The organism is Rhodococcus sp. NPDC003382, assembly GCF_053589135.1.
The window spans coordinates 1-52,249 of sequence record NZ_JBSFRH010000045.1; the positions used below are offsets into that span (position 1 = coordinate 1).

General features: G+C 64.6%; 46 protein-coding genes and 3 pseudogenes. 19 read left to right on the forward strand and 30 right to left on the reverse strand.

Annotated features, from left to right (window positions below):
• Window positions 1-195: 195 nt before the first annotated feature.
• From ACWDUD_RS24355 to ACWDUD_RS24430, 16 genes and pseudogenes are all read right to left on the reverse strand, one after another.
• Window positions 196-987, reverse strand: coding sequence for a type 1 glutamine amidotransferase domain-containing protein (locus tag ACWDUD_RS24355; protein ID WP_450110943.1), 792 nt, complete (start codon window positions 985-987; stop codon window positions 196-198).
• A gap of 24 nt (window positions 988-1,011) precedes the next feature.
• The gene (locus ACWDUD_RS24360) at window positions 1,012-1,986 is read right to left on the reverse strand and encodes an alpha/beta fold hydrolase (RefSeq protein ID WP_450110944.1); all 975 of its coding nucleotides are present in this window, start codon (window positions 1,984-1,986) and stop codon (window positions 1,012-1,014) included.
• A gap of 170 nt (window positions 1,987-2,156) precedes the next feature.
• Window positions 2,157-2,750, reverse strand: a complete 594-nt coding sequence (locus ACWDUD_RS24365; RefSeq protein ID WP_450110945.1) for a hypothetical protein — start codon at window positions 2,748-2,750, stop codon at window positions 2,157-2,159.
• Window positions 2,751-2,791: 41 nt separating this feature from the next.
• The gene (locus ACWDUD_RS24370) at window positions 2,792-3,751 is read right to left on the reverse strand and encodes an MlaD family protein (protein WP_450110946.1); all 960 of its coding nucleotides are present in this window, start codon (window positions 3,749-3,751) and stop codon (window positions 2,792-2,794) included.
• Window positions 3,748-4,302, reverse strand: coding sequence for a hypothetical protein (locus tag ACWDUD_RS24375; RefSeq protein ID WP_450110984.1), 555 nt, complete (start codon window positions 4,300-4,302; stop codon window positions 3,748-3,750). The genes ACWDUD_RS24370 and ACWDUD_RS24375 overlap by 4 nt, the downstream gene beginning before the upstream one ends.
• A 108-nt stretch (window positions 4,303-4,410) precedes the next feature.
• Window positions 4,411-4,731 (reverse strand): annotated as a pseudogene (locus ACWDUD_RS24380) (MlaD family protein); the annotation flags it as partial.
• Window positions 4,728-5,759 carry an MlaD family protein gene (locus ACWDUD_RS24385; protein WP_450110947.1) on the reverse strand — a complete coding sequence of 344 codons (1,032 nt, stop codon included), beginning with the start codon at window positions 5,757-5,759 and terminating at the stop codon, window positions 4,728-4,730. The pseudogene ACWDUD_RS24380 and the gene ACWDUD_RS24385, both read right to left, overlap by 4 nt.
• Window positions 5,760-5,886: 127 nt before the next feature.
• Complete coding sequence (locus tag ACWDUD_RS24390; protein WP_450110948.1) at window positions 5,887-6,891, reverse strand: MlaD family protein; 1,005 nt, start codon at window positions 6,889-6,891, stop codon at window positions 5,887-5,889.
• Complete coding sequence (locus ACWDUD_RS24395; RefSeq protein WP_450110949.1) at window positions 6,891-7,826, reverse strand: MlaD family protein; 936 nt, start codon at window positions 7,824-7,826, stop codon at window positions 6,891-6,893. Before ACWDUD_RS24395 ends, ACWDUD_RS24390 begins: the two co-directional genes overlap by 1 nt.
• Window positions 7,827-7,888: 62 nt before the next feature.
• The gene (locus tag ACWDUD_RS24400; protein WP_450110950.1) at window positions 7,889-8,971 is read right to left on the reverse strand and encodes an Mce family protein; all 1,083 of its coding nucleotides are present in this window, start codon (window positions 8,969-8,971) and stop codon (window positions 7,889-7,891) included.
• A 10-nt stretch (window positions 8,972-8,981) separates the two neighbouring features.
• Window positions 8,982-9,857 carry an MlaE family ABC transporter permease gene (locus ACWDUD_RS24405; RefSeq protein WP_450110951.1) on the reverse strand — a complete coding sequence of 292 codons (876 nt, stop codon included), beginning with the start codon at window positions 9,855-9,857 and terminating at the stop codon, window positions 8,982-8,984.
• Window positions 9,857-10,723, reverse strand: a complete 867-nt coding sequence (locus ACWDUD_RS24410) for an MlaE family ABC transporter permease (RefSeq protein WP_450110952.1) — start codon at window positions 10,721-10,723, stop codon at window positions 9,857-9,859. The genes ACWDUD_RS24405 and ACWDUD_RS24410 overlap by 1 nt, the downstream gene beginning before the upstream one ends.
• 132 nt (window positions 10,724-10,855) lie before the next feature.
• Window positions 10,856-11,908, reverse strand: a complete 1,053-nt coding sequence (locus ACWDUD_RS24415; protein WP_450110953.1) for an ABC transporter ATP-binding protein — start codon at window positions 11,906-11,908, stop codon at window positions 10,856-10,858.
• 266 nt (window positions 11,909-12,174) lie between these two features.
• Window positions 12,175-12,744 carry a DUF4334 domain-containing protein gene (locus tag ACWDUD_RS24420; RefSeq protein ID WP_450110954.1) on the reverse strand — a complete coding sequence of 190 codons (570 nt, stop codon included), beginning with the start codon at window positions 12,742-12,744 and terminating at the stop codon, window positions 12,175-12,177.
• 995 nt (window positions 12,745-13,739) lie between these two features.
• A complete protein-coding gene (locus tag ACWDUD_RS24425) occupies window positions 13,740-14,837 on the reverse strand; it encodes an NAD(P)-dependent alcohol dehydrogenase (protein ID WP_450110955.1) in 1,098 nt (365 codons plus the stop codon).
• The gene (locus ACWDUD_RS24430; protein ID WP_450110956.1) at window positions 14,834-16,327 is read right to left on the reverse strand and encodes an aldehyde dehydrogenase family protein; all 1,494 of its coding nucleotides are present in this window, start codon (window positions 16,325-16,327) and stop codon (window positions 14,834-14,836) included. Before ACWDUD_RS24430 ends, ACWDUD_RS24425 begins: the two co-directional genes overlap by 4 nt.
• Window positions 16,328-16,587: 260 nt before the next feature.
• On the opposite strand from ACWDUD_RS24430, the gene ACWDUD_RS24435 reads away from it, so the two are divergent.
• From ACWDUD_RS24435 to ACWDUD_RS24480, 10 genes are all read left to right on the forward strand, one after another.
• Complete coding sequence (locus tag ACWDUD_RS24435) at window positions 16,588-17,190, forward strand: TetR/AcrR family transcriptional regulator (RefSeq protein ID WP_450110957.1); 603 nt, start codon at window positions 16,588-16,590, stop codon at window positions 17,188-17,190.
• Between the two features lie 123 nt (window positions 17,191-17,313).
• A complete protein-coding gene (locus tag ACWDUD_RS24440; RefSeq protein ID WP_450110982.1) occupies window positions 17,314-18,858 on the forward strand; it encodes an acyl-CoA synthetase in 1,545 nt (514 codons plus the stop codon).
• 31 nt (window positions 18,859-18,889) lie between these two features.
• A complete protein-coding gene (locus ACWDUD_RS24445) occupies window positions 18,890-20,158 on the forward strand; it encodes a cytochrome P450 (protein ID WP_450110958.1) in 1,269 nt (422 codons plus the stop codon).
• A gap of 30 nt (window positions 20,159-20,188) precedes the next feature.
• On the forward strand, window positions 20,189-20,383 hold the full coding sequence (locus tag ACWDUD_RS24450; RefSeq protein WP_450110959.1) for a ferredoxin: 195 nt from the start codon (window positions 20,189-20,191) through the stop codon (window positions 20,381-20,383).
• Between the two features lie 142 nt (window positions 20,384-20,525).
• The gene (locus tag ACWDUD_RS24455; RefSeq protein ID WP_450110960.1) at window positions 20,526-20,921 is read left to right on the forward strand and encodes a Zn-ribbon domain-containing OB-fold protein; all 396 of its coding nucleotides are present in this window, start codon (window positions 20,526-20,528) and stop codon (window positions 20,919-20,921) included.
• Window positions 20,918-22,132 (forward strand): thiolase family protein, encoded by a 1,215-nt coding sequence (locus tag ACWDUD_RS24460; protein WP_450110983.1) that lies wholly within the window; start codon window positions 20,918-20,920, stop codon window positions 22,130-22,132. Before ACWDUD_RS24455 ends, ACWDUD_RS24460 begins: the two co-directional genes overlap by 4 nt.
• A complete protein-coding gene (locus ACWDUD_RS24465) occupies window positions 22,099-23,769 on the forward strand; it encodes an AMP-binding protein (protein ID WP_450110961.1) in 1,671 nt (556 codons plus the stop codon). Before ACWDUD_RS24460 ends, ACWDUD_RS24465 begins: the two co-directional genes overlap by 34 nt.
• Window positions 23,744-24,640 carry a MaoC/PaaZ C-terminal domain-containing protein gene (locus tag ACWDUD_RS24470; protein ID WP_450110962.1) on the forward strand — a complete coding sequence of 299 codons (897 nt, stop codon included), beginning with the start codon at window positions 23,744-23,746 and terminating at the stop codon, window positions 24,638-24,640. Before ACWDUD_RS24465 ends, ACWDUD_RS24470 begins: the two co-directional genes overlap by 26 nt.
• A 2-nt stretch (window positions 24,641-24,642) precedes the next feature.
• Window positions 24,643-25,812, forward strand: a complete 1,170-nt coding sequence (locus tag ACWDUD_RS24475; protein WP_450110963.1) for an FAS1-like dehydratase domain-containing protein — start codon at window positions 24,643-24,645, stop codon at window positions 25,810-25,812.
• A gap of 31 nt (window positions 25,813-25,843) precedes the next feature.
• Window positions 25,844-26,743 carry an SDR family NAD(P)-dependent oxidoreductase gene (locus ACWDUD_RS24480; RefSeq protein ID WP_450110964.1) on the forward strand — a complete coding sequence of 300 codons (900 nt, stop codon included), beginning with the start codon at window positions 25,844-25,846 and terminating at the stop codon, window positions 26,741-26,743.
• On the opposite strand, the gene ACWDUD_RS24485 is transcribed toward ACWDUD_RS24480, so the two are convergent.
• Window positions 26,736-27,167, reverse strand: coding sequence for a hypothetical protein (locus ACWDUD_RS24485; RefSeq protein WP_450110965.1), 432 nt, complete (start codon window positions 27,165-27,167; stop codon window positions 26,736-26,738). The genes ACWDUD_RS24480 and ACWDUD_RS24485 overlap by 8 nt on opposite strands.
• A gap of 408 nt (window positions 27,168-27,575) precedes the next feature.
• On the opposite strand from ACWDUD_RS24485, the gene ACWDUD_RS24490 reads away from it, so the two are divergent.
• Both ACWDUD_RS24490 and ACWDUD_RS24495 read left to right on the forward strand, forming a co-directional pair.
• Window positions 27,576-29,255 (forward strand): 4Fe-4S binding protein, encoded by a 1,680-nt coding sequence (locus tag ACWDUD_RS24490; protein WP_450110966.1) that lies wholly within the window; start codon window positions 27,576-27,578, stop codon window positions 29,253-29,255.
• Window positions 29,256-30,069: 814 nt separating this feature from the next.
• Window positions 30,070-31,959: a sensor histidine kinase gene (locus ACWDUD_RS24495; protein ID WP_450110967.1), complete on the forward strand. Its 1,890-nt coding sequence runs from the start codon at window positions 30,070-30,072 to the stop codon at window positions 31,957-31,959.
• 107 nt (window positions 31,960-32,066) lie between these two features.
• On the opposite strand, the pseudogene ACWDUD_RS24500 reads toward ACWDUD_RS24495, so the two are convergent.
• Window positions 32,067-32,237: pseudogene (locus ACWDUD_RS24500) on the reverse strand (IS3-like element ISRhosp1 family transposase); the annotation flags it as partial.
• Between the two features lie 1,023 nt (window positions 32,238-33,260).
• Here ACWDUD_RS24500 and ACWDUD_RS24505 point away from each other — a divergent pair.
• Window positions 33,261-35,246: a cutinase family protein gene (locus ACWDUD_RS24505; RefSeq protein WP_450110968.1), complete on the forward strand. Its 1,986-nt coding sequence runs from the start codon at window positions 33,261-33,263 to the stop codon at window positions 35,244-35,246.
• Between the two features lie 587 nt (window positions 35,247-35,833).
• Here the strand turns inward: ACWDUD_RS24505 and ACWDUD_RS24510 are convergent.
• Complete coding sequence (locus tag ACWDUD_RS24510; protein WP_197251194.1) at window positions 35,834-36,733, reverse strand: alpha/beta fold hydrolase; 900 nt, start codon at window positions 36,731-36,733, stop codon at window positions 35,834-35,836.
• Between the two features lie 903 nt (window positions 36,734-37,636).
• Here ACWDUD_RS24510 and ACWDUD_RS24515 point away from each other — a divergent pair.
• The 3 genes and pseudogenes from ACWDUD_RS24515 to ACWDUD_RS24525 all read left to right on the forward strand — a co-directional run.
• Window positions 37,637-38,110 carry a helix-turn-helix domain-containing protein gene (locus ACWDUD_RS24515; RefSeq protein ID WP_450110969.1) on the forward strand — a complete coding sequence of 158 codons (474 nt, stop codon included), beginning with the start codon at window positions 37,637-37,639 and terminating at the stop codon, window positions 38,108-38,110.
• Window positions 38,107-38,952 carry a zeta toxin family protein gene (locus ACWDUD_RS24520; protein ID WP_450110970.1) on the forward strand — a complete coding sequence of 282 codons (846 nt, stop codon included), beginning with the start codon at window positions 38,107-38,109 and terminating at the stop codon, window positions 38,950-38,952. Before ACWDUD_RS24515 ends, ACWDUD_RS24520 begins: the two co-directional genes overlap by 4 nt.
• A gap of 228 nt (window positions 38,953-39,180) precedes the next feature.
• Window positions 39,181-39,327: pseudogene (locus tag ACWDUD_RS24525) on the forward strand (hypothetical protein); the annotation flags it as partial.
• A 250-nt stretch (window positions 39,328-39,577) separates the two neighbouring features.
• Here ACWDUD_RS24525 and ACWDUD_RS24530 read toward each other — a convergent pair.
• The 7 genes from ACWDUD_RS24530 to ACWDUD_RS24560 form a co-directional block, all read right to left on the reverse strand.
• Window positions 39,578-40,738 (reverse strand): PhzF family phenazine biosynthesis isomerase, encoded by a 1,161-nt coding sequence (locus tag ACWDUD_RS24530; protein ID WP_197250227.1) that lies wholly within the window; start codon window positions 40,736-40,738, stop codon window positions 39,578-39,580.
• 40 nt (window positions 40,739-40,778) lie between these two features.
• Entirely contained in the window at window positions 40,779-41,414 is a 636-nt protein-coding gene (locus tag ACWDUD_RS24535; RefSeq protein WP_450110971.1) for a LysE family translocator, read from the reverse strand.
• A gap of 31 nt (window positions 41,415-41,445) precedes the next feature.
• Window positions 41,446-42,093, reverse strand: coding sequence for an SDR family oxidoreductase (locus ACWDUD_RS24540; protein WP_248676394.1), 648 nt, complete (start codon window positions 42,091-42,093; stop codon window positions 41,446-41,448).
• A gap of 93 nt (window positions 42,094-42,186) precedes the next feature.
• Window positions 42,187-42,846 (reverse strand): maleylpyruvate isomerase family mycothiol-dependent enzyme, encoded by a 660-nt coding sequence (locus tag ACWDUD_RS24545; RefSeq protein WP_450110972.1) that lies wholly within the window; start codon window positions 42,844-42,846, stop codon window positions 42,187-42,189.
• 745 nt (window positions 42,847-43,591) lie between these two features.
• On the reverse strand, window positions 43,592-44,410 hold the full coding sequence (locus ACWDUD_RS24550; protein WP_450110973.1) for an enoyl-CoA hydratase-related protein: 819 nt from the start codon (window positions 44,408-44,410) through the stop codon (window positions 43,592-43,594).
• Window positions 44,407-45,078 (reverse strand): enoyl-CoA hydratase/isomerase family protein, encoded by a 672-nt coding sequence (locus ACWDUD_RS24555; protein WP_450110974.1) that lies wholly within the window; start codon window positions 45,076-45,078, stop codon window positions 44,407-44,409. Before ACWDUD_RS24555 ends, ACWDUD_RS24550 begins: the two co-directional genes overlap by 4 nt.
• 17 nt (window positions 45,079-45,095) lie before the next feature.
• Window positions 45,096-45,959, reverse strand: coding sequence for an SCO6745 family protein (locus ACWDUD_RS24560; RefSeq protein ID WP_450110975.1), 864 nt, complete (start codon window positions 45,957-45,959; stop codon window positions 45,096-45,098).
• 79 nt (window positions 45,960-46,038) lie between these two features.
• On the opposite strand from ACWDUD_RS24560, the gene ACWDUD_RS24565 reads away from it, so the two are divergent.
• The 3 genes from ACWDUD_RS24565 (at window position 46,039) to ACWDUD_RS24575 (ending at window position 48,772) form a co-directional block, all read left to right on the forward strand.
• Window positions 46,039-47,439 (forward strand): aminotransferase-like domain-containing protein, encoded by a 1,401-nt coding sequence (locus tag ACWDUD_RS24565; RefSeq protein WP_197250221.1) that lies wholly within the window; start codon window positions 46,039-46,041, stop codon window positions 47,437-47,439.
• Window positions 47,440-47,633: 194 nt separating this feature from the next.
• A complete protein-coding gene (locus ACWDUD_RS24570; protein WP_450110976.1) occupies window positions 47,634-48,158 on the forward strand; it encodes a hypothetical protein in 525 nt (174 codons plus the stop codon).
• Window positions 48,155-48,772, forward strand: a complete 618-nt coding sequence (locus ACWDUD_RS24575) for an RES family NAD+ phosphorylase (protein WP_450110977.1) — start codon at window positions 48,155-48,157, stop codon at window positions 48,770-48,772. The genes ACWDUD_RS24570 and ACWDUD_RS24575 overlap by 4 nt, the downstream gene beginning before the upstream one ends.
• A gap of 401 nt (window positions 48,773-49,173) precedes the next feature.
• Here ACWDUD_RS24575 and ACWDUD_RS24580 read toward each other — a convergent pair whose 3' ends face one another.
• The 4 genes from ACWDUD_RS24580 to ACWDUD_RS24595 form a co-directional block, all read right to left on the reverse strand.
• Window positions 49,174-49,488, reverse strand: coding sequence for a hypothetical protein (locus tag ACWDUD_RS24580; protein WP_450110978.1), 315 nt, complete (start codon window positions 49,486-49,488; stop codon window positions 49,174-49,176).
• Window positions 49,489-49,704: 216 nt separating this feature from the next.
• Window positions 49,705-50,574: a zeta toxin family protein gene (locus tag ACWDUD_RS24585; protein WP_450110979.1), complete on the reverse strand. Its 870-nt coding sequence runs from the start codon at window positions 50,572-50,574 to the stop codon at window positions 49,705-49,707.
• A complete protein-coding gene (locus ACWDUD_RS24590) occupies window positions 50,574-51,026 on the reverse strand; it encodes a hypothetical protein (RefSeq protein WP_450110980.1) in 453 nt (150 codons plus the stop codon). The genes ACWDUD_RS24585 and ACWDUD_RS24590 overlap by 1 nt, the downstream gene beginning before the upstream one ends.
• Before the next feature lie 495 nt (window positions 51,027-51,521).
• Window positions 51,522-51,842, reverse strand: a complete 321-nt coding sequence (locus tag ACWDUD_RS24595; RefSeq protein ID WP_450110981.1) for a hypothetical protein — start codon at window positions 51,840-51,842, stop codon at window positions 51,522-51,524.
• Window positions 51,843-52,249 lie beyond the last annotated feature (407 nt).

Genomic DNA, 52,249 nt, shown 5'->3' on the forward strand with positions numbered 1-52,249 from the left:
TTCGTCGCTACATCATCTGGCGGAACAAGCACGCAGTCGACGAGAAACTACGCGAGATCGTCGACAGGGCAAACGTTGCGTGATGCGGCACTAGGAGCACTCCGGCGCACCGCCACAGGCCGCTGAACTCGACACTTGCTCGGCGGTCATTGATCCGCTCCAGTCAGCTTCCGGAGCGGATCAATGCAGTCGGAATCAAGATGAGAGCCCAGGCCTCAGGGCCAGATCTCCTCGCTGTTCCAGTGTCTCGAGAACCAACTGGGCAGTGATGGCGGTGCTGTACTGCTGCTGCCCGGTGATGAGATGCCCGTCACGAACAGCGAATGCCTCATCGGGTGCTCCGCAGATGAAGTGGGTGCCGGGAATCTTGGCGGCTTCACCCTCAATGGTGTAGTCGCTCAGGATCATCCCAACCGCCTTGTTCGCAGCTTCCTCTTCGGCGGCGCTGAACCCGGTCCACCGCTTGCCTTCGGAAACGAGGTGGCCATCGGACATCCTTGCCCACAACAACAATGACGAGCCGTGACAGATTAGGGAAGTCACCTTGCCGGATTCGTAAAAGCTGGCGACAAGTGACTGCAGTGGGGCGTCGTCCTTGAAGGTAATCAGCGGTGCGCCACCACCGGCTACCCAGACCGCGTCATAGTCGGCGACCGAGACGTCCTTGATCGGCTGGGTGTTGGCAATCGCAGCTGAGAACTGGGGATGGTTGATGAAGCCGAGGCTGATGAGGTCGTCGGCGTACGGTGTTCCCGGGGTCCGGGGGTCGCTGTGCGCATCAAACTGGGTGTTCCCGCCCAGCGGTGAAGCGATGTCTACCGAATGCCCCGCTTCGATGAACAGAAGGTAGGCGCGCGTGAGTTCCTCGGCGAAGAACCCGACCGGGAACCCCTTTAGCTCTGCCGGATTGGAGACGATCATCAAGATTCTGCGTGGTTGGTAGTGCGGCGCGGTATAGGTCTGAAAAGTGAGCTGATCGTTGGTCATAGGTTCTCCTAATCAGGCCGGTCTTTAGGTGGTCGGCGGGTTCAGTTGATGGAGGCGCTGTGGGATCTCGCAGACCGAACGCGACGTCTCGACCCCAGCGATATGGCCTTCGTATGTGCACCGGGGACCGCAGCGAGCATTGCGCTTCCTGTCCGTCTCGTCGAGAAACTCCATGACCGATGCGGCAAAGACAGCATTGTCGTCACCGGCGATCATGTGCCCTGCGCCGGTGACAACCACCTCTCTCGCTCCGGGGACCATCTCGAGGAGTTCCGCGGTACCCGCTGCGGTGACGACGTCCGAATTGCCGCCTCGGACCACGAGGGTGGGGACGTCGATGTTGTGGGCCGCCGCGATCAGCCGCTGCTCACGTTCCGATCTGGTCGGCTCGTCAGCGGGAACGAGAAACGCAGGATCCCAATGCCAGTGCCACCGACCGTCCTCGCCGCGACGGACGTTCTTGCGGACTCCGTCGACGCTCGAGGGCCGAGGGCGATGCGGATTGTAGGCGGCGATCGCGTCGACGACCTCTTCGAGCGAGGCGAACCCGTCTTGCCGCGCGGTCATGAAATCGCGAATCCGGTTCACACCCGACGGTTCGACTCGAGGAGCGACGTCGACGAGGACCAGTCCGCGCGCACGCACTGCACCTTCGCCGATGGCGACGAGGCTGGTGATTCCACCCATCGATGCCCCGATAAGGACGGGCTCGGTATCGAGTTCGTCGACGACGCAGGAAAGGTCGTCGACGAACCGATCCAGGGTGTAGTCCCCGTCCGGCGCCCATCCACTGTCCCCATGTCCGCGAGCATCGAGCGCTAGGGCAGTCCACCCTTGGCGCTGCAATGTTGTTGCCGTGCGCGACCAGGAGTGGCGAGTTTGCCCGCCCCCGTGGAGGAGGATCGCCACGCCATACTCGTCCGGGGCGATCCTCAGATCGCCGGCCAGCGTCAGTCCAGGTGCCTGCACGGTAAGGGGCTTGGTGGTGAAGGTGGTCATGTCGACTCTCCTGTCGTGGTACCGACCATGGGGTGGTGTCGTGGTGACGGTTCGGTGCGGCGCGCCGTCACCACGACGGGTGATGCGTCACTGCGAGGGGGTGCGGGCGGCGATGTCGCGGCGCCAGCATGCGTGCGATCAGGCGAACTATCGCACGGAATAATCCGTGTCTACCGCGACCCGTCCGGCAAAGTGTCCGCCCCGATACCGCTGATCTCGGTGATCGTCCAACCGTCACGGTTGTCCATACCGAGCCGGTACGTCGCGGTCGAGACGATACCTTCGGGGACCTGCGCGTTCGTGGTGCGAACACTTACGAAGCAGTCCACCGTGAACGTCCCATCGGGCCCTGTCACGGCCTTGGCGGTGATGGGCAGGGCCGTCGATGTCCACTGCAGAGGAACAATGATCTGTTCCATGGATGTGGCGGCTTTGACCAGACGATCGGTCAATTCCGGGGTGGTGCCCGATGTCAATCGCGACCGCCACGAACCGAGGTCTCGAAAGTCCATCTCTGCGGCACCGCGTGCGTAGCCGAGGGCGACCTCTTCGGCCTCCGCCCGCGCTGCCGCGTCCGACAGGAGGGCGTCCCGTTCGTTCCGTGCATCGTTCCACTGCCATCCGACGACTGCCAGCACCGAGATCAGCAGTACACCGCCGACGACGGCGATCCCCTGCATCGGCAGACGTCGGCGGGTCGCATCCTGCACCGTGTCGTGCTCGTGGTCGTGCGTGTCGGTGATGTCCTCGGGTGTCGACTTCATCGTCCTCCTCCGGTCGTGTGCTGGTAGCGGATGGGTGCGTGTCAGGGGCCGGGTATTTCGACGTTCAGGGTGAGAGCGTCGCCGGATTCGGTGGAGGCGAGCACGTTGTTTATCAACGTGCCGATGTCCATGGCCCTAATACTGTTCGCCGCTTCCGAGACGGCAGGCAGCAGATTCACACCGATCACTTCGAGATCGGCCGCGGTCGCGTCGAGGAACTTCTGCAGTTCGCCGATGAACGGGCTGGCACCGTACTCGATGCCGTCGTTCAACATCCCCTGATCCTGCACGTCGCGAACAGCATCAGCCAGGTCGGTCAAACCGCTGAGAAGCCCCACCAACCAGGGTGCGGATGCGTGCATGCCGGTCGAAACGGTGACGCTGTCCATCAAGAGAGGTTGGATGGTTCGCAGGATCGTGGTGAAGGTGTCGGCATTCCGGGTGAGCGTCGCCGCCATGAGTTCACCAGAGCGCGAGAGGTTCCCGTGCACCCGGGGGTCGTCGGGCAGGGCCACGTCGAGGGTCCGGAAGATGTCGCGGACCCCTTCGGGTTCGACCTGCGTGAGCAGGTTCGTCAGCTTCTCGGACAGCTCCTCGAAGGTCGTCGGGACGTAGACCTGATCGTCGTCGATCACCGCACCGTCCTCGAGATACTGCGCGGCGGTCGACTGCGGCCACACCGCGAGGAAGGGCTCGCCCAGGGCGGAGAGGTTGTCGAGACGGATGGTGCTGTCGGCGGGGATCGGCGAGTTGCGGTCGTACTTCCAGGCCACGTGGACGGCGTCGGCCGAGGCGGTGATGTCGGCGACCTCTCCGATCTCGATGCCTCGCATGAGCACTCGGGATCCGACGACCAAGCCGTTGGTGTCGGGCACCTCGACCTCGGCAGTGTACGCGTCCTCGCCGAGTCCGGTCTGCAGTCCGGCCTGACCCATGTAGACGAAGGACAGTGCCGCGATGAGCACCATCCCCGTGACGGACAGTACAGTTCGTCGGTTCACTGCACAGCTCCCAACATGCGAAGGATGTTCTCGGCGTCGGACACGAGCTGATCGCCGTCGGCCGACTCGACCGACACGATGTCGACGGACGGGTTCTGCGCGAATGGGATCAGCGTCGTGCGCAGGAAGTGCGAGAGTTCCACCGTTGCCGACGGGCCTCCACGAGAAATCTCGGTGGTGTCGGCCAACGACTCGAACATCGGAACCAACCAGTAGCCACCGACGTACAGGGTGCCGACGGAAGCCAGAATGTGCCCGACATGGGAGACCACGCCGGCGAGCATTCTGTCCCAATAGTGGTTCGACGACTCGTCGAAAAGCGTTCGGAGAGAGTCTGCATTGTTGTTCAACGCTGTCGCAGAGGAATTCACGCCGTCGAGCATCCGGTCGATCTCGATGGTTTGTTGTGCCAGGTCCTCGAGGTCGACAGCAACGGTCCCGGCGAGCCGTTCGATCTCGGCGATGTCGGGCATGACAGCGTTGACCCGTGCCATTACCTGTTCGATCCTGCGGATGCTGCCTCCGTTGACGAAGGTCGCGAGCATCGCCATGGTGTCCTCGAGCTGCGGCGGTGAGGTCGTACGCTCGACCGGTACCGTTGCTCCGTCCCCCAGGTACTCGCCGGCCCTGCCGCCGGGGCTCCGCAACAGTGCCACGTAGGTGTCACCGAGCAGAGTGTTCTGCCGCACGATGGCACGGACGTCCGCTGGAACCTTGGTGTCGGAACGTATTCCGATACACACAGCGACGCTGTCGTCCTGTACTTCGAGGTTGCGCACCTCACCGACGCGCATGCCGTCCATGATGACGTCCGCTCCGGACGGCAGGTTCATGACAGACGCGAACTCGACCGAGATCTCATAGCCCTCCCCGATACCACCACGCACGGACGGAAGGTCTTCCGGCCGCAGCGAGCACGACGGGACGACGAGGAGCATGGACAGTGCGGCGACTGCACGTGTGAAGCGGCGGGAAATCATCGCGCCGTTCCGATCGGGTTCAGCAGGTTCATCAGACCCTCGGGTGTGACGCGCGCACCTGCGCCGGCACCCTTGCAGCTGCCCGGGCTCACGCTCTCCAGCACCTCGCACAGCCGGGCGGCCTCATCGTCGCTCAATGTGATCTGTGGGGGCATGTACTCGACCGAGAGTGCACCGGCGGCGCGTGTCTGCGAGGAGACCGCATTCGACATCGACGGGATCGTGGACACTAGATCACCTATCGAACCAGATTGCTGCGCAGCACGTTTGATGGCTTCGACGGCTCTCCCGTGCACGAACGGCCAGATCTCCTCACCGTAGGTGGTTTGGATGTCATAGAGCAATGCGACTACCGATGCCAATCCCACGCACACGTCCACGGCGCCAGGCCACAACCCCAGACTTCCTTCTGCGACTCTCGGAAGCGTGTCGAAAAGTCCTTTGAGGTTTGGCCAATGGACGAGTGCGTCTTCGGTGAGCGGTGCCATGTTCGAGATCGACGATCCGATGTCAGCGAGGAATCCGTCGGGGTTCTCCATCGCGTTCGCGGCGTGAATCATCATCTGCCGGGTGTTCTCGCCCTGGCCGCGCAGCGCTTCGTTCAGTCCTGAGATCGCCGCCTCGATGGTCTCGTCGCCGGCCTCGGGCGCGAGTGCCTCGATGAAGTCGGCTGCGGATCCGACGACTTCGGAGATCGTCTTCGGGGTGTAGCCGTTGTCGCGGTCGATGCACGTCTCCGGGGCGAGTTGCGGGCCGGATTCGTAGTTGCCCACCAGTTCGAGGCTGCGGTCGGCGAGGATCGACTTGGACCGTGTCACCGCCTTCACGTCCGCGGGAAAAACACGGCCGTTGTCGACGGTGAAGCGCACCTCGACGTGGGTGGCCCTCTGTTCGACGGAGTCGACCTTGCCGATCGGAAAGCCCATCTGGGTCACCGGGTTCCCCGGGTACAGGCCGACGGCGTCGGGCATCTCCGCGCAGTAGGTTGCGGTGTCGGCGGCTCGCCTCAGGGGCTGTGCGGACGTCACTCCCGCACCACATACGCCCACGAGGACGGTGGTGGTCACGGCGACGGTCGCCAGCCTCTTCGCCCTCTTCACACTCGGCCCTGCCAGTCTTGTCAGCATCGCAGTTCTCGATTCGCCAATCATGGGGTCAGCACTGCCGTCCGGGTACCGGGATGCAGATGTCGGAGGCCATGAGGGTGCCCCCGCCGACAGCGATGATCCCCTCCGGTGTCAGCCATCGGGCGAGTTGGTCGCGGGTGGCGGACAGCGCTTCGATCGACGGTCCGACGGTCGCGTTGAGCTCCTCGATCATCGAGCGGACCTGCGTGATCCCGTTCTCCAGCGCATCCCGATGATCGAGGTAGTAGTCGGCGAACGGGGCTACTGTCACCAGGATATGTCCCAGAAGTCGGTAGGCCTCGTTGAATCCGGCCTGAGTGATGTCGTAGGTCTGGAAGACGATTTCGATCTCGCGGATGACGTCGAACACCATCTCCCGGCTGCCGTTGAAGGTCGTCAGGTATTCCGACGCGAGAGTCGCGACGGTGTGGACCTGCCGGCGCTGATCGTCCATGACCCGAGCGACGGCGGACATGCCGGAGATGATCGACTCGATCGATCCAGGGTTTTTCTGCAAGGCATCTGCGACCTGTATCAGGTTCGCGTCGATGCCCGTGCCATCAACGTTGTCGGTGACGTTTGGTGCGGCTTGGAGCACGTCGCCGATCGAGTACGGCACCGAAACCTGGTTGGCGGGAATGACCGCATTACCTAATGGGGTCCGGCCGAGGGGGAACAGAGTCACGGCGTAGCCACCGACCGGCGTCAGCATCCTGACCTCGACTCGTGACTCGGTTCCAACCATCAGATCGTCCTCGATCTCCATGTACACCTTCACGGTGTCGTCGCCGAGTTCCATCTTCAATACCTTGCCCACCGACACACCCGCGACACGCACGTCCTGGCCGGTGGAGACCGCCGAGACGTCGATGGTCTCGAACGCCACGGTCGTGCGTCCCGGAGGACGCATGTACAGAACCGCGGTGGCAAGGAGCGCGAGTACGACGACGATCGCGACGAAGGTGCCGATGCGAATGTCGTTGTCGAAGAAGGACAGAACCTTGTTGAGCCGGCGACGGCGAGGCGTGTTCACTACGGATTGCATACGACGACCTCGCTTCCATCCAGGAGTACCTGCACATCGGTTGGCAGCTGCGCGATGCCGTTGGAGCATCCACCCGCCGGTGCACTCATCGGCACCTGTAAACCCGCCACTGCCGGCGGCAGGAGACGAACCGCCTCGGCTGCTTCTTCGAGGGAGGCGAACGCCGATGCCACCATCGCGTCGACGTCCGCGCCCGGCGCCAGACCGTAGGCGTCTAACAGGCGCTTGATGGGAGTGAGGAACTCCGGCCCGTAAGTCGCCGTGCTGTGGAACTGATCGAGGACATTCAGTGCATTTGAGATGGGCTGACGCACAGCTGTGATGAAGTCGGTGACATTGCCCGAGCGGCCGCCCATGCTGTCGGAGATACGGGCCAGGTTGTCGACGAGAGTCGCGATGACCTGCTCGCGGTCCGACGCGAGGTCCGCCAGGTGCTGCGCGTCGTCCAGCATCGGCTTCAGTCCTCCACCATCACCCTGCAGCAGGGCAATGGCGTTCTCGGTGAACCGGTTGATTTCCTCGGTGCTCATCGTCGCCAGCACCGGCTGCAAGCCGTTGAACAGCGAGGTGATGTCGAACGACGACTTGGTGCTCTCGAGCGGCAGACGGTCGACGGGAGTACCGGACCCGTCCCTGAAGTCCACATCGATATACCGCACACCGGTGAGGTTCTGGTACTTCACCGCCAGCGTCGTGGTATCGGTCAACTCGTAGGGTTCCTCCATTGTGAACTCGACCTCCGCGATGGTCTTGCCGTCGCGTTCGATCAGTTCGATGGAGCCGACCTTTCCGATGCGAACACCGCGGGTGCGGATGTCCCCGTTGACGCCCAGGCCCGATACGTCAGAGAACTCGGCGGTGAAGCTGTGGGTCGGCCCGTTGACCGGGCTGCGCATGGCACTGATGACCAGCCCGAACAGCACCGCGGAGATCAGGGCGGCGACGACGAGCGTGACGATCGGCGCGATGTAACTGGCACGTGTGGTCACCGGCCGCCTCCTTCGGTCGTGGCGGCCGGGATTGCACCGAGGCCGAGCGGAACCGTGAACGCCGGCAGCACGTCGACGAGCACCCTCAGACGCAGGCGCTTGCCGTCAGGGGTGTCGACGAAGGCGTTGTCGAGTCGGCGCACCACGTCCTGTGCCGCGGCGGGCGTCAGACCGCCGCTGTTCAGATGCGGGAGAACGTCGGAGGCCACGACGACGGTCTGGATGAGCGGGGTCAGTTCCTCACCGTGCGAGGCGAGCAATACACCTGCCTGGCCGAACAACTGGTTGGATACGAGTGTCAGACCGGCGTCAGCTCTATCGATCACTTCGTCGTCGACCCCGACAGAACCGTCCGGAAGTATGTGATACCGACTGAAGAAGAGGCTCATGAGCGATTCGATCGCCTGATCGCCGAAGTCGGGAAAGGCCTCGAGGATGTCATTGAAGCGGGCAAGCAGGGTGCTCGGCATCTCCTGTTGGGTCTCGGCGACGCGATCGGCGAGAAACACGCCGGTGTCAATCCAGGGGGTGAAACCGTCGAGGTAGTGGACGGTCTTGTCGAGCGAGGAGATCATGTCGTCGGTGAGGGTGCCGTCGATCGTGAGCGATCCCTGCTCGATCATCGTCGACATCGTGTAGTCACCTTCGGGTGTCTTTTCCAGCTGCGCGCCCGATTCGAGCGGCGCGCCACCGGATTGCGCGAGGATGTTCACCGCTGAGGTACCGAAGTAGTTCTCGGGACGGTAGTCGAGCTCGAAAGAATCGGTCAGTCCGTCGATCTGGGACTTGTCGAGCACCAGCTTCATCTGGACCGACTCGGACGGGGTACGTGCGAGGCCGGTCACCTTCCCGATGGTCTGTCCGTGCAGCACTACCTTGGTGCCCTCGGCGACACCCGGACCGAGATAGGGGATGTTGACTGTGAGTTCGACTCCGTTCGGAGCGGTGATCTTCGGGTACACCGTGGCCGCGGCGAGGCCTGCCGCCCCGACACACAGGATCGCTGCAGCACCGGCGGCGACCAGTCGGCGGGACTGTTCTGCAGCCGTGCCGCGGAGAAAGTCCTGACTTCTCGACATGGTGAGTTCCTCATCCCTTGAAGACGAGTTCCGGGCTCAGGCCCCAGATGATGACGGTCATGACGAAGTTGAGTACGACGATCGCGACAAGGCTGGCACGGATCGCTCGTCCGGAAGCAGCGCCGACACCGGCCGGTCCGCCGGACGCGAAATATCCATAGTAGCAATGGATCATCGTGACCACCACACAGAAGATCAGTGTCTTCACCACCGACGCCGCGAGATCCGGGACGGACAGGAACTGGGTGAAGTAGTGATCGTAGGTGCCGCTGGGCTGGCCATGGAAGGTCTTCACGACGATCCCACCAGTGACAAAGGCGACGACGAGAGCCATGAGATAACCCGGCAACACCACGAGCATGCTGCCGATCAGACGGGGGCCCACGACGAACGGGATCGCCTGCAGCCCGATCGATTCCGTTGCGTCGATCTCCTCGGAGATGCGCATGGCGCCGATCTCGGCAGTCATGCGGCAGCCGGCCTGGGCCGCGAAACCGACGCCCGTGATGATCGGGGCGATGACACGCACGTTGCCGAAGGAGCCGATGATACCGGTCAGAGCACCGAAGCCGAGCAGGTCGAAGGCCATGAACGCCTGGGTGGCGACCACGGCACCGACGGCGATGCCGAGGAAGAACATCAGGCTGATCACGCCGCCGTCGACGACGAGCGAACCGTTGCCCCAGGCCATATTGTTCATGGTCGACAGGGTCTGCTTGCGGTAGTGCTTGACCGTCTTGGGCAACAGGTAGACTGTTCGGGCGGTGAACAGGACAACCTGTCCGACCTCCTCGACTCCCGACCGGATTCGCTTCACGAATCTCGTGCCGATACGGGACAGTGCCGACCCGGTGTTCCCGCGATGCGTGGGTGTTCCCGTCGTCATCACGCCAGCCGAACCGGGAAGAACATCAACTGCAGCTGGCTTACCACGAGGTTCACGATGAAGATGCAGAAGACGCTGAGGACGACGGAGGCGTTGACCGCATTCGCGACACCGGTCGGACCGCCCTTGGCCTCGAGTCCTCGCAGACCGGCGATCAACACGACTATGGCCGCGAAGATGACGGACTTGAAGACGGAGAAGGCCAGGTCGGTGGGGGTGGCGAAGGCGCCGAACGACTGCCAGAAGCCTCCCGGCACGACGTCATTGACGTTCGCCGAGATCGTCAGACCCGCAGTGACACCCGCAGCGATGATGATGATGCACAACATCGGAGCGATGGCGAACATGGCCAGGAACCGCGGCATCACCAGGCGCTGGACCGGGTCGATACCCATCACACGGATCGCCTCGATCTCCTCGCGGATCGATCGTGCACCGAGGTCGGAAGCAATAGCTGAGGCGGCGGCCCCACTCATCAATAGTCCTGCCGCCATCGGTGCCCCCTGCCCCACGACACCGAGACCGCTGGCCGCACCGGCGAGCGAGTTGGCACCGACCTGATTCATGATGCCGCCCACCTGCACCGAGACCTCGGCACCGATCGGTACAGCCATGAGCAGAGCAGGAAGCGCGGTAACCTTGAGCAGCACCCACATCTGCTCGACCACCTCGCGCACCGGCAGTCGCCACGCGATGGTGTCTGTGACGGCATAGCGGATAACATTGCCTCCGAGTCGCGCCGAGCGTCCGATGGCGGCCAGTGAGGCCAAAGGCCTCGCGACCAGGTATCGCCGGAGTCCCGCCGGCACCACGAGTTCACGACGGGAATCCGCCGCCGGAGAGGCGGGCACTGCGTCGGCGGTCATCGCGCGATCACCTCAGGATGCCGAGGCGCGAGCCTGCAACTTCGAGTTCCCACTCGTCTGCACCTTTCTGATCGTCCGTGACCGGCGGATGCTCGTCCACGAGTCCGTTACCGGCGACGTGCGGTAGGAGAACTATTGCGAGACCACCGGAACGACTTCGATGGGCGCTTCGGAATCCGCGACTGCGTGGCAGGCGGACGGAACCGGTACGCGCTCAAGGTCTTCGAGGATGGCGCTCTGGGCGGCCGGGGGCAGAGTGTGCAGGATCGACCGCACCCGCTCCTGCCGACGCGCCACCGCCTGTCGCTCCGGCATCCCCGGAGTCGCCTGCATCTGCGGCACGATCCCCTCGATATCGTCCACACCACCGGCATGATGACCGGCCTCGACGAGCGCCTGCTCGTGCGCCATCGTCGCCTCGTCCTTCTCCTCCGACATGCCGATCGGGCCGATCATCGTCCCGTTGAGGAACTGCTTGACCACCGGCTCATCCGAGGTCAGCAGCACTTCGCGAGGACCGAACATTACCAACTGCCGACGGAACAACATCCCGATGTTGTCCGGCACCGTGCGCGCCAGATTGATGTTGTGCGAGACGATCAGGATCGTCGCATCGATCTCCGCGTTGATATCGATCAACGTCTGCGAAATGTAGGTCGTGCGCACCGGATCGAGACCCGAGTCCGGCTCGTCCACCAGAATGATCTCCGGGTCGAGCACCAACGCCCGCGCCAGACCGGCGCGCTTGCGCATACCACCGGAGATCTCCCCCGGAAGCTTGTCCTCGGCGCCGAGCAGACCGACGAGCTCGAGCTTGCTTATCACGATCTGCCGGATCTCGGACTCGGACTTCTTGGTGTGCTCACGCAACGGGAAGGCCACATTGTCGTAGAGGTTCATCGACCCGAACAACGCACCGTCCTGGAACAGCACCCCGAACAACTTGCGGATCTCGTAGAGTTCCTTGCTCGAGCACTGCAGGATGTCGGCGCCGTCGATGACGATCGAGCCCTCCTCGGGGCGCAGCAGACCGATCAGCGACTTGAGGAACACCGACTTACCGGTACCCGACGGACCGAGCAGCGCAGACACCTCACCGGCCGGCAGCGTCAACGTCACGTCCTGCCAGATACGTTGCGAGCCGAAGGACTTGGTCAGCCCCTCGACGGAAACTTCGACACCCATCAGTTCCTCTCGGTGCTTGCGATGGCGGTGGTAGGCATTCAGAGAACGTGGATGCTGACGAGCACCTATAACGTCTGCACGCTCTTACCAACGTAAGAGCTTCGTACTCAACGATATACAGCAAGTCCCGGACGTCTGCAGCCCTCACGAGCGCCGCTTCGCCGACAAGAACCACAACCAGCCTCGCGAAACAAGTTCGAACCCGGAACCCGTCGATCACACAGGTCGTGACGAGCGCAGCTTGAACGCCGAAGGAGCAAACCGGTTCAACGAGCGACCGCTTCGCGATGCAGAATGAACATGAACGGAGCGTCCATACCGCGCAGATCCATCGCGCCGAGCAGCGTGTTCTTGTCAATCAGCCGGAAATGGTCGTTAACCGGTAGGGCATCGTATGACATCGTCGCAGTCACGACACCTCGGTACTCAACCATCCGCAGCCGCGCTGCCGGCTTCGTTGTACGCAGCAGCGGCAAGAATCTCCGCACGATGCGCTGCACAACGGATACCCGCAGAAGCGTGTGCCACTTTATTGCCGCGCCCAGCGGAGCGAAGCGGGGATTCACGCAGAACTGGTCACCCTTGCCTTCCATCACAAGAGGATCAACGTCATCCGGACTACGAAACCGCTTGCCGTGCCAGCTCATAGCTTCAAGCAGGCCGTCCAACGGGTTTCCGGTTTCCAAACCCGAGCCGTGCCAGTCGCCGAGCACTTGATCCACCGTTGCGGGGGGCAGAGAGTCGAAGAATTCCAGAGCCTCTTCCAGGCTTGCGGTCCACCGAAGTCTTTCGAGGGTGTCAACGGCCGCTTGGGTCGATCCCGACTCGGTCGTCATCGCGTACTCCTAGCTATCGAATGATGTCGTATCAATTGTATTGTATTGCAAGGTAATTGCCTTGCACAGTCAGAGATTGTCTTCCCGGAAAACTCTGCTGCCGGACGCCACCCGAGACCCTTGGCACCCCGTACGTTACGGGAAGGTTCGATGGTCTATACCCACTCGCATCGCCGTAAACGGTCGCGGAAGATCGTCGATACGCGTCACTGTCGAGCTGGTGCAGGTGATCGGAGACCGCTGGGCGATCGAGGAGTGATTCCAGGCCACCGAGAACAACACCGGACTCGACCGCTACCAGCTGCACGGCGCACCGCCTGGTAGCGATACATCACGTTGGGGATGGCCGCAGCCACGTTCTTGATGATCCTGCGCCGAGGCGCTTAGGAGGGTGACTGTCAGGCAGTCGTAGAGTGCTGATTCATCTGACGGCCAGTGAGTTTCGACTCTTGTCGATCATGTCGCGTGTCCCATGAGACACGCTCTTACCCACCCACGTCCGGCACTGGTCGAACTGACATCGCATCAGTCGGGCCTGAGCCCGTGTGAGTCACTGCAAACGCCGACATCACACACTGCCGTTGCAGCGTGAGTAAATTTCTCCCTCCATATGGATGCTCCACACTTCCGACCTAGGCCTCGTCGAGAGGCGATCATTGAGAAGAACTTCGCAGTCGTCAGAGGGCCAGCGACACCCCGAGACACGAAGTGCGACGAACTTCAGGTGGCCCGACTACTCATTCTTCCGCCCTGTGAGGACCGTGAGCACGATCCTCAGATCGTCCTCTGTCAATCGTGGACGATCAGTTTCTTCTCCAGCTCTGGGACGGTTCTGACGGCGAGTGTCTCTGTCTGTCATAGCTTTCCTTGTCACTAGTGATCACCTCACCCGGGCTTCCTTCGTGGCCACGGCCGCCCTCCTCGTCTTCGACCCTCGGGGTGTCAGCGCACGGGCGTGGTGCCGCAGAGTGGCCGTTGCCTCATTCACCTGCCTGTCACGGCGCCGGGAAGGTGATCACTGCCTTGGTGGTACGTGCGCTCGCCAGATCGGCTATCGCGGTGTTGATCTCAGCGACCGGATAGGAAGTGAGGAAGGAATCGAACGGCAATTCGCCACGCTGCCACAGGTCGATCAGCCGAGGCACGAAGTCTCCCGGCACCGCATCGCCTTCGATGATGCCTCGGACCGTCCTGCCCAAGAGGAGGTCGCCGAGTCCGAAGGTGACCTCCTGATCCGCCAGGCCGATCAATCCGCAGGTCCCGCTGGTGCTCAGCAGCGAGACCGTACGCCGAATCACGGCGGCGACTCCCGAGGTGTCGATGGCATAGTCGAAGCCCTGTGGAACCAGAGCGCGTGCCGCGTCCTCGATGTCCGGCGCAACACCGTTGAGCGTGTGCGTTGCCCCGATTTCCTTGGCAGCTTGGAGCCGCTCCGGCGAGGTGTCCACCGCGACGATGGGGTAACACTCGGCAATCGCTGCCCCCATCACGGCCGACAAACCGACGGCTCCCGTTCCGGTGATGATGATCGACGAGTTCGGTTCCGGACGTAACGCACGAATGACGGCTCCGACACCGGTCTGGACCGAACAACCCAGGACACCCGCGATTTCGAGGGGAATGTAGTCGGGAATCGGCACCAGATTGCGGACTTTGACCACCGCCCGACTGGCGAAGCTCGATTGCCCGAAGAAGTGGCTGCCGACCGAGTTGCCGTCGCCGTCTGTGAAGGCCTGCGTCCCGTCAGCACGTCCAGTACTGACATTCGACGCGACGAAATCACGGCAGTACGCGGGACGTCCGGACAAACATGAGGGGCAGTTGCCGCACGAGGAGAAGCTGGCCACCACCCGATCTCCGACGGCGACCTCGGCGACGCCCGGTCCGATGGCGGTCACGGTTCCGGCCCCTTCGTGGCCCAGCACGATTGGCCCGAGAGTGGGAAGAACCGCACCGGCGGTCAGATCCGTGTGGCAGATGCCGGTGGCCGCGAAGTCGACGATCGCCTCACCTGGGCCGGGCTCGCCGACCTTGAGTTCTTCCACCTCGAACGGACCACCCGGGGTGCGGAGGACCGCAGCGATCGCCTTCATGCCGAAACTCCTGTCGTGTCGCCGGCGGCCTGCTGGGCCGCGGTCGCCATGGCGATGCGCTGTTGCTCGGCCGCCGCCAAAGTTATGCGATTCAGTACATGGACATCGGTGAACTCATCCAGACCCCACGGACCGTTCTCGACACCGAGACCACTGGACTTCACTCCGCTGAAGGGCTGGTCAGGGGTCACCGCGGCATGCCGATTGATCCAGGTCATTCCGGCTTCGAGCTGCTCTGCGATCGGTTCTGCCGCCACCGGGTCGGAGGTCCATACCGACGCCCCCAGACCGAACGAGGTGCGATTGGCTCGGGCCACCGCGTCGTCGACATCGTGATACTTGATGACCGGCAGCACGGGCCCGAACTGCTCTTCGTCTACCAGGCGGACACCGTTGTCGACGCCGGTGACGATCGTCGGGGGGAAGAAGTAGCCCGGGCCCGGCTCGCGCTGCCCACCGGCGACCACTACACCGCCTGCTGCCATCGCATCCTCCAGCAATTCGATGACGCGCTCGAGCTGCGGTCGATTGCTCACCGGCCCCAACCGCACACCCGGCTCGGATCCCGGGCCCACCGGAACCGTCGACGCCAGGTGTGCGAGCCGCTCGACCAACTCATCGTGGATCGACTCGTGGACATAGACGCGCTTGATCGCGACACAGGTCTGACCGCTGTTCTCGAACGCACTCCAGAAGATCGACTCGGCGATCTCTTCGGGTGCGGCATCCGGCAAGATGATCGCCGGATCATTACCGCCGAGTTCCAGCGTCACCCGTTTGATCTGCTGGGCGGCCGCGGCAGCGACCTTCGAACCGGTTGCGGTCGAGCCCGTAAAGCTGATCTTCCGCACACCAGGGTGCTCCACCAGTCGGGCGCCGAGCGGGTCTCGGCCGGAAATGGCATTCAGCACCCCCGGCGGCAACACCGAGTTCAAGACCTCCACCATCTTCAGTGTCGACAACGGTGTGAACGGCGAAGGCTTGAGCACCATCGTGTTCCCCGCACGCAGGGCCGGAGCGATCTTCCAGGTCGCCAACACCAGCGGCCAATTCCACGGAGTGATTGCGCCGACCACGCCAATCGGTCGTCGACTGACGCGGACCAGGCTGTCTGAGGATTCGTGCAACGTGGTCGCCGACGTCTCGAGGTCCGCGTAGTAGTTCAGCCAGGCGACGGACGCGCCGATCTCGAGGTGGGAGCCGGCCAACGGCTTGCCCTGCTCGGCCGTCAGCAGCGCTGCGATGGTGTCTGCTTCGCTGAGTAGGGCGTGGGCCGCCGCGCGCAGGGCGTCACGGCGCACGTCATCGTCGAGGCGCCAGGTGAGAAATGCCCGCTCGGCAGCGGCGACCGCAGCGTTCAACGTGTCGAGATCGCAATCGGGCGCCGACGCGATGGGTTCCTCCGTCGCGGGATCGACGACGACGAAGCGGTCACTGCTATCGACCGGGCGTCCATCAATCGTCATCCGCGCGGTAGTGGTTGTGGGCATTCTGTCCAGCCCTCCTGAGTTCGGATGGTCACTTGCAAGCATGTGACTGCTCGACCGTTCTGCTCGAGGATATGCATCAGTCGTGCCGCGAGACGCCGGCCAGATCACATTGATGTTGACCATACGATGTTGTATGTCGTAGGTCAATACACTTCTGTATGTTCAGTTCACCGTCCGGGAACGACTCGCACTTCGTCGACCTCCCGTCGCCGCGGATGGAGACAGCTCCGGCCGTCTGTGCGGTGCCATACTTGGCGGTTATGACGACACAGAACTCTCGACGCCGCTCCAGCTCGGACGACGGCCGCCTCAGCCGGAGCGATTACTTCGCTGCAGGCATGGCCATACTGGCCGAGGAGGGCCCCCGCAAACTCACCACGACCAACATCTGCGAGCGCATCGGCGTCACCAGAGGCTCGTTCTATCACCACTTCTCCAGTGGCCCCATGTTCAGGAAGGCACTGATCGCACACTGGGAAGCCGATGTCTACACCCGGGCCGAGGATGCCAAATCGGCGCAGGCCGACAGCTATGTAAGGGCCCTCAAACTGTCCGCGATCTCGGCCCAACACCGTGCCGAGCGGGCGATTCGAGGATGGTCCTACGAGGATTCTCATGTCGCCGAGGCGCAACGCCGGGTGGATAAGTTCCGTCAGGCCCAGCTCGTCCGGGTTTTCGAGGAACTCGGAGTCGACACGACCACAGCCACCACCCTCGCAGACATGGGTGTCGCACTGTACGCCGGCCTGCAGGTGGTAGAAGGCCCGGATCGCCAGCGACGCCGAGCCGTGGTGGACGTGTACGACACCGTCGTGCGCAGCGCGGGCGACGGATCCCTAGAAGGCCCCACCGAGAGCGTCTAGCCAGTCCACGACCATACAGTTGTGCATTGACTCACTACATACACAACTGTATGTTCTAGGTCATGGCGAATGACAAATCAGGTATCTGTCGAGCCGTGGCGACCTTCAAGGCCGGTGATCGACATGCACCTCAATGAGATGGCGCGTCGATCGCCGGACAAGGCCGCAGCGATCGACGGCGCGACGGGCGCGGTGACGACCTTCCAACAGCTCGACCACGAGTCAAATCAGCTCGCTCAGCTTTGGCGGGCGGCCGGTCTGACCCGCGGTGACGTCGTCGCCGTGCTCATGACGAACAGTGCCCGCTACTTGAACGTGGCGTGGTCGGCCATGCGCTCGGGGCTGTATTTGGTGCCTGTCAACTGGCATCTCACTGCTGCGGAGGCGACATACATCGTCAGCAACAGCGAAGCCCGCGCGCTTGTGGTCTCGAGCGAACTCGTCGATACCGCACGGGAGATCATCGATTCGGTGGATCGCCCCGAGTTGGCGGTCTTGCTGGTCGGCGAATCGCGGAGCGGTCTCGACTCCTACGACGAATGCATCGAGCAGCATCCCGCCGAGCCGATTCCCGACGAAAGTCAGGGCGCGCTAATGCTTTACTCCTCCGGCACCACGGGCAGGCCGAAAGGCATCAAGCCCGGTTTGCCGGGAACGCCCTTCGGCGAAACCCAGCCCATGGCTCGACTGCTCAATGGGTCCACGGGGCTCGGGGAGTCATCCACCTACTTGTGTCCGGCTCCGCTCTACCACTCCGCGCCGCTCGGCTGGTCAATCGCTGCGCAGGAGTTGGGAGCAACTGTCGTGGTGATGAATCACTTCGACGCTGAGCAGGCGTTGGCCCTGATCGAACGGCACCGGGTGACGCATGCCCAGTTCGTTCCGACGATGCTCCTGCGCATGCTCAAACTGCCTGAGGAGGTCCGGGCGCAGTACGACCTGTCAAGCCTGCAGTACGTCGTGCACGCCGGCGCACCCTGCCCGCCGGATGCGAAAGAGAAGATCATCGACTGGCTCGGGCCGATCGTCCACGAGTACTACGGCTTCAGCGAAGGTACGTGCTTCTTCACGATCGACACCCCGGGTTGGCTCTCCCACCGCGGATCGGTCGGAAAGCCGCTGCTGGGCGTCCCGCACATTCTCGACGGCGAAGGCAATGAACTCGGCCCCGGCGAGGTCGGACAGATCTGGATCGACAGCCCGGTGCGGTTCAACTACCACGGCGATCCGACGAAGACGGCCAGCGCGTTCAATGCGGCCGGATGGAGCACCGTCGGCGATATCGGTTGGCTCGATGCCGACGGCTATCTCTATCTCTCCGACCGCCGCACCGACTTGATCATCGTCGGCGGGGTCAACGTCTATCCCCGAGAAATCGAGGAAGCTTTGGGCGCACACGAATCGGTGGAGGACGTCGCCGTCATCGGACTCCCGCACGAGGAGATGGGCCAGCAGGTCAAGGCCGTGGTCCAGCTGGCGCCGGGCGTCGCCCCGAGCGACGCACTCGCGGCCGATCTCCTGGAATTCTGCGCCGGCCGACTCGCCCGCGTGAAGCAGCCCCGAACGATCGACTTCATCGACGAACTTCCCCGCCTGCCAACCGGAAAACTGCTTCGGCGCGCAGTCCGCGACCGGTATCTCACTGCTTCCGAGAACGCTGGCACCTAAGGCACTCTCGAACAACATCGAGGAGCAACACGTGACAACCGAACAGCCCGACATCGATATCTCCGACATGGTGGACCCCGCCGCCTTCGAGCGCGGCTATCCACACCACGTGTGGACCGAACTCCGCCACAAATCCCCCGTGCACTGGTGCGAGCCTGAAGGGTTCACCCCCTTCTGGGCAGTGACCCGGCACGCCGACATCACAACGGTGTCCACCAATCCCCACCTCTTCAGCTCCTCCGGAACCATGGCCATCCAGCCTCGTGCGGCACAGGCCAACGAGATTCCTCGCGATCTCCAGCCGCCGACGGTATTGAACACCGACCCGCCCCTGCATCGCGAGTACCGCAACCTGGTCCAGCCCTACTTCCGTCCGCGAGTGCTCGCCGAGCTGGAGAATCGCGTCCGCGAGATTACCCGAGAGCTGCTCGACGGCCTTACCGGCGAGCAGGAGTTCGATTTCGTCGACGATTTCGTCGCATGGCACCCGTTGCGGATGATCAGCCAGCTGCTGGGCATCCCCCGCGAGGATGAACAAATCGTTCTGAATATGACGAACTCCGTTCTCGCGGTAGATGATCCCGAGTTCGCTGCCGATGATCGCAAGGACGACTCGCCCGAAGTCGAGGCCAGTGTGGTATCGGGAACCCGTTGGGAGACCTTCGCCCCCTACCTGCTGGATCTGATCGCCAAGCGGCGTGCGCAACCGACCGAAGATCTGGCCAGCGTGATCGTCAACGGCGAGATCAACGGCGAACCGCTCGACGACATGGTCGCGATGATCTATCTGCTGATCATCGCGACCGCGGGCCACGACACCACCCGCAATACACTGGCCGGCGGCATGCTCGCGTTGCTGGAGAATCCCGATCAGTTGGCCCTGCTGCGAGAGTCACCGTCGCTCGCACCTCTGGCCACCAAAGAGTTCGTCCGGTGGGCCACTCCTGTCGCACACTTCGCACGGACCGCGACCGAGGACTCCGAGCTCGGCGGACGTTCCATCAAGGCAGGCGACGTCGTAGCGCTCTACTACCCGTCGGGAAACCGCGACGAGACCGTCTTCGACGATCCCTTCACCTTCCGGATCGACCGAGAGCACAATCCCCATCTCGGCTTCGGCATCGGCGAGCACTTCTGCATGGGATCGTCACTGGCCCAGATGGAGATCAAGGTCCTGCTGGAGGAGCTGATCCCCCGGCTCGAGCACATCGAGCTGGCAGGTGAAGCAGAGCGCATCCGCACCACGCATATCGGCGGCGTCAAGCACCTGCCGATCCGGTGGAAGCTCGCCACCTCCTGAACCAGGCTCACCACAGCCGGGAAGAGAACAATGCAGATCACAGCCGACTACGGAAAATGCCAAGGCAACGGACTCTGCGAAGGAGCAGCACCGTCACACTTCACAGTGACCGACGACGGACTGGTCGAAATCATCAAGTCCGATGTGGCGCCAGCTGAACTGGCAGCGGTCGAAACGGCCGTCTCATCGTGCCCGACCCTGGCGATCCGTCTCCAGCGGGACTGATCCCCTCGCTCACATCGCGCGCCGAAATCCTCGGGCAGCGTGTTTCCGAATTCCCTTTCCTCACCCTGCTCGAATTCGTCCCGACCGGGCCCTGCCCGAGTATCACCCTCTCCACTTTCCCACAAGAAAATGAAGGCAACCCATGCCAAAACAAGTCCCTGTGGTTGCGTACTTGAAGCTAGGCGATCGCCCTCACCTGAGCGCCCAGAGTTGCGTAGAGTGTGCAGCCCGATTCTTTGACTACCGCAATGCGTGCGCCAGTTGTGGTGCAACAGAATTCAAGTCCACAGACATCGCCACCGATGGCGTACTCACCACTTTCACCGTTGTCACCTTCGCCCGACCGGGAGTTCCCGTCCCGTTCGTGGCAGGCGTGGTCGACTGCGACGGCACCAGCGTGCGCGCCAATATCGTCAATGTCGATCCCGACCGTGTCCACCTCAGCATGAAGGTCCGCCTTGTAACCAGTGTGTTGGGTGTGGATGACGACGGCACCGAAGCTATCGGCTTCGGATTCGAACCAGTGGAGGCCGACTGATGGCGAGCGGAGATGTCTGGATTCTCGGAATCCACATGACGAAGTTCGGCAAGTACCCCGAACTCGATGTAATCGACCTGGCGAGCGAAGCGGCGATGGCCGCGTTGGCGGACGCCGGCGTAACGATGCAGGACATTGACATTTTCACTGCCGGCAATCTCACTGCCGGCGGCCAGATCGGCCAGCAAGTGCAGAAGCAGATCGGCCAGACCGGCATCCCTGTGATCAACGTCGCCAATGCCTGCGCGACCGGCGCGACGGCCCTGCGCACGGCGATCATGGCGATCAAGGCGGGCGAGGCCGACTACGGGCTGGCGGTCGGCGCCGAGAAGCTCGCCGGCGCCGGACTCTTGGGCGGCGGCGGAGGCAAGCCGAAGTCCGACCGAAAGGTCTTCACGCCCCGGGGTCGGCACGGGTCGGTGATGGCCACCGATGGCATCATCGGCACCACAAACATGCCCGGTACCTTCGCGCAGATCGGCATGGAATACCTCTACAAGCATCCATACGCCGGCAATCCGCTGGAACTGTTCGCACGGATCGCGGAGAAAAACCACGCGCACTCGGTACTGAATCCGCTCGCGGCCTATCAGAAGGAGATGAGCCTCGAACAGATCATGAATGACGTCATGATCTCGTATCCGAACACGCGATCGATGTGCTCAGCGAACTGCGACGGCGCCGCAGCAGCGGTGGTGGTCTCCGATGAGAAACTGCGCACCCTTGATCCGGACCAACGCCGCCGCGCCGTGAAGATCTCTGCTTCGGTCCTGACCAGTGACCCGTGGGAAGAGGGCTGCCAGGTGCTGCCCAATGTCAACACCCTGACCCGCAACGCCGCGATCCAGGCCTACGAGAGTGCAGGGGTTACGCCCAGCGATCTGGACCTGGTGGAACTGCATGACTGCTTCGCAACGGCCGAACTCGTTCACTACGACAACCTGATGCTGTGTGAGCCGGGTGAAGCGGTGTCGTTCTTCGAGTCCGGAGCCACCTGGCGAACCGGTTCGCTGCCTGTCAATGTCTCGGGCGGACTGCAGTCCAAAGGTCACCCAATCGCAGCTACCGGGATCGCCAACATCTGGGAGGTCTGCCACCATCTGCGTGGCGAAGCCGGCGATCGCCAGATCGAGAACGCCACGGTGGGCCTGGCGCATGTCATCGGCCTCGGATCAGCGTGCGGCATCCACATCCTCGAAAAAGCCGCCTAGGGACTGGCATGTCTACTCCCACGAACCGCCGGACTCAAGACTGGTGGAATGTCGCGGACATCAGTGAGGCCGTAGCAGAGGCGATCCCGAACCGAGTCGCAGTCTCGCAGGGCGAGCACACGGTGACCTGGGCGACGTTGAACAGTCGGGCCGATGGCGTGGCCGCGACACTGGTAGACGCCGGGCTCGAACGCCAGGACCGCGTCGCGCTGTACATGTACAACGCACCCGAGTATCTCGAGTCGTTCATCGCTGCGACCAAGGTCTCGCTGGTCCCGGTCAACACCAATTTCCGGTACCGCGATGCCGAACTGGTCTACTTGTGGACCAATGCCGATGCGGCGGCCGTTGTCTTCCACAGCGCGTTCACCGAGTCGGTCGATCGCATCCGACACCAGGTTCCCACCGTCAAGCAGTGGATCTGGGTCGATGACGGTCACGGCGAATGTCCGCCCTGGGCGATCTCGTACGACAACGCCGCTGCCGCTCCGGTCTCCCCCGCACCGTGGCCACGCTCGGCGGACGACCTGATCTTCATCTACACCGGTGGGACCACTGGAATGCCCAAAGGTGTCATGGTCAAACAGCGCCAGTTACTCGTCTTACCGATGCGTTTCGCTCCCACCGAGCGAAGTGAGTTGATCAGCGAACTCGCTACCCGTACACGTGGCGACACGATCCTCGTCGCGCCGCCGCTCATGCACGGCACCGGAACGTTGGCCGCGCTCCAAGGGCTACTGACCGGGGGTGCGGTGTCGCTACTGCCGGGCCGCCGCTTTGATCCGCTCGAGCTCTGGGATACCGCAGCACGCGACGAGGTCGCGCAGATCTGCATCGTCGGCGATGCCTTCGCCCGTCCGATGCTCGATGCGCTGACGACCCACCCCGGCCGGTGGCAGCTAGCCGGCCTGCACCGAGTGATCTCAGCGGGTGCTATGTTCAGCGAACCGGTCAAGCGCGGGCTCATGAAAGCCATTCCCGGGCTCACGATCCTGGACCAACTCGGCTCGACGGAGAACGGCGGTGCGGGAACCCTCGTCTCGGAAGCCGGATCGGACTTCGACACCGGTGTCTTCGAGCTGGCCCCCGGCGTCCGAGTGATCGACGCCGACAACCGGGACGTAGTTGCCGGCTCCGGTGTCGTCGGCCGCATCGCGATCCCCGGCGGTGCGCTCGGGTACCACAAGGACCCCGAGCGGACAGCGCAGACCTTCATCGTCCTGGACGGGCGCCGATACACCGTGGCCGGCGACTTCGCGACCGTCGAATCCGACGGCACGGTCCGCCTACTCGGCCGCGGCTCCCAATGCATCAACACCGGCGGCGAGAAGGTCTTCGCCGAGGAAGTCGAAGAAGCCCTCAAATCGCATGCGGCAGTGAAGGATGCCCTGGTCGTGGGGACACCCGACGAACGCTTCGGGAATGTCGTCACGGCGGTTGTCGAGACCGATGACTCGATCACCGACCAGGAGCTCATCCACCACGTCAAAAGCACCCTGGCCTCCTACAAGGCGCCCAGGAACGTCGTTCGCGTCGATTCCGTCGGACGCGCGCCGAACGGCAAGGCCGACTACCCGGCCATCCGAACACTGGCAATGGAACGACTGAGTCGTGCGGCCGGGCCTACTTCTGGATAAAGGAACAACATCAATGACCACAACGGCGCCGCTGAGCGGCACACTGGCCGGTACCGTCTCCGACCCGATCCCCGTTCGATGGACGAAGAAAGACGTCCTGCTCTACGCCTGCGGTATCGGCGCCCGCCCCGACCGCGAACTCGACTTCCTTTACGAAGGACGCGGCCCGAAGGTCTTCCCGACGTTCGCTTCCATTCGCGGCGGAGCCGGCGGCGCCGCAATCGCCAAAGCTGGTATAAAGCTGGACTTCTCGAAGATTCTGCACGGCGCCCAATCGATCGAGGTGCACCGGGAGCTACCTGCGGAAGCCACCGCGACGGCCATCGGCCGAATCACCGCGATCTGGGACAAGGGCAGTGCCGCCGTCATTGACACCGAAACCACGGTGTCCGATGAGGACGGTCCGCTGTTCACAGAGGGCATGTCGATCTTTGTCCGCGGAGCCGGCGGCTTCGGTGGCGAGCGCGGACCGTCGACCACCGGCCTCAACGCACCCCCCGACCGGGACCCCGACCACGTCGTCGAGTTCGAAACGCGGCCCGAGCAGGCGGCGATCTATCGGTTGAGCGGCGACCGCAACCCCATCCATATCGATCCGGAGTTCGCACGCAGCGCCGGGTTCGAGGCCCCCTTCCTGCACGGCCTATGCACATACGGGATCGTCGGTCGCGCCATTCTCCACTCCGTGTGCGGCAGCGATCCGGCGCGCTTCCGGTCGCTCCAGGGTCGCTTCGCCGACCGCGTCGAACTCGGCGACACCATCGTCACCAAGATCTGGCGCACCGGTCCGGGAACCGCCGTCGTGGTTGCAGAGACACAACGCACCAACATTGTTCTGTCTCAAGCGCTTACCACATGGACAGGAGAATGACAATGAGCACCACGCGCATGGTAGAAGCGCGTATGACCGACGAGTTGATCGACTCGATGCGAGCCAAGAGCGGGATGAAGCTTCGCATCGACGAGTCTCGCAACAATGACCAGGCCAACCGATGGACCATCCTCCGGTTCGCCGAAGGCATCGGCGACACCAACCCGCTATGGTGTGACCCTGAGTATGCCGCATCCACCAGGTACGGCGGACTGGTGGCGCCGCCGACCTGGTCGTACTGCTGCTTCTCCGGAGTTCAGTTCGGCTGGCCGGGCCTGGGCGCATTCCACTCCGGCAGCGACCTCACCTTCCATCAACCGGTCCTGCTCGGCGATCGCATCGAGCCGCGGTGCATCTACGAAGGTTTCGACGGCCCTATGCCGAGTAAGTTCGCCGGGCGATCCGTGGTGGACCGGTTCCGGCACGAATACCGCAACCAGCGCGGTGAACTGGTCTTCGAGACCCTCGCAACCTGCGTCCGCTACGAACGCGGCGAAGCGAAGTCACGGGCCGACAAGCGCCCGGTAGAACTTCCCCATCCGTGGACCGCGGACGAGATCGCCGAAATCGAGGCTGCAGTGCTGAATGAACGTCCGCGCGGCGCCGAGCCACAGTGGTGGGACGACGTTCAAGTCGGCGACGAACTCGACGAGGTCACCAAGGGGCCGCTCGGCCTCACCGACGAGATCGCCTTCGTCGCGTCGGGCGCGGCGCCGATCCCGCGTCTCGCAGCCAATCGCGCCTCGCTGGAGCAATACGCCCAACGCCCGGCATGGTCGTTCCGCGATCCGGACACCGGCGCCAAGGAACCGATCTACGCCGTGCATTACAACCACAATGCGGCACGGGCGATGGGGGTGGCCGCGTCCTACGACGTCGGCGTGCAACGCACCTGCTGGCAGGGCCACCTGCTGACGAACTGGATGGGCGACGACGGCTGGCTGTGCCGTGCACAGTCCCAGTACCGCGGCTTCGTATTCCTGTCCGACGTCATCCGTCTCGGCGGCCGGGTTACCGACAAGTCGATCGCCACCAATGGCGACCACCTCGTCAGCGTCGAAACCTGGGCGGTCAACCAGCGGGGGCAGAACGTCATGCCGGGCACGGCCACCATCGCCCTGCCGACACGAGGCGGCGACCGCCCCCTCGATCGTCGACTGCCGCCCACCTAGAGAACCTGTCACACTCACAGAAAGAAAGAACATGGGAATCCTGGAAGATCGCGTCATCATCGTCACCGGAGCCGGACGCGGAATCGGTCGTGAACACGCGCTGCTGTTCGCTGCCGAAGGCGCGAAGGTCATCGTCAACGACCTGGGAAGTTCCACCGACGGAGCAGGATCGGAATCGGCACCCGCCGCCAGCGTCGTGGCAGAAATCAAAGCCGCCGGTGGTGAGGCGATCGCCAATACCGACGACGTCGCGTCCCCCGCAGGCGCCGACAACCTCATCCAAACGGCGATCGACAACTTCGGCAAGCTCGACGGCCTGGTCAACAATGCCGGCATTCTGCGCGACGGCATGGTGTTCAATCTCGACGACGAGCAGTGGGAATCATCGATCCGCGTCGGCCTGGGCGGCACCTTCTACCCGGGCCGCGCTGCCGCCCGCTACTGGCGCGCACAGTCCAAGGCCGGAAACCCGGTGGTGGGCTCGATCGTCAACACCACCAGTGAGTCGGGATTGTTCGGCAATGCCGGTCAGAGCAATTATGCGGCTGCGAAAGCCGGCGTCGCATCACTGACCGAGGTGTGGTCACGCGAGCTCAAGCGGTACGGCATCCGAGTGAACGCTATCGCCCCCCGCGCAGCGACTCGGCTGACTGCCCAGGTCGGTGCCACCGAGATCACGGACCCGAATGCACCGATGCACCCAGGCAACTGCTCCCCCTGGCTGGCATACCTGCTGTCCGATACCTGCGAGATCAACGGCGAGGTGTTCGTGGTCTACGGCGGTGTCGTGCACCGGGTGTCACCGTGGTCGCTCGATGACGCGTGGCAGCTCAAGAAGGACGTCCGGTGGGAACCGGACCAGTTCGCGAAGGCCGTAGCCGACCTCGGACTGCCTTCGAAGGCCGACCGCAAGACCGGCCTCATCAGGTAACGCCACGCTGCCACCCGGCCGATGCGACGACAGGCCCGAGTCTGCACCAGCTGAGTCTCGACATGCCCGTCAGTTCACTCACACACTCATCCGAACCTCGTCCGGCTGGAGCGATGATGAGATCGAACCAAGCTGTGGTGCGGGTGGCAGCACCGCGATACTGTGCACCGCCGGGGCACTGGCGTGCTGATTCGATGCGATGGCCGTCCTCGCGCGCGATGACCTGCCACCCGGTGTCGAGCACCAGGGAGGGCGTCACAGAACAAGCATGCCGCACTTCGTCCTCAACTCGGATCGCCGCGCGATTGGCACGCCCTTTCCCGCCTTCGAGAACTCGCAGATCGCCGCCGGTGACATGCTGCTCTTGCCGGCACTGCACGTTGTTGAGATCGTCCGATCGGGGACGTTCCGGTGGTGTCGTCAACGTGCCAAGGGTTCCGGTTTCCGTCGAAGATCATTTCCTACTACATATGGCTCTACCACCATTCACACTGTCGTTCCGTGAGGTCGAACTACTCACGACCGAACGAGAAACCGAAGCATGGCACGAGGGCGGCATCCACGTTCTTCGGCACGCTCCTGAACCAGGAGAGTCCCCCACGGACGGTCCTGATCACCGAACCGGATATTCACCCGACCTCAGGCGTGCGCTCACGTCTCCGAACGAACCCCTAACGCCTGGACGACCGTCCTGCGCGATGCATTACGCGTCCCCACAACTGCTGCATCCCAAACAAGTTGACAGAAACGCTCGAAGGAGTACACCCGAGATGACTGTGCTCGAGAGAAGATCACCATCGGACCATAGTGCCTACGCTGCGAGCGCACCGTCATGACCTACGTTATCAGCGGTAAATGCTGCAACGACGCATCGTGCGTGAGCGTATGTCCTGTCGATTGCATCCATCCCACGCCTGCCGAGCGAGAGTTCGGTAGTTCCGACATGCTCTACATCGACCCTGAAACATGCATCGAGTGCGGCTCGTGCGTGGCGGTCTGCCCGGTCGATGCGATCTTCTCGGAAGACAGGCTTCCAGAGGAAAGCCGTACTTTCCTAGACATCAATGCGGCTTTCTACGCCAACCGAACCCCACAGGACTTCGCGGTCGAATCCACACTTCGACCGCGTTCGGTCAACCGAGATCGAGCGCAGGGACTCCGCGTCGCCATCGTCGGCTCCGGGCCGGCCGCTGGATACGCAGCGAATGCGCTTCTGCAGTTGCGAGGCGTCGAAGTAAACGTCTTCGAGCGACTTCTCACACCGAATGGCTTGTTGCGGTTCGGCGTTGCTCCAGATCATGCCGATACCAAGAAGGTTTCTCGTACCTTTCCCTTCGACACCGCCCGACCGGGTTGCCGGTTGCATCTCGGTGTCAACGTCGGCACGGACATCTCACACGCTGAGCTTCTCGAGTACCACCATGCCGTCATCTACGCCGTCGGCGCTGACGGCGACCGCGAGATGGGAATCGCTGGCGAGGACCTACCAGGAAGCCATTCGGCACGCGATTTCGTCGCCTGGTACAATGGCCACCCCGATCATGTGACCGACACGTTCGATTTGACAGGTGAACGCGCTGTCGTAGTCGGCAACGGAAACGTCGCGTTGGACGTTGCCCGAATTCTCCTTACCGACCCCGATCGGCTCGCGAACACCGACATTGCCGACCATGCACTGGCGGCGTTACGTAAGAGCGCTGTTCGGGAGGTTGTCCTTCTGGGACGGCGCGGCCCTGCGCAGGCCGCATTCACCCTGCCCGAGTTCCTTGCCCTCTGTGAACGCCCTGACATCGATGTTGTGGCTATCCCCGATGAGGTCGAGGAGTCGGCTTCCTCAGCGACCGCCGGCGAAACGATCGACCCGATCGTCAAGTTCAAGACAGACCTGATTCTAGCAGCCGCGGACCACCACGAGTCTGCCGCCGATCGACGGCTCATTCTTCGCTTCCTTCAATCTCCAGCCGAAGTAATCGGTGAAAGGACAGTCGAAGGACTACGAATTGTCCGCAACGAGCTCGTTTCGGACGGGGGTAATCAGCCGAGCGCCCGACCGACGAGCGTCACTGAGACCATCGATACGAGCCTTGTTTTTCGTTCCATCGGATACTTCGGTCGGGCCGTACCGGATCTGCCGTTCGATCCCGTGAGAGGTACGGTTTCACATCGCGACGGGCGAGTTCACACTTCCGATGACACTCCGCTGCGCGGAACATACGTCACCGGATGGGTAAAGCGTGGTCCGCGGGGCGTAGTCGGCACGAACCGTGTCTGCGCAGAGGAAACCGTCGCCTCGTTGGTCGACGACTATGTAGCGGGCGCGCTCGAATCACCAACCCACGATACGGCTCAACTGGAGCAGTTGATCCTTGAGCGCAAACCCGATCGCATCGATCATGCCGGTTGGGCCCGTATCGACGCTGCCGAACGACTGATGGGTGAAGAATCGGGGCGTCCACGCGTGAAGTTCACCTCCAATGCGACGATCTTGGCCCACGCACAGGACTGTCATTAGCCTCTCTGCCAAGTAGAAACGTCCATAAGAGCGTGTCCCATATGGACGGTGCGCGCTGCAGCACGAGATACCTACAGCCGACCATCGCGCAGGTGCTGGCCCGCAACCGTGTTCGCACTACCGTGGCCCAGCACCTGCTTCACGCAGACGCTCCTCAGAGTGTTCCGTTGTCGGCACAGTCCGGGAACGCAACAGCGTTGTCGGCATCACTCGTATCGGTCACCAACGTTCAGGTAATGCAGCAATACATCGACCGAAGTGAATAATGATGTAATAGAACAGAATTGGGTACAATATTCACCATCGACAGTGGATGTGGTCGCCAAGACGAGATGGCCCTACCTGTTGACAGCTTGCCCCTCGGGCACCACCGCAGGTTTCATCTCCCGCCAGCAGCGTGAGTGCAGTGTGGGCGAGGCGGCGTGCCCCATGGGGGCGCGGGCAGACCCCGAGTGACCCCCTGCTCTCGGGCCGCCGGAGCGCTGCTTTGATGATGAAGGGATCATCAAAGCAGCGCTTTCCGTCCTTCGGACCGAAAGGTCGTCCTGCATGGGATCTTGGATCACCTCTCAGGCGCTACCAGTCGAAACCGCTAGATCTTGACCACCCGACGACCAGTGCATACCTTTTTGCGAGTTCGCATAACGTTATGTGTGTCAATTCAATTCGCTGACATCCGGCACAGTCACAGATTCGAGTCGCCTGTGGTGTGTTCTCGTCTCCCCACCCCATGAAAGGGCTCGATCCTGTGATGCTCTCGGCCAAATCTCGGCGCACCCATCCCCGAGACTGGGGCGTACGCACAAAGGCAGCCGTGATCGTCACCGTGCCGCTGATCGTGCTGGGCGGCTTCATCGGTGTACAGATCGCCAACGAGGTACAGAGGGCATCTCGCACCGCAGCACTCGCCGAACAAATCGCACTTCTTCCTGCGATCATGCGGTACGCCACCAGCGTCGGAGCGGCCGTCGCGCCCGCCGAGTTCGGCCTGATACTGGACAGGACCAATGCGGTCTTCGTCGACGACACGGAACCGCTTGAAGAGCTTGCGCTGCGGGATGACCTCGACCCTGCGTTCGCCGAAGCGGTCACCCGCCTGCTGGCCGACGGCCGCGAGTTGAACCGTTCCGCCTCGATGCCGGGCACCGCCGTGCCGGCGCGAATCGAACAGATGCGAGTCTTCGGCATGCAGGTCCAACACACCGTGCGCACTCTGATCAATCAAACCGAGAATGTGAATGCACTGAACGAATCCGGACGGCTGCTGGATCTGTGGCAGGTGCGTCTCATGCCGCTCGACCAGGCCGTCGCGTTTACACAGACCGTCGCGGACTCCGACCAAGGCCGCAACTTGCTCGACATCGCGTTCGCCTCGGAGCGTGCCGCTCTGGGGGCGCTTCGAGGGACCGAGAACGAGCAGCAGACTCTTGCGGACTTGCGAGCTGAAGCAGAGCACCGGCACTCGCTGCTACTGAGCCCGACCACCTCAGCAACCCGGACACCCGATCTGACCGCATCACTGCTGAAAAGCGTGGAAGCAGGCGATCGACTGCTCGATGCCTCGATCGAGCAAATCGTCACAACGTTGATCGCGGACCGCGACGCCGCACGACTGGCGGCGATTCGAAATGCCATCCTCGTCGCCGTTGCCGTCGCCTGCGCGGTCACAGTCACCCTAGCAGTCACCAAACTACTGGTGTCGTCACTTCGCCGACTGCGCGACGGCACCGCTCACGCGGCCTACCACGACCTACCCGCTGCGGTCACCATGATCCGCAGTGGTACCGACCCCTCGACGGTGACGATCGACCGGATCGGCGTCGAAACCGATGAGGAAATAGGGCAGGTCGCCCGCGCTGTCGACGGCATGAATACCCAGGCACTGCGGTTGGCAACCGAACAGGCCGCTCTACGTCGGCAAATCACCACCATGCTCGAGACCCTCGCGCGACGTAACCGCTCGCTGGTTGATCGACAGTTGTCACTAATCGAAGCGCTCGAATTCAAGGAACGAGACCCCGATCGGCTGCAGAACCTGTTCGAACTCGATCACCTGGCCGCGCGCATGCGACGTACCGGCGAATCGCTGCTGGTGCTGGCCGATACTCGCAGCCGTCGCACATCCCGGGTCGCGACACCTCTCGAAGACGTGATGCGGGCGTCCGTGTCACAGGTCGAGAACTACGAGCGGGTGCGGTTGGGGGTGGTGCCACCGGTAACCCTGACCGGGACTGTCGTCGATGACCTGATCCACCTGCTCACCGAGCTACTGGACAACTCACTGCGAGCGTCAGATCCGAGAACATCGGTGATATTCCTGGTCTTCCCTGCGGTGGAGGAAGGACTGCTGCTCGAGATCGTTGATCGAGGAGTCGGGATGCCGCCCGAAGAGTTGGAACGGGCTAACTACCGGCTCGTAGAGGGCGCAGAGACCGATGCACAGGCGACCCGGCACATGGGCTTGTACGTGGTAGGGCGCGTCGCACAGCGACACGGGCTGCGAGTGCGCCTGCGCGCAACAATAGACGCCGGCGCGACGTGTGGCGTGACCGCAAGTGTGTACTTGCCGGCGGCGCTGATTCAAGGGAGGAGCCCCGAGATCGCTTGGATCAGCGTCGATCAGCCCCGTCGTCTACCCACACAGTCGACACCAGTCCCCGCCACTGGCGTTGAGGGCCATGGTCCCACACGGCCAGTGTCATAACCGTCCTCCTGCCGCCATCCGACAACTGGAGAATTTGCCCCTTACACAACGCTGGCCAGATCGTCGAAAGCCTCGCTGAGGTTGCCCCTCGAAAGTGGACATCGACTTCATGCAGCAAACAGCAGCGTAGATCTTGAAGGAAGATGTCGCTGGAACCCCACGGAGGACGGGTATCCGAGGGCAGAATGGCGGCGACGCTGGTTGTAGTAGAGTCGGCCGACCAGCTCCGTCCGCGCTTGTCTCTTCGACGTCCAACTCCGTCCATGCAACCGCTCCCTTGATGCCTGATGAGGCTCAGCGAAGGCTTAGGTCGCACATGCCCCCGCGGCCTCGCCGAAGCGCATCCTCCGACAGCCGCGAATGGCGCTGGAGGGTTACTCTTCCGTAGGTAGGGACTCATCAACGCGTGTGCGTACGGGCTCAGCAACGACGACCACACCTCGCCCGATTAATCTCCTGCGGCGGCAGCTGTTCTCGTCGATTGAATCCCCGCTCTGCGGGGTGATCAGATCCCGATCTCGCAACCTCGACAAGGCACCGCCAAACGTGAGGATTGTGTGCGCTCTGCTCGACGGGGGTCGACACGATTCGATGGACCGGGATCGACATCATCGATTTCATCAACCAGATTGCGGTGCACTGTGGTTGGACTTGGCTTGCGGTGCCAGCGATGATTTCGCCGCGGGCTGCTGAAATGGTGGATCAGTCAGCTCGATTGGCCGGGTCTGTCGCCGACGCAAGACGCCACCGCCTGCCCTGGCTTCAACAGCGAATCATCCGCCGACATCGCGGATCGCTTGGCCAACGCTCGTCGGGCAGAGCTCGCCGCACTCTCGACATCGATGAGGTCCACTCCCCTACATCGGCTGCGCTCCGAAAAGCAATGCGGGACAAATTTATAGAGTCTCAGATGTGGCGGATACGCTCGAATCAGGTGGAAGCCAGCCAGACACGCCGCCAGCAATGGTAAAGGCCCGGGTCGAGGCGTCGAGAGTTCGTATCCACCTACCCGCTCTCCCCTACCGGCCACCAACCGCATTGTGCAACCGGGCCGCAATCGCTGAAGTCACCCGGTCCCCTGACAGTCCACGCCTGTACCGACGATCCCGGTGCACGCGTTCGACGAGTGCAACAATCGTTCCCCCAAGCTCGCTGTCGTCAGCCCCGATTCCTGAATACGCAGAGCGCCGGTGGTCAGGGGCCATTAACGGATCCGTAGACAGCGACCCCCCTTTGGAGGAAACGCCCGCAGTAGGTGAATGTAACGACCCACGTGTTCCTTCCGGTCATCGAGGTGCCCTATGTCCGCCAGACGTTCGAGATCCCGCCGCACGGTCGCACTGATCGCCACCGCGACCGTCGCCGGCAGCGGCGTCACGCTCACCGCGCCCACGATCGCCAACGCAACCCCGACCGGTTGTGCAGCAACGTTCAACCTGTTCATCCCGGGTACGTGGGAGACCGACGAGAACGCCGACCCCGCTCAGCCGGTGGGAATGCTCAAACCCGTCGCAGACGCGCTCAAGAGCGAGCACGGCAGCCGGGCAGAGGTGTACACGCTGCCGTACATGGCGCGAGCATTCGACAACGGGCACACCTACGCCGACAGCAAAGCCGACGCCGTCTCCAAAGCCAAGCAGGTGCTGACGAACATCGCGAACTCCTGCCCGAACACGAAGTTCACGATCGTCGGCTATTCGCAGGGCGCCGACGCCGCGGGCGACATCGCGTCCGACATCGGCAATGGCAACGGCCCCGTCGACCCCGACCGGGTGCTCGCTGTCGGCCTCCTCGCCGATCCCGCTGCCGGAACGAACGGGTCGGCGACCGTCGGACCCCGTACCTCGGGACAGGGCATCGCCGGCCCCCGCTCGCAAGGGATGGGCGCGCTCTCCGGCCGTGTCGCCTCGATCTGCGACCCGGGCGACCTGTACTGCTCGATCGAGAAGGGAGCGAGCCCGCTCCTCGGCTCCCTCGGCTCGATCCTGAGCAAGACCCCCAGCACCAGCGACACCACCACAGCCGACGGCCACAGCCAGCTCGCCACCGCACTGACCTCGGACTTCTCCGCCGCCGACCTGCCCACCCTCGGATCGAACACGACAACGCTCAGCCAACTGCTCGCCGCACCGACCGTCGACATCCGACAGGTCGCCGCAACCGCGACATCGATCGCGAATACCGTTGCGGCACTGACGGACCTGATCGACTCCGGCGCCGCCAACCCGGCCGCGAACAGTCATCTCGCAGCCGCACCACTCGATTCCGCCGAACGCAACGCCTCCGACGTCCTCACCCGGGCAACGCAATCCGACCTCGAAGCAGCGCTCCACACCGCCACCGACCTCGCCGAAACCGCCACCGCACTGACCGGTGGTGACCCGCTGCACCTATCATCGACCGCTTCGGAGATGCAGACCCTCGCGGCGACCGCACACACCCTCAACACGCAGATCACCCCGCTCGCCTCAACCCCCATCGACGCACTCACCTCGGCCACCAGCGTGCTGTCGGTCCTCAAGCCGACGGTGGTGGTCAACCAGGTCCTGAATGTCGTCACCGGTGTGACCGCACTCGACGTGCCCGGCATCCTCACCAATCTGACCCTGCTGCCGCAGAAGGTCGCTGCGCTCGACGCCCACGGCGCGCACCAGGTCGCCGGCGAGCTGAACAATCAGTTCGCCCCGCTGGTGAAGATGGCCGCCGCCGTCGACCTGAACTGGGTCTCGCAGGTGCTGGCGCTCATCCCCGATCCGTCCGGCGCGACCCGGATCGCGGCCCTCGTCGCCTCGATCCTGGCGAACGTCGACGTCATCCGCCTGGCCAACCTCGTCGGTCAGATCCAGGAGATCGCCTGGTCAGCCGTCGAGAAACTGCTGCCCTCACCCGGGCAACACCCGGATCCGCTCGGCGCCGGCGCAGCCATGACCGGACTCGTCCCGGTCGGCCTGGACCTCGCATCCGTGGCGACGACCATGCTCACCGGTAAGGCCACCAAGACCCCACCTGAACTGCTGGGCAAGCAAGCAAACACGGTGTCTACAAGCATCACTGCCCAGGTCCAGAACGTGGATCTGCCGCAACTGTCGAACTCGCTGATCGAACTCTCCCGGTCACAGGGTGCCGAGGATCTCGCCGCCCTGGTCGGCGAAGGACTGACCGCCGCGAGCTTTTTCACCTCCGGCGCCCACACGAACTACAACACCCTCGTCGTCGACAACGCCGGCCGCAACGCCATCGGGTGGCTCGCGGACTGGCTCAACCTCCAGATCGGACATGCCCTATGAGCCCCCGGGCCCACAACCCCGCCGCGCGCTGGACCTGGTGCGCCGCATGCAATCACCGCGGCTACCACACCCGCAGTGACGCGAAGACCGTCCGCAGACGCCACCCCGGAGAGAAGGGCATGGCCGTGTACCCCTGCCCTCATACCCCGGGCCTGTTCCACCTCGGCCACCGCCCCGAAGCACTCAGTAGAGGAACGATCGACCGGGATCGCCTGCGGGTGCAGACCATACAGGGACGCCGGCATTAGACGACCAGGACACATCCACTCGCAATGACCACAGGCGACGCCGCTTCCCCTACGGCGCGTCCAGCGTGCACCATCACTGAGCCACGGCACGTCAGCAGGAAGCGCGTGAGGAATACACCGCCGTTGATGCGTCACCCCAGGAGAGTGTGGGCATCGCCGCGGAACCCCACCGATCCGATCTTCCCGTGCAACGCTGCACCATCGGCCACCGTGAACGACCTTGCAGCCACTCCCTCGCGATTTGCCGGAAGTACCACTCGACCAAAGTAACTCGTGCTGGCCCGGCCTCGACTCGACCGGTCGAGGCCGTGCCCGGCTACGCGCGAGCGCTTCGATGAATCAAGGACGCAGAGCGATGACCTCGTCGTCGAGAAATCCCCTCAGCCCGCCGCTGAAGACATCGTTGTCGTCACCGGCGACCATATGGCCGGCCCCGGACACATCGACCAATTTCGCGGTGGGGATCAGCTCCAGCAACTCCTGGGCACCTGCCTCGCTGACCACATTCGATTGCTTGCCACGAACGAGCATCGTGGGAACGGTGACCGCGGCGGCGGCATCCCGAGCGCGTTCGTAGCGCACGATCGAGTCCGCTTGCCTGGTAGGTTCGTCGCCCTGGCGAAGGAACCCCGGGTCCCAATGCCAGAACCAGCGACCATCACGCAGACGCAGGTTCTTGCGCAGCCCGTCCGGGTTGGGCTTGCGGACCCGGTTCGGGGTATACGCCGCGATCGCCGCCGCAGCGTCGTCGAGGCTCGCGAAGCCGTCGAGGCCACTGCGCATGAAGGCCATGATTTCCGCCGTACCGCTGGTTTCGACCCTCGGTGCGATATCGACCAAGACGAGACCGCGAGCGAGATCCGGGTTCTCCCCTTGCCCGATCAACGATGTCATCCCGCCCATCGAGGCCCCGACGAGTACCGGCTTCTCCCCCAACTCGGCGACGATCGAGGTCAGGTCGGCGACCAACGCATCGATACCGTAATCCCCGTCCGGCGCCCACTGGCTCTCTCCATGCCCGCGTGCGTCCACCGCGACGGCGGACCACCCGCCCATCGCGAGGTTGCGCCCGGTGTTCCGCCAGGAATGTCGGGTTTGCCCACCGCCGTGCAGGAGCAGGACCACGCCTTTCCTGTCGACACCGGATCCGCCGACCCCCTGCGACGGTGGATCCCACCGGTCGGCGGCCAGTGCGACCCCGGCGCCACGGAATTCGGTCTGTGTGACCCTGGGATTCATCAAATTCCTCACCAAACATTATCGAGTCGAGCATTCTCCACCATGGTGCACCATAGGGTGAACAATGGTTCACCCCGCACTCGGTACACAGGTCGCTTCCGGTCGTTTGCCCAACGAAGGCCCGGACTGCAGAAGTCGCCGTGCTCGGAGCGCCTGTCGCTCCGGCCTGCCTGGTGGATGGGCAGCGGCGGCGGCATCGTCGAAGGCCGCACGCCGTCGGACTTGTTCCGGCGGCGCATTGCTATGTTCCATGCCTGCACACACCCGGCCTGTTCCACCTCGGCCACCGTCCCCATGTGCTGAGCAACGGAGATATCGACAGGACTCGTCTGCGGTCACAGGCCATACAGGACGCCGCCGGTAGATGACCAGGACACATCCGCTCGCAGTGAACACACGCGACGCCGCAGCGGAGCGGTACAGAGGCAACTCCCACGAGGACACCTCCCTTGAGGTTTCCCGGATTCCTTTGGCAGCCTGTGGTTTCAGCTTCTTCTCATCGGTGTCGGTGGCGGAAGCAATCACAGACCGACAGCGGACACGCCGCCGGTGACGGTTCCCGTGTACAACGCCTGCGCCCTGCTCGAGGTCATGTCGGACCCTGGCGTCCCCGGCCTGCCCGCCACGCATCCTCACGAGATCATCGACACCATAGTCACCACAATTGTCGAGCGCGCCGACGCACGCCTTACCAGCAGCAGCTGGTGCGCCTGGCAAACACCTGATCACTGCCCCTCGGCGTTGAAGACCTGCTCCCACGGCGCGGGGTCGAGCGTAGCGGGAGTGCGGTAGACCAACCGCTGGTTGGCCAGCTCGGCTTCGCCCAGAGACGTTGGAGGGACCAGGAAAGAAACCGTCCTGCTATCCTGAAGTTGATTCAACTTGAATCAACGAGGTGGGTAAATGAGCACCATGGACATCTCCCGTGATCGGGCAGCTGCTGAGCTGGACGAGGTCGCCGCCCGATTGCGCCTGGACAACCGTGCGCTGCTGCGGGTCGTAGCGCGCGCTCACAAGGCCGGGATGCGGCAACGTGCGATCGAGAAGCATCTCGACGTCTCCCAGGCCACCGTGTACCGGTTGCTGCGTCAGACCGCCGAGAACCCCAAGATGCTCGAGCCCACCCCGGCCGAGATAATCGATCAGCGCACCGCCGGGCAGATCAGCACCGAGCAGATGATGGAGCAGCTGCTGAACTGGAACTTCACCTTCGGCACCGTCCCGAAAGTCGGTGGTGTCGCCGCCGACGCGTACGAACCCGGCAGCTGGGACGAGGTCGAGCGCGCCTTCTACCGCGGCCAGCTCACCGAAGACGAACTCGCCCGGCTGATGGACAAGAACAAGGACAAGCTCGAACAGGCGGCGCGTTCTGCGTGAGTGATTTCTCCTCGTCGCGCGAGGCGGTCGCCGCGCAACTCGCCGACCTGTCCGCACCCGACGCACTACTGAACACCGACTCACCACGCAACACCACCCGGCTGTATGCCGTCTCGGTCCGCCGACGGGTGTTCCGCAAGACCGTCATCGACCGGTATCTCGACTCGACACCCATGCCACCGCGGGAGGGTCGCTCGGCGCTGATCACCGCCGGACCGCCCGGGGCGGGCAAGTCCACCCTGCTCAGCCGGCAGATCGCGGATCTGCAGGACTATCGACGTCTCGACGCCGACGAGGTCAAAGACCATCTGATCCGCCAGGCCGTCACCGACGGAATCTACGGAGACCTGCTCGAGCGGCCCCTCGCGGACGGCCACCCGATCGCGCCGCGCGAGCTCGCCGCGTTGGTCCATCACGAGTCGACCGCGCTGATCGATCAGATTCGCCGAATCTGCACCGACCGGCAAGAGAACGTACTCATCGAAGGCACCCTGCGCTGGCCCGACCACGGCCAGCATCTACTGGCCGAACTCGCCGCAGCCGACTACACGAGCGTGCGGGTCATCGGAGTCGAAGTGCCGCGCGCGCTCGCCCACGAACAAGCCCTACAGCGATGGTGGACAGTCCGCCAGCAGTGGACACGCGGACAGGACGAGCTGGGCGGCCGCTACACCCCACCTGCAGCCATCGATTCCTGCTACCCCACCGCAGGCCAGCGGTCGATCTGCGCCGACAACGCCGCAGCACTCACCCACCACCCCGCCTCGAACAACCTCGAAGTCACCGTCACCATCTACCACCGCGACAACAACAACAATCCCATCCCACTCGACATCGGCTGATCACCAACCCACTGTTTCCCCGTATAGGGCGTGTGGGCACGAACTGCGATGTCACCCTGTTTGTTCAGCCTTGCGACATGAGCCGATGGAAGACGCACCCCGAGACGTGGTTGGCAGGTCTGGCCCGAATCGCCCCGGCTCTGATAGAGGATCTCATTGCACGGGCGGATGAGATCCATGGGAGCGCCGAGGAAGTATCCAGAGAAGCTGAAAGAACGCGCAACGCGCATGGCGATCGGAGCGCGACGTGATCCGGCGACACGGGCCGGCGCGATCGCTCGGATCGCGGACCAACTCGGAGTGCATCGCGAGGCACTGCGGACCTGGTTCGCCAGGGAAGAGATCGACAACGGTGATCGTCCGGGCACAACAACGGACGAGGCGAAAAGGATCGCCGAACTCGAACGCGAAAACCGAGAACTGCGTCGCGCCAACGAGATCCTTAAGACGGCATCGGCGTTTTCGCGGCAGCGGAGCTCGACCGCAAACTGTGTCACCGACAGTGGTCTGCGCGAGTGCATCCGGCTCTCAGCCGCCGCGGACACCACCGTCCTGGACGCCGCGGCGGATCGACTCGTCGAGGCATGCACCCGGCGGCCGGCGGCGACCGTGTGAGCCTCGCCGATCAGGCGCGGGTGCCCTCCGCCGGACCGAACACCACCAGCGTCGCAAAGTCCGCGGTGACGTCGACGAACCGGTGCGGTAGACCCGCCGGGACGAACAGCACCGCTCCGGTGGGCGCCGGGATCGAGCCCGTGGGTGTCCACAGGGTCGCGCTGCCCGCGGTGACGACGTAGATCTCGTCTTCCCGGTGGGGTTGTTGCCCGTCGGCGGCGCCGGCCGGGATCGAGTACGTGCCCACACTCAGATCGGCGCGCCGCAGGTGTTCGACGTAGTGGGCGCTGGGGCCGGCGTCGAACCGGCCGGCGTGCTCGAGTCGCCGGGCCGGTTCGACGCGCACCGCGCGCCCCGACACGGTGATGCCGTCCTCGGGTGTGCCGATCTCCACCCCGATCTCGCTGGGGCGCCCCATGTCGGTGCCCTGGTGCACGACGAGCCGGTCCCCCGGGTGCGCCATCCCGAGATGACGGAGGTACCCGCCGAGGGCGGCCGCGGCCGATCCGGTGGCGGGATCCTCGACGACGCCGCCGACCGGGAATGGGTTGCGGCTGTGGATCTCCCGCGGTAAGGCGTACCAGAACAACTGGGCGGTCATCGCTCCCAGTCCGGTCAGCACGGCGCGGAGCGCGTCGAAGTCGTAGTCGAGGCGGGCCAGTCGGTCGCGGGTTGCGACGGCAAGCACCAGGTGACGCGACCCCGCGTCGGACACGACCGCGGGGAACCGTGGATCGAGGTCCTCCGGGGCCCACCGCAACGCGGTCAGCGCGTCCGCGACGACGTCGTCGGTCAGGGCGGTGATCGTCGGGGGCACCGAGGTGAACGAGGCGTGCAGGCCGTCGGTGCGATGGTCGATCCGCACCGGTACCCGGCCTGCCGCGGTGAGCATGACCATCTCGTCGTCGCCGTGGTGTTCGGCCAGGGCGATCGCGGTGGCGATCGTGGCGTGCCCGCAGAACGGCACTTCGACTTCGGGGGAGAAGTATCGGATGCGGTAGGTGTGCGGTGCGTCGCCGTCGGTGACGAAGGCGGTTTCCGATGCGCCGACCTCGCGTGCCACCGTGAGCATTTCGCAGTCGGACAGTTCCCGGGCGTCGAGCACCACCCCGGCCGGATTGCCGCCTCCGGCGCTCACGGCGAACGCCTCGTACAGCTCCACTCGCGCCATCCGTGTCCTCTCTCCATTCTCGTAGTCTCGTCGGTCCGGTTCAGCCGCGGACGAACGGATCGAACACCAGGATCGCGAGGCCGAAACCGCACATGACACCGCTCATGATGATGGCGATCCACCGCGCCAGCCTCGGACCGAGCCTGCCGATCTCCGCGGCGAACAGCGCCACCGTCAACAACCATGCTGCCGCGAACGCCACGAGGAACAGGCAGTGTCCCACCAGGGTCCGGTAGTCGGCATCCGGGCCGGCGAAGGCCGGGATGACGGTGACAAACACCACCAGGGTCTTGGGGTTGGTGGTATCGATGAGGAATCCGCGGCGGAATCGCCGTGTCGGTGCCAGTACCCCACGTCGGGACTCAGCGCTGTCCCAAATCTCGTCCTCGCCACTGTCGGGGACCCGGACAGCACTGCGTAGAGAGGTGAGTCCGATGAAGATCAGATAGATCCCGCCGATGATGCGCAGTGCGGCGAGGGCCGCCGGTGCGGCGACGAGTAGCGCAGCGAGACCGGCGCAGGCGGCGACCGTGAAGACGAGCATCCCGGTCAGGGCGCCCAACGCGGTGGCGACTGCGTCGGCGCGGGACCGCAGTGCCGCAGCGGCAACCGCCAGGCTGTCCGGCCCGGGCGTCATCACCATGAAGGCCACCGCGGCGACGAAAGCAGCAGCCATCACGCACCTTCCCGATCTTCGGGATCACCGTTCACAGTCCACCGGCCACGCGATTGTGGTGGCGGTGAGATACGAAGTCTTCACCGGCCGCGAACCCAGCCGCGGCGGCGATCTCGCTGGTGGCAGCGACACCAACGTGGGGTATGCGGTCCGCAACCCGTCGAGGCCGTCCCGGATCTCCTGCAGCAGCGTGAATTTCCGTGTCGGTGCTGCCGGGTGCCATGCCGACGACACGAATGTCCCGGTGCCAGTTCGTGTCCCCGGCCGCGGGTGATCGTCTCCACCGCAGCACTTGGATGCGGCGTATCCCCCGTACTCGCCGGGCACCCCCGGTGACTGCGGCGATGCTGCTGCCGGTGATCACCACACCGGGTAGTACGCGGTCGCGCGCCGGTAGCGAACCGCAGCCGCGGTCATCACCCACAACCCCGAAGACGTTGACATCGACGATGTCCCGGACCTGCGCTGCGGTCTCGGTGAGGACATCACCGAGCGGGCCGGTGATCCCGGCGTTGTTCACCAGCACCGTCACCTCCCCCGGGCTCTGCGCCGCCGTATCGACGCCTGTTTCTGCAGCGTCGGTGTCGGCGACGTCGATCTGGATGGCACGGACCCGGGGACCGCATTCGGCGACCAGGCGAATGGCAGCGTCGGTGTCTCGGGGGTAGGCGAAACCCACCTCGTGGCCCGCTCGGGCGCTGTGGCCCGGACGATCGCGGCACCACTCCACCGGCTACCGCCGGTGACGAGGAAGTGCCCGCTCATCGCCGGTTCACAACACACTGAAGCCGCTGGCCAGAGCGGAGCGTCCTGTCATTGCGAGCAGAACGGTCTCACCGTGTCCCCGGAGTACGGCCAATTCGGTTGCCACCGACAGCGCCTCCCGCAGTGCCCCGGCCGGGACGAACGCCGGGTGGCCGATGGCCCGGGCCAGGTCGAGGCCGTGCACCACCAGTTCGAAGGTGCGGGTCGGCAAGTAGTGCGACAACAGCATGCCACCCACCACAGTGGTGACGAGCGGGTCGTCGGTCTGCGCCAGGGCCTGCAGCGCCCGGTCCCGCATCTCCGCCAGGGCGGCTGCGGGATGGTCACCGAGTTCGGCGCCGGCCTGCTCACCCCGCACCCGGACCGCCTCGGCGTCGACCTGCTCGGCGGCCAGCAGGTAGTAGTCGGCGGTGGACGGCACACTCTGCACGGCTGCGGGTCGAGCGAGATAGTCCACGACGGTGCTCAACGCGCGGCCGATGTGGCCGACCAGCGAACGCACCGTCCACCCCCCCAACGCCGGGTCGTCCCACTTCCCAGGAGGGACGGTGGCCGCCAACGCGACGACGTGGTCGGCAGCCACCCGGAAGCCGTCGAGCACTACCGGTCCACATGGTTCGCCCGCAGGAACCTGCTCAGTGACGAGCTCACCTTCCTTGATGCTCATGACGCTATGAAACCGTCTCGACACCCGGCTCGACAGTGCCATTTCGCGAGGAATCGTTGGGTCCCCCGCGAAGTGGACCAGTGCCCGGACCGATCGAGGCTCCTGTTGTAACTTCCTGTCTCCAAATTCCTTCCGGCGTTCTATTCAAGCGAGGTTTCCTGCGTCGTCCTTTCCGGCAGGGTCCCGGAGTTCATGATCCGGGCACACCACCGGACAGGAGCGCCGACATGGTGCGATCACGACGCACCGGGCATCCCGGTCGACGTCGATGCCCACATCGTGCCGGCCGTGCTGGGCAGGAAGATGAACGGTGCCGAAATGTCGTGCTACCTCGGCATTTCTGAGATTTCAGTGACCGAGACGGAAATGCCAACTCCTCGACGCCGACGGCCGGCGCTTCGACGAGCAACCCTCCGAGACCGCGGCCGACGGAACACGGTCGAGGAACGACAACTCCGCAGCCAGAACGACTCCAGCCGGCGCCGTCCAGACAGAACAGGTCGGACTCGCCCCGGTGAGGGCCGGCCTGTGCGCGGGGTCCACCCTTCCCACGGTGCCTCACGACACCACCGTTCAGATCTCACCGATCCGCGCATCAGTCCCAATCGCGGTGCACATGAAAGGGGGCACACGATTCGGGACGGTGCCCCTCAGGTACACACAGAATCCGAACACGGCGACTGCACCGGTCGACGAGGTTCCACACGAAGACCTGCACGGTCGATCGACGATCGGATCGCGCTCGTCACAGTGCTCGGGAGAGAAATCTGTCGAGCCCGCTCCGCACACCCGCGGTGGGAACGGTGGTCGCGAACCATGCGGCCTCGACGGCGAGTCCCTCGTCGATGGACAGGTTGATGCCACGAGTGACCGCCGCAAGACAGGCATGCACAGCCGTCGGCGCGTGTCGTTCGATACGTACCGCCAACTCCAACGCGGCGGCGAGCAACTCCGCCGCCGGGACAACGCGGTTGACCAAACCCATCTCGTGCGCGCGATGGGCATCGACGGCATCGCCGGTGAGGATCATCTCCAGGGCACGTTTGCGACCGATATGACGCGGCAGTCGTTGCGATCCCCCGAAAGGCGGCGGAAAACCCAACGAGATCTCGGGTTTGGCGAAGGTTGCGTGATCGGCAGCGACCGCGAGGTGCGCGGCTTCCACGATTTCGCATCCGCCGCCGTAGGCAAGGCCGTTGACCGCGACGATGATCGGTTTCGGGAACTGCTCGATGCGCCGGGTCAGCCCTTGTCCACGGGTCACGATGTCCTGCAATGCGGGCACGGTACCGGCGTCGATGCTCTGCGCCAAGCACACGATGTCGGCGCCGGCACTGAAGGCCCGATCCCCCGATCCCATAAGGACGATCGAGCGGATCGACTCGTCGGTGGTGGCGCCGTCCAGCCACGCCGACAACTCGTCGATGGTGGCGTAATCGAGTGCATTGAGTTTGTCCGGCCGGTCGATCGTGACCACGGCTGTCGATTCCGCTTGGTGCACTTGGATACTCATCAGCGTTCCTTCTTGTGGAGGTCGTGAAACACGGGTCGGCGCACAGGTCACAGGGACAGGGTGTGGCAGGCCGGGCTGTAACGCTGGGTCTCCTGGAACTTGCGGCGCATCCGGTGCAGGACGTGCCACGGCGTGCGCGCGATGTCGTAGGCGAGCTCGCGAGCCCGATCGAGGACCGGGCGGTCGCGGACGACCTCGGTCAGCAACCCGAGGGCGAGGGCTTCCTCGGCGTCGACGGTCCTGCCGGTCAGGACGAGTTCCCGTGCGCGGGTGGAGCCCACGCATTCGGCCAGCGGACCGTAGACGACGGGGAACCTGCGGCGCTCGGGATGGGAGAACGTCGTGCGGTCGGTGCCGAGCCGGAGGTCGGCGAGCACCGCCAGATCCGCTCCCCCGGCGACGGCCGGTCCGTCGAGTGCGGCGATCACCGGCACCGGGTGCGCCGCGACGGCGACATTCATCCGATCGGAGGAGGCCCACAGGCTGTCCTCGTCGATACGGTCGAATTCGGTGAGGTCGAAACCGGCGCAGAAGACGTCTCCGCGGCCGGTCAGGATCACCACGCGGGCCTCGCCGGCCAGGGCTTCGAAGGCGTGGGCGAGCTCGAGTCGCATCGCGTGCGACAGGGCGTTCTTCTTCTGCGGACGGTTCAGCGTCACGACGGCCACACCGTGCTCGTCGACCGCCGTGGTGTCCACCTCGACAAGAGGATTGCTCATCGCTTGCTCCTTCGTGGTCAGGGGCGGGGCACCCCGATGGGATTGGGCAGAGGGACGGCCCCGGTGTCGAACAGACGCCGGCTGATCGGGGCGGCGACAGCGATGATCTCCTCGATCCCGGTCTGGCCGAGCGCCGTCACCGGGTCGGCGGCCAGGAAGTCGGTGCGGTCCTCGATGCTGCGCCGCAGCGCTCCCCCGCTCTTGGTCAGCCGACCGCCGACATCGATCAGGCCGCGGGCCCGCAAGCGACGCGCCGAGCTCTCCCATTCCTCGTCGCTCCAGCCGCGGTTGGGTTGCATGATCTCGCGGGTGACCGTACCGGTCGCCGCGTGTGCGACGACCGCGTCGATACCGCGCAGACCGGCGTGCACACAGGCGATGACGTGCCCGTCCCCGCGGTGTTCACGCAAGACGGTGGCAGCCAGCCACAGTTGGGCGACGACATCGTCGGGGCGAGGAACCCTCGACCACCCCGCCGCCAACGGACGTCCCGCGAAATGACAACCGTCCACGGCTATTTCGAGAAGGGAAGCCAGTGCCTCGAGGTCCCGTCGAGGCACCTCCCGCAGAGGGTCGGCAAGGACGAGACGCGCGGTGGCAAGCCGAGCGTCCAACACCCTCTCGGGATCGGCGCACGCCCAGGCTTCGGGTAGCGCCCGGGCGACACGTCGGGCCGGGAAGCTGAAGAACATCGATTCGACGGGGGCGGCGGTCATCGCGCCGAGCGGGGCGGCGCGGCCGGCGAAATATCCCATCCAGTAGCCGCTCATGCCGAGGTCGAGAGAGATCCGGCGGTGGTGCGGGGAGAAGTAGGGTGCCGCGTGCAGCGGTTCGATCGCTTCCCACAGGCGCCGGGCCAGGGTCGCTGCCAGTTCTGCCATCCTCGTCCCTCCGGTCGTTGGGCGTGCAGTGATCAGCATCGTGGTTGCGACACCGCGCGGACAGTGCCATTTTTGTCGAGTGGACCAGGACACTGTGTGGTGGACGACCGTCGTCTTCGGCCCGGACGATCACACCGATCTCCCCCGCTACCAGTGGATCGTCGCCGCGATCGAACAAGCGATCGACGCCCGTACCGTCACCTACGGTCAGCGCCTGCCCGCCGAACGCACCCTCGCCGCGGCACTGTGCGTCAGCCGCGGGACGGTGGTCCGCGCGTTCGAAGAACTCACCGAACGTGGTGTGGTCGAACGCATCCACGGGTCGGGCACCTTCGTCCGTCCCCGCCCCGGCACCCCACGCCCGATCATCCGGCACATCGATTCGCCGACAGAGGACATCGGCGACGTCATCGACCTGTCCGAGCCGGCCCCGGCCGATGCGTCGCATCTGCCGGTCATCGACTGGGGTTTCGATCCGACGCTCTGCAATGCAGGTGTTCCTGCCCGGGGCCTTCCGATCCTGCGGCACGCACTGGCAACACATCTCACGTGCCTGGGTCTGCCGACCGAGGCGGATCAGATCCTCGTGACCACCGGCGCTGCGGAAGCACTCGACCTCGTTCTCCGCGCGACCTCGGCCGCGAAACGACCGGCCGTGGTCGGGGCGCCGCTGTGGCCGGCGCTGCGGTCGGTCGTCGCCGAACACACTGCAACGTCGCTGTGTCTGCATCCGGACGCCGGAGGCATCGACCCGGCCGCCGTCCGGCGCGCGCTGCGCCGCACCCGCGCCGCGATCGTCTTCGCCGATGTGGTCGAGTCCGGGCCGAGCGGGCGGAGTACGGCATCATCGCGGTTGCCGCGCATCGCCGCGGCGATCGAGGACCACACCGCCCTCGCCATCGAGGACCTGTCCTTCCTTCCTCTCGCCGCCACCCGCGACCCGCAGGCGCGGCCGCTGGCGGCACTGTCGGCGCGGGTCACCGCGATCGGGGACCTGGATCGGGTGTTCTGGGCCGGATGCGGCATCGGCTGGGTCCGGACATCGGCGCCGGACGCTTCGCTGATCACGGCGTCGCCGCGCATCCCGGCCCCGGCGGTGAGCGCGCAGGTGCACGCCGCGCGACTGCTCGACGCGGCGAGCCCCCAATGGTTCGCCGACCGCTACACCCAACTCGCCCAGCAGGCGGCGCATCTGCGCGCCGCGCTGGCGGAACTGGTACCCAGTTGGACGGTGGAGCCGGCGACCACCGGAGACGGGCTGTGGATCCGGCTACCGGTGGTCGATGCGTCGACCTTCGCGCATGTCGCGGCGCGTGGCGGGGTCCGGGTGGCTGTCGGGCGGGACTGTGTCACCGACGGTGGTCTGCGGGAGTACATCCGGCTCTCGGCCGCCGCGGACACCACCGTCCTGGACACCGCGGTGGATCGGCTCGTCGAGGCGTGGGCGACCTACACCCGGCGGCTGGCGGCAAGCGTGTAAGCCTTATGGAACCGGGGCGCCTCTCCTTTGAGATTCAGTCGGCAAACACCGCCCCACTCAGCCATCGTCGAACAGCACGGTCGCTACCAGGAGATATGGAGCAACGTTCGATCGGATCCCACCCCTCGTTGACATGGTTGACGAATCTGAGAACACTCGAGTTGACACAGTTGACCCCGCGGGGAGGATCCGGCATGAACACCCTGGCCGAACAGGAACGCAAGCTCATGGACCTTCTCACCCGCCGCGTCCACAAGACGTTCGCCGACGCCCGCGCAGCCGGCATCCCCGCCGACGTCTTCGACGACGTCGAATCGATCGCCGACTCGATGGCCGCGGCACTGCCCACCAGCGGTGCCTACGACCAACTCGTGGGCCCCTTCTACGACACCGCCGGCCTGACACGGTGGCGGGGCGTGAGCCGCCAAGCAGTCAACAAAGCCGTCGCCGCCGGCACCGTGATCGCCTGCCGGCTCGCCGACGGCCAATGGGTCTATCCCACCTGGCAGTTCACGACCTCCGGAACGGTGCATCCGCACCTGATCACGCTGTGGAAGACCCTGCGCGCCGCCGCCGACCCGTGGACCTGCGCGGTATGGCTGCGCAGCCCGCAACCCGCACTCGACGACCGCAGCGCCGCCGACTGGATCACCGACGGCCACCCCCTCGACACAGCCCTGGCGCTGGCTGATGCCGACGTGCAGCGGTGGGCCGCGTGAGCCGCGACGCTGTCGCCCTCCGCCCCCCGGCCCGGCCCCTGCACCAGTTCCCCGGCTGCGACCTCACTCCGGCGCAGCCACTGCACCGCGGGCACCAGGCAACGAACGGCCCATGGTGGTTCGCCTCCTCCGGCGGCGGCCGCTTCGATCTGACCCCACCCCGCGGCACCTGCTACCTCGCGTTCGACGAACCCACCGCGATCCGGGAAACCGTCGGGGAGACACTGGCAACGACAGGGGTGATCAGTGAGGAGTTCGCCGCCGACCGCCGCCTGTCGACCCTGGTCGTGCCACACGATCATCGCCTCGCCGACACCTGCGCGGAGGAGGCCGCGGACTTCGGCCTGACCCGAGAGCTCTCGTCCATGACCCCGTACGCGATACCGCAGGAATGGGCCGCCGCGTTCGATGCCCACTTCGCCGGGTTGCGGTACCAGACCCGATTCACCACCGGGCCGAACCCGAACGCGGTCGCCCTGTTCGGTGAGGCGGGCGAGGCCGACTGGCCGACCGACCTCAGCCCCGAACCGTTCGCAGTAGCTGCCCGTCGGTGCGGCTTTACCGTTGCCGGCCCGCCACGGTCGGTGCGGATCGTCTCACCGCCCGGGAACTGACAGGCCGGCCCGTCACCATCGGCAGCGCATCAACGCCCGCAAAGTTCCGTCGCTCTCGTGCCCAGACTCGGGACATGGTCTCCACGCCCACCGCACTGCCCCGATGCTGACCAACCTCGGACCCCACCGAGCGGCAACCGGGCGTTCAAGATGACGGGATGACCAACGCGCCCCCACCATGGTCGACGGGCAACGCCGACGAGCCACACCGGCAACGACATCACCCGACCTATCCCTGAACTCCCCGAACCGCGTTCAGCGGTAAACGAGAGCACTTCCCCGACCGGCTGCCGCAGCACCTCGAGTACTTCCTCAGGCGTCGCGTAGAAGAACTCACGCCGAGGATTGACTCTGTTGACCCGCCGCTCGGCGAACGCTTTCGTGCAGTTCGGCTCCGACCGTCACCGCGTCCTCGGAGAAGAACAAGGCGTGCACATCGAACCGGAACGGCACCGGCGCGTCACCGAGTTCACGCACCCGGTCCATCGGACGAGCCGGCGTGTCATGCCGATCGTGACCATGGTGATCCCGAAGGCACCCATGTTGGAGATGACGTAGACGTACCCGGCTCGGATGTTCGCCGCCCGATAGTCGACATCATCGAGTGCGCGCTGGACCTCGGCGAGTGTGGTCCGCAGGCGTTCGGCGGCAGCGCTGTCGCCGTTGGCCTCCCCTGTTGCCAGTGCCGACCGGTAGTGCGCCAGTTCCTTGTCCAACTTTGCGTTCGGCAGCCAGTTCCTGCTCGGCCTTGCGCTGCTCGCGCAGTTCCTCGCGGCGGGCGCGTTCGGCTTCGTTCTCCTCCTGTACCTTCTGATGCACGACGAGATGTTCAGTGGCGGGTGGGCAGGGTCTTCCCCGCGGACCGTTGCGGCGCGACCAACTCGACGCCGATGCAAATGCCCGGCGTGCAGCCTCCGGAGCGCAGCACCGCGTCAGTCGTCGTGGCCGGAGGTGTAGTCGACGACGCCATTGTGCTTGGTGGTCGTCGACTCGACGTGCGTGCCGGTGGTGAAGTCGTCAACGAACAACGTCACCGACTCGATCACCGCTGACAACGGATGATCGAACGCCGCCCGCGCGTTGCGTGCGCAGATCGACCGTGCAGATCCATGCGGGTAGAGGTCGGTGATCGCCGTGGTCGGGGTAAACCGCCCACCGAGCTCGTTGTCCGGGTCGATACGGCCGCTCCACCACCGGTGCTGCGCACGATGAAGGGCCGTCTCGCAGGTGACCTCCACATCGACGATCGTCAGATCGGTGTAGCCCGCCCCGCCGAGTTCGGTGAGCAACTGCGCGCCGAGACCGCCCCAGCGGAAGGTGCCTTCGATGACGATGTTCTCCCCCGCCTCGATGCAGTGCTCCTGCACGGTGTCGAGGATCTGGGTGGATTCACGGTGCACGAGCGTGGCCAGCTCGCGCGGGCGCAGCTGGCGCCCGTCCGGCAGCACGACGTCGAGCAGGTCGTCGTAGACGCCGCGGTCGAGGCCGTCGCGGATCAGGTGGTCCTTGATGCGGTCGGAGTCGAGGACCCGCCAGCCTTTGCCGGCCAGACCGCGGGATTCGATCGCGGAGGACTTACCCGCGCCGGGGACACCGGCGGTGACGATCGCGCACCGACCGTCCCGGTCGATACCGTCCTGCTCGGCCAGGTAGGCGTCGACGATCGCGGCGCGGGTGTGGCGCCGAGACGGGTCGTCGGCATACAGACGAAACGACGCCCGGTCACCACCGGCGTCGAGGACACCACCGGGCGCGCACCACGAGTCGAGGCGGGCATGGGTCTTGGCACAGGGCTGTTCCACTAGCGGCGGCTCGCCGCCCGCCGCGCCGCGGTAACCTCCAGCAGGCGCTGATAGTCGTCATCGGAGAGCAGATCCCCGGCCCGTTCGATCTGATCCCAGCTGCCGCGCACGTACACGTCGGCGGCAGGATCGTCCTCGGGTGGGCCCCCGAAGGTGTAGTCCCAGTGCTCGAGCTCGTCCATCATCTGCTCATGGGTGAGCTCGCCGACCGCGTACCGCAGCATCACCTCACGAGGGGTGCGCTGCCGGACCTCCGGCCGCAGGCGGGCCTTCTTCAGCAGCCGGCTGATCTCCGGCTGCTCGACCCCGACCCTCTGCGCGATCTGCCGCTGCGACCATCCGGCCTCGGACGCGGCAAGCACGGCGCGGATCTTCTCGAGCTGCGCCAGTTCCGCGCGCGGGGAGATCGCGCGCAGTTGCCGCTCGATGTCCTTCTCGAACGCCACCGACATCGTCTTCACCACCTCAACTGGGGATATACCAAATAGTATCACCTCGGGCTCTGCCTGCACCGCTGCTCAACCCTGCCTGTCGAGGTATCGGTCAGTGACCGGGCTGCTACGCAAGAGCTCGTAATCACACCGGGCCGGACTCGCACGGCCGGCTACCCCGGCAACGGAACGCCCCGCCCACGGGACGCCCTCGAGCCGCGCGCAGCGCGAAGGTGTTTCAGCGGATCTAGCTGCGTCGATTCCCCGTCTCCTGCTGGGTTTGCCGACCGCCGGGATAAGGGTTGGGCCGCTGGTAGGAGGGGTGGGGTGTCGGCAGCTGCGGGCGACCCGATCCCCGTACCTCTGTCCGGGCGGGAGAGCAAACGCCTTAAGGGGCAACCCAGCCGTGGATGTCTTTCATGACCGTGTGGGTCGTGGTGCCGTCGAGTGCACCGGGATCTCGAGGTACCACGGGGTCGGTACGCGGCTGGAGCGACGGCGCATCATCGGTCGGTATCACCATGGTTCCGGCCGGGTTCGCGATACGGGAGTGTCGAGATCGACTGTCGGAGTACTGGTCTCCGCCACCGGAGGAACGGCGCGCATGGTCGAAGACCAGCGCAGCCAGCCGGCGCGCACCCCCTCGTACTTGCGGCCCTGCCCGCGGGTGATCTCCCGCAACCGGTCCGGTTCGACGAAGAACACCAACTGCCAACCGCCGACGACCAGTTCAGCGATGACCGGCGCCGGCCCCCGCCCAGCACCGCGGTCACGGCGCGCGGCATCGGCGAGGACGTGCACGTCGACCGAGGTCGCGGCCGGATTCGATCCCGGCACCGAGAAATGCTCCCGGCTCCTCCACACTCCGTACATCCCATTCCTCGATCCACCGGTCCGGCCGCAGCCGAACCGTCCGCACCCCCGCGCTGTCCGGTGCACAGTGTGACCCAGACAGTCCCGCAGAGCAGGTAGCGGGTCGACACCCCGCCCACACCGCCGCCGACAGCACACCCTCTCGGGGGCTCATCCACTCCGTGAACCCCATCTCCTTCGCTACCGTGCCAAGCCATGGACACGACCCTGCACACACCACACCCCTGGCCGCACCCTCCGAGGGCCCGAACCCCGCCACCAGGCCGAGCCTTGACGAGCTAGTGCCGCACCCGTGAACCTTTGCCCCGTTGCAGCCGACACGCCGACCACTTCCGGTGTGCCGGCCACGGCATCGGTCAACCTGGTCGAGT

Bases quoted from the DNA above. Each gene is read 5' to 3' on its own strand.
- ACWDUD_RS24355 (WP_450110943.1), bottom strand. From the start codon at position 987: ATGACCAACGATCAGCTCACTTTTCAGACCTATACCGCGCCGCACTAC.
- ACWDUD_RS24360 (WP_450110944.1), bottom strand. From the start codon at position 1,986: ATGACCACCTTCACCACCAAGCCCCTTACCGTGCAGGCACCTGGACTG.
- ACWDUD_RS24365 (WP_450110945.1), bottom strand. From the start codon at position 2,750: ATGAAGTCGACACCCGAGGACATCACCGACACGCACGACCACGAGCAC.
- ACWDUD_RS24375 (WP_450110984.1), bottom strand. From the start codon at position 4,302: ATGGCGATGCTCGCGACCTTCGTCAACGGAGGCAGCATCCGCAGGATC.
- ACWDUD_RS24400 (WP_450110950.1), bottom strand. From the start codon at position 8,971: ATGTCGAGAAGTCAGGACTTTCTCCGCGGCACGGCTGCAGAACAGTCC.
- ACWDUD_RS24405 (WP_450110951.1), bottom strand. From the start codon at position 9,857: ATGACGACGGGAACACCCACGCATCGCGGGAACACCGGGTCGGCACTG.
- ACWDUD_RS24410 (WP_450110952.1), bottom strand. From the start codon at position 10,723: ATGACCGCCGACGCAGTGCCCGCCTCTCCGGCGGCGGATTCCCGTCGT.
- ACWDUD_RS24415 (WP_450110953.1), bottom strand. From the start codon at position 11,908: ATGGGTGTCGAAGTTTCCGTCGAGGGGCTGACCAAGTCCTTCGGCTCG.
- ACWDUD_RS24420 (WP_450110954.1), bottom strand. From the start codon at position 12,744: ATGACGACCGAGTCGGGATCGACCCAAGCGGCCGTTGACACCCTCGAA.
- ACWDUD_RS24425 (WP_450110955.1), bottom strand. From the start codon at position 14,837: ATGAAGGCGATCGCTGCGGTCCTCCGCACCCCGGGTGGTCCGTTCGAG.
- ACWDUD_RS24430 (WP_450110956.1), bottom strand. From the start codon at position 16,327: ATGCCCACAACCACTACCGCGCGGATGACGATTGATGGACGCCCGGTC.
- ACWDUD_RS24435 (WP_450110957.1), top strand. From the start codon at position 16,588: ATGACGACACAGAACTCTCGACGCCGCTCCAGCTCGGACGACGGCCGC.
- ACWDUD_RS24440 (WP_450110982.1), top strand. From the start codon at position 17,314: ATGCACCTCAATGAGATGGCGCGTCGATCGCCGGACAAGGCCGCAGCG.
- ACWDUD_RS24450 (WP_450110959.1), top strand. From the start codon at position 20,189: ATGCAGATCACAGCCGACTACGGAAAATGCCAAGGCAACGGACTCTGC.
- ACWDUD_RS24455 (WP_450110960.1), top strand. From the start codon at position 20,526: ATGCCAAAACAAGTCCCTGTGGTTGCGTACTTGAAGCTAGGCGATCGC.
- ACWDUD_RS24475 (WP_450110963.1), top strand. From the start codon at position 24,643: ATGAGCACCACGCGCATGGTAGAAGCGCGTATGACCGACGAGTTGATC.
- ACWDUD_RS24480 (WP_450110964.1), top strand. From the start codon at position 25,844: ATGGGAATCCTGGAAGATCGCGTCATCATCGTCACCGGAGCCGGACGC.
- ACWDUD_RS24490 (WP_450110966.1), top strand. From the start codon at position 27,576: ATGACCTACGTTATCAGCGGTAAATGCTGCAACGACGCATCGTGCGTG.
- ACWDUD_RS24505 (WP_450110968.1), top strand. From the start codon at position 33,261: ATGTCCGCCAGACGTTCGAGATCCCGCCGCACGGTCGCACTGATCGCC.
- ACWDUD_RS24510 (WP_197251194.1), bottom strand. From the start codon at position 36,733: ATGAATCCCAGGGTCACACAGACCGAATTCCGTGGCGCCGGGGTCGCA.
- ACWDUD_RS24515 (WP_450110969.1), top strand. From the start codon at position 37,637: ATGAGCACCATGGACATCTCCCGTGATCGGGCAGCTGCTGAGCTGGAC.
- ACWDUD_RS24530 (WP_197250227.1), bottom strand. From the start codon at position 40,738: ATGGCGCGAGTGGAGCTGTACGAGGCGTTCGCCGTGAGCGCCGGAGGC.
- ACWDUD_RS24535 (WP_450110971.1), bottom strand. From the start codon at position 41,414: ATGGCTGCTGCTTTCGTCGCCGCGGTGGCCTTCATGGTGATGACGCCC.
- ACWDUD_RS24545 (WP_450110972.1), bottom strand. From the start codon at position 42,846: ATGAGCATCAAGGAAGGTGAGCTCGTCACTGAGCAGGTTCCTGCGGGC.
- ACWDUD_RS24555 (WP_450110974.1), bottom strand. From the start codon at position 45,078: ATGAGCAATCCTCTTGTCGAGGTGGACACCACGGCGGTCGACGAGCAC.
- ACWDUD_RS24560 (WP_450110975.1), bottom strand. From the start codon at position 45,959: ATGGCAGAACTGGCAGCGACCCTGGCCCGGCGCCTGTGGGAAGCGATC.
- ACWDUD_RS24570 (WP_450110976.1), top strand. From the start codon at position 47,634: ATGAACACCCTGGCCGAACAGGAACGCAAGCTCATGGACCTTCTCACC.
- ACWDUD_RS24590 (WP_450110980.1), bottom strand. From the start codon at position 51,026: ATGTCGGTGGCGTTCGAGAAGGACATCGAGCGGCAACTGCGCGCGATC.